The organism is Cellulomonas sp. NPDC058312, assembly GCF_042880135.1.
Lineage (GTDB): Bacteria > Actinomycetota > Actinomycetes > Actinomycetales > Cellulomonadaceae > Cellulomonas.
Window position 1 is genome coordinate 159,735 of sequence record NZ_JBHVZE010000005.1, and the last position, 56,479, is coordinate 216,213.

At 74.7% G+C, this 56,479-nt stretch carries 57 protein-coding genes, 1 tRNA gene, 1 pseudogene and 2 riboswitches (1 of these 61 running past the window's edge); of the genes and pseudogenes, 15 read left to right on the forward strand and 44 right to left on the reverse strand.

The genetic code is table 11. From position 1 onward, the window contains the following. On the reverse strand, positions 1–820 hold an 820-nt coding region (locus ACFVXN_RS15845; protein ID WP_389234529.1), incomplete at its 3' end, for an SDR family oxidoreductase. A gap of 149 nt (positions 821–969) precedes the next feature. Then, a riboswitch (SAM riboswitch) is annotated at positions 970–1,065 on the forward strand. A 5-nt stretch (positions 1,066–1,070) separates the two neighbouring features. Between ACFVXN_RS15845 and ACFVXN_RS15850 the strand changes: the two genes are divergently transcribed. Both ACFVXN_RS15850 and metE read left to right on the forward strand, forming a co-directional pair. Further along, positions 1,071–2,120 carry a methylenetetrahydrofolate reductase gene (locus ACFVXN_RS15850; protein WP_389234532.1) on the forward strand — a complete coding sequence of 350 codons (1,050 nt, stop codon included), beginning with the start codon at positions 1,071–1,073 and terminating at the stop codon, positions 2,118–2,120. An 8-nt stretch (positions 2,121–2,128) separates the two neighbouring features. Further along, a complete protein-coding gene (gene metE / locus ACFVXN_RS15855) occupies positions 2,129–4,474 on the forward strand; it encodes a 5-methyltetrahydropteroyltriglutamate--homocysteine S-methyltransferase (protein WP_389234535.1) in 2,346 nt (781 codons plus the stop codon). Between the two features lie 93 nt (positions 4,475–4,567). On the opposite strand, the gene ACFVXN_RS15860 is transcribed toward metE, so the two are convergent. The 3 genes from ACFVXN_RS15860 to ACFVXN_RS15870 all read right to left on the reverse strand — a co-directional run bounded on the left by ACFVXN_RS15860 (position 4,568) and on the right by ACFVXN_RS15870 (position 6,749). Further along, positions 4,568–5,020, reverse strand: coding sequence for an Hsp20/alpha crystallin family protein (locus tag ACFVXN_RS15860; protein WP_389234538.1), 453 nt, complete (start codon positions 5,018–5,020; stop codon positions 4,568–4,570). A gap of 163 nt (positions 5,021–5,183) precedes the next feature. Continuing rightward, positions 5,184–5,600 (reverse strand): (deoxy)nucleoside triphosphate pyrophosphohydrolase, encoded by a 417-nt coding sequence (locus tag ACFVXN_RS15865; protein WP_389234541.1) that lies wholly within the window; start codon positions 5,598–5,600, stop codon positions 5,184–5,186. A gap of 72 nt (positions 5,601–5,672) precedes the next feature. Then, a complete protein-coding gene (locus ACFVXN_RS15870; RefSeq protein WP_389234544.1) occupies positions 5,673–6,749 on the reverse strand; it encodes a YeiH family protein in 1,077 nt (358 codons plus the stop codon). Between the two features lie 69 nt (positions 6,750–6,818). Between ACFVXN_RS15870 and ACFVXN_RS15875 the strand changes: the two genes are divergently transcribed. Then, positions 6,819–7,766, forward strand: a complete 948-nt coding sequence (locus ACFVXN_RS15875) for a LysR family transcriptional regulator (RefSeq protein ID WP_389234547.1) — start codon at positions 6,819–6,821, stop codon at positions 7,764–7,766. A gap of 100 nt (positions 7,767–7,866) precedes the next feature. Here the strand turns inward: ACFVXN_RS15875 and ACFVXN_RS15880 are convergent, their stop codons facing one another. The 10 genes from ACFVXN_RS15880 to ACFVXN_RS15925 form a co-directional block, all read right to left on the reverse strand. Beyond that, a complete protein-coding gene (locus ACFVXN_RS15880; RefSeq protein WP_389234550.1) occupies positions 7,867–8,109 on the reverse strand; it encodes a LuxR C-terminal-related transcriptional regulator in 243 nt (80 codons plus the stop codon). Between the two features lie 248 nt (positions 8,110–8,357). Then, on the reverse strand, positions 8,358–8,729 hold the full coding sequence (gcvH, locus tag ACFVXN_RS15885; RefSeq protein ID WP_389234553.1) for a glycine cleavage system protein GcvH: 372 nt from the start codon (positions 8,727–8,729) through the stop codon (positions 8,358–8,360). A 30-nt stretch (positions 8,730–8,759) separates the two neighbouring features. Then, positions 8,760–9,887 carry a glycine cleavage system aminomethyltransferase GcvT gene (gene gcvT / locus ACFVXN_RS15890; RefSeq protein ID WP_389234848.1) on the reverse strand — a complete coding sequence of 376 codons (1,128 nt, stop codon included), beginning with the start codon at positions 9,885–9,887 and terminating at the stop codon, positions 8,760–8,762. A 98-nt stretch (positions 9,888–9,985) separates the two neighbouring features. Then, positions 9,986–12,970, reverse strand: a complete 2,985-nt coding sequence (gene gcvP / locus ACFVXN_RS15895) for an aminomethyl-transferring glycine dehydrogenase (protein ID WP_389234556.1) — start codon at positions 12,968–12,970, stop codon at positions 9,986–9,988. A 210-nt stretch (positions 12,971–13,180) separates the two neighbouring features. Next, positions 13,181–13,299: riboswitch (glycine riboswitch) on the reverse strand. Between the two features lie 77 nt (positions 13,300–13,376). Further along, positions 13,377–13,895, reverse strand: coding sequence for a hypothetical protein (locus ACFVXN_RS15900; protein WP_389234559.1), 519 nt, complete (start codon positions 13,893–13,895; stop codon positions 13,377–13,379). After that, positions 13,892–14,983, reverse strand: a complete 1,092-nt coding sequence (locus tag ACFVXN_RS15905) for a lactate dehydrogenase (RefSeq protein ID WP_389234562.1) — start codon at positions 14,981–14,983, stop codon at positions 13,892–13,894. The genes ACFVXN_RS15900 and ACFVXN_RS15905 overlap by 4 nt, the downstream gene beginning before the upstream one ends. Positions 14,984–15,037: 54 nt before the next feature. Further along, positions 15,038–15,454: a zf-TFIIB domain-containing protein gene (locus ACFVXN_RS15910; RefSeq protein ID WP_389234565.1), complete on the reverse strand. Its 417-nt coding sequence runs from the start codon at positions 15,452–15,454 to the stop codon at positions 15,038–15,040. A 106-nt stretch (positions 15,455–15,560) separates the two neighbouring features. Continuing rightward, on the reverse strand, positions 15,561–16,742 hold the full coding sequence (locus ACFVXN_RS15915; protein WP_389234568.1) for a pyridoxal phosphate-dependent aminotransferase: 1,182 nt from the start codon (positions 16,740–16,742) through the stop codon (positions 15,561–15,563). Between the two features lie 204 nt (positions 16,743–16,946). After that, a complete protein-coding gene (locus ACFVXN_RS15920; RefSeq protein WP_389234571.1) occupies positions 16,947–17,474 on the reverse strand; it encodes a low molecular weight protein-tyrosine-phosphatase in 528 nt (175 codons plus the stop codon). A gap of 234 nt (positions 17,475–17,708) precedes the next feature. After that, entirely contained in the window at positions 17,709–19,205 is a 1,497-nt protein-coding gene (locus ACFVXN_RS15925; protein ID WP_389234851.1) for a SulP family inorganic anion transporter, read from the reverse strand. Positions 19,206–19,360: 155 nt separating this feature from the next. Between ACFVXN_RS15925 and ACFVXN_RS15930 the strand changes: the two genes are divergently transcribed. Further along, positions 19,361–20,245: an SDR family oxidoreductase gene (locus ACFVXN_RS15930; protein WP_389234574.1), complete on the forward strand. Its 885-nt coding sequence runs from the start codon at positions 19,361–19,363 to the stop codon at positions 20,243–20,245. Between the two features lie 79 nt (positions 20,246–20,324). On the opposite strand, the gene ACFVXN_RS15935 is transcribed toward ACFVXN_RS15930, so the two are convergent. The 4 genes from ACFVXN_RS15935 to ACFVXN_RS15950 form a co-directional block, all read right to left on the reverse strand. Continuing rightward, the gene (locus ACFVXN_RS15935) at positions 20,325–23,288 is read right to left on the reverse strand and encodes an esterase-like activity of phytase family protein (RefSeq protein ID WP_389234577.1); all 2,964 of its coding nucleotides are present in this window, start codon (positions 23,286–23,288) and stop codon (positions 20,325–20,327) included. A gap of 143 nt (positions 23,289–23,431) precedes the next feature. Then, positions 23,432–24,202 (reverse strand): type I methionyl aminopeptidase, encoded by a 771-nt coding sequence (map, locus tag ACFVXN_RS15940; RefSeq protein WP_389234580.1) that lies wholly within the window; start codon positions 24,200–24,202, stop codon positions 23,432–23,434. Between the two features lie 10 nt (positions 24,203–24,212). Further along, the gene (locus ACFVXN_RS15945; protein WP_389234582.1) at positions 24,213–24,815 is read right to left on the reverse strand and encodes a TetR/AcrR family transcriptional regulator; all 603 of its coding nucleotides are present in this window, start codon (positions 24,813–24,815) and stop codon (positions 24,213–24,215) included. Beyond that, positions 24,808–25,644: an alpha/beta fold hydrolase gene (locus ACFVXN_RS15950; RefSeq protein ID WP_389234585.1), complete on the reverse strand. Its 837-nt coding sequence runs from the start codon at positions 25,642–25,644 to the stop codon at positions 24,808–24,810. The genes ACFVXN_RS15945 and ACFVXN_RS15950 overlap by 8 nt, the downstream gene beginning before the upstream one ends. Positions 25,645–25,703: 59 nt before the next feature. Between ACFVXN_RS15950 and ACFVXN_RS15955 the strand changes: the two genes are divergently transcribed. Both ACFVXN_RS15955 and ACFVXN_RS15960 read left to right on the forward strand, forming a co-directional pair. After that, entirely contained in the window at positions 25,704–26,276 is a 573-nt protein-coding gene (locus ACFVXN_RS15955; RefSeq protein WP_389234588.1) for a GNAT family N-acetyltransferase, read from the forward strand. Between the two features lie 380 nt (positions 26,277–26,656). Continuing rightward, positions 26,657–27,286, forward strand: coding sequence for an NADPH-dependent F420 reductase (locus ACFVXN_RS15960; protein ID WP_389234591.1), 630 nt, complete (start codon positions 26,657–26,659; stop codon positions 27,284–27,286). Positions 27,287–27,374: 88 nt separating this feature from the next. Here the strand turns inward: ACFVXN_RS15960 and ACFVXN_RS15965 are convergent, their stop codons facing one another. Next, positions 27,375–27,770: a winged helix-turn-helix domain-containing protein gene (locus tag ACFVXN_RS15965; protein ID WP_389234594.1), complete on the reverse strand. Its 396-nt coding sequence runs from the start codon at positions 27,768–27,770 to the stop codon at positions 27,375–27,377. 185 nt (positions 27,771–27,955) lie between these two features. Between ACFVXN_RS15965 and ACFVXN_RS15970 the strand changes: the two genes are divergently transcribed. Continuing rightward, entirely contained in the window at positions 27,956–30,283 is a 2,328-nt protein-coding gene (locus ACFVXN_RS15970; RefSeq protein ID WP_389234597.1) for a hypothetical protein, read from the forward strand. Between the two features lie 87 nt (positions 30,284–30,370). Here the strand turns inward: ACFVXN_RS15970 and ACFVXN_RS15975 are convergent, their stop codons facing one another. From ACFVXN_RS15975 to ACFVXN_RS16000, 6 genes are all read right to left on the reverse strand, one after another. Then, the gene (locus ACFVXN_RS15975) at positions 30,371–30,961 is read right to left on the reverse strand and encodes a hypothetical protein (protein ID WP_389234600.1); all 591 of its coding nucleotides are present in this window, start codon (positions 30,959–30,961) and stop codon (positions 30,371–30,373) included. A 107-nt stretch (positions 30,962–31,068) separates the two neighbouring features. Beyond that, complete coding sequence (locus ACFVXN_RS15980) at positions 31,069–31,728, reverse strand: hypothetical protein (RefSeq protein WP_389234603.1); 660 nt, start codon at positions 31,726–31,728, stop codon at positions 31,069–31,071. 41 nt (positions 31,729–31,769) lie between these two features. Then, positions 31,770–32,360 carry a hypothetical protein gene (locus tag ACFVXN_RS15985; protein WP_389234606.1) on the reverse strand — a complete coding sequence of 197 codons (591 nt, stop codon included), beginning with the start codon at positions 32,358–32,360 and terminating at the stop codon, positions 31,770–31,772. Positions 32,361–32,449: 89 nt separating this feature from the next. Next, entirely contained in the window at positions 32,450–34,693 is a 2,244-nt protein-coding gene (locus ACFVXN_RS15990) for a hypothetical protein (protein WP_389234609.1), read from the reverse strand. Continuing rightward, positions 34,690–34,962, reverse strand: coding sequence for a hypothetical protein (locus ACFVXN_RS15995; protein WP_389234612.1), 273 nt, complete (start codon positions 34,960–34,962; stop codon positions 34,690–34,692). Before ACFVXN_RS15995 ends, ACFVXN_RS15990 begins: the two co-directional genes overlap by 4 nt. Positions 34,963–35,087: 125 nt before the next feature. Next, positions 35,088–35,897, reverse strand: a complete 810-nt coding sequence (locus tag ACFVXN_RS16000) for an endo alpha-1,4 polygalactosaminidase (protein WP_389234615.1) — start codon at positions 35,895–35,897, stop codon at positions 35,088–35,090. A gap of 38 nt (positions 35,898–35,935) precedes the next feature. Between ACFVXN_RS16000 and ACFVXN_RS16005 the strand changes: the two genes are divergently transcribed. Continuing rightward, positions 35,936–36,445, forward strand: coding sequence for a hypothetical protein (locus ACFVXN_RS16005; protein WP_389234618.1), 510 nt, complete (start codon positions 35,936–35,938; stop codon positions 36,443–36,445). 10 nt (positions 36,446–36,455) lie between these two features. Here ACFVXN_RS16005 and ACFVXN_RS16010 read toward each other — a convergent pair whose 3' ends face one another. The 16 genes and pseudogenes from ACFVXN_RS16010 to ACFVXN_RS16085 form a co-directional block, all read right to left on the reverse strand. Continuing rightward, positions 36,456–37,421 (reverse strand): LLM class flavin-dependent oxidoreductase, encoded by a 966-nt coding sequence (locus tag ACFVXN_RS16010; protein ID WP_389234621.1) that lies wholly within the window; start codon positions 37,419–37,421, stop codon positions 36,456–36,458. Positions 37,422–37,681: 260 nt separating this feature from the next. After that, entirely contained in the window at positions 37,682–37,966 is a 285-nt protein-coding gene (locus tag ACFVXN_RS16015) for a MafI family immunity protein (protein ID WP_389234624.1), read from the reverse strand. Then, the gene (locus ACFVXN_RS16020; protein WP_389234627.1) at positions 37,963–38,718 is read right to left on the reverse strand and encodes an RNA 2'-phosphotransferase; all 756 of its coding nucleotides are present in this window, start codon (positions 38,716–38,718) and stop codon (positions 37,963–37,965) included. The genes ACFVXN_RS16015 and ACFVXN_RS16020 overlap by 4 nt, the downstream gene beginning before the upstream one ends. Before the next feature lie 13 nt (positions 38,719–38,731). After that, complete coding sequence (locus ACFVXN_RS16025; protein WP_389234630.1) at positions 38,732–39,085, reverse strand: hypothetical protein; 354 nt, start codon at positions 39,083–39,085, stop codon at positions 38,732–38,734. Positions 39,086–39,160: 75 nt separating this feature from the next. Continuing rightward, complete coding sequence (locus tag ACFVXN_RS16030; protein WP_389234860.1) at positions 39,161–39,892, reverse strand: hypothetical protein; 732 nt, start codon at positions 39,890–39,892, stop codon at positions 39,161–39,163. Continuing rightward, positions 39,889–40,125, reverse strand: a complete 237-nt coding sequence (locus tag ACFVXN_RS16035) for a hypothetical protein (RefSeq protein WP_389234863.1) — start codon at positions 40,123–40,125, stop codon at positions 39,889–39,891. Before ACFVXN_RS16035 ends, ACFVXN_RS16030 begins: the two co-directional genes overlap by 4 nt. A gap of 59 nt (positions 40,126–40,184) precedes the next feature. Next, positions 40,185–40,583 (reverse strand): annotated as a pseudogene (locus tag ACFVXN_RS16040) (LLM class flavin-dependent oxidoreductase); the annotation flags it as partial. A 338-nt stretch (positions 40,584–40,921) separates the two neighbouring features. Further along, a complete protein-coding gene (locus ACFVXN_RS16045) occupies positions 40,922–41,059 on the reverse strand; it encodes a hypothetical protein (RefSeq protein ID WP_389234633.1) in 138 nt (45 codons plus the stop codon). Positions 41,060–41,403: 344 nt separating this feature from the next. After that, entirely contained in the window at positions 41,404–42,006 is a 603-nt protein-coding gene (locus tag ACFVXN_RS16050; protein ID WP_389234636.1) for a HEAT repeat domain-containing protein, read from the reverse strand. After that, positions 42,006–42,731, reverse strand: a complete 726-nt coding sequence (locus ACFVXN_RS16055; protein ID WP_389234639.1) for a putative toxin — start codon at positions 42,729–42,731, stop codon at positions 42,006–42,008. The genes ACFVXN_RS16050 and ACFVXN_RS16055 overlap by 1 nt, the downstream gene beginning before the upstream one ends. Positions 42,732–42,883: 152 nt before the next feature. Then, positions 42,884–43,513, reverse strand: coding sequence for a T6SS immunity protein Tdi1 domain-containing protein (locus ACFVXN_RS16060; protein ID WP_389234642.1), 630 nt, complete (start codon positions 43,511–43,513; stop codon positions 42,884–42,886). Between the two features lie 122 nt (positions 43,514–43,635). Continuing rightward, positions 43,636–44,166 carry a hypothetical protein gene (locus ACFVXN_RS16065; protein ID WP_389234645.1) on the reverse strand — a complete coding sequence of 177 codons (531 nt, stop codon included), beginning with the start codon at positions 44,164–44,166 and terminating at the stop codon, positions 43,636–43,638. Between the two features lie 110 nt (positions 44,167–44,276). After that, a complete protein-coding gene (locus ACFVXN_RS16070) occupies positions 44,277–44,813 on the reverse strand; it encodes a barstar family protein (protein WP_389234648.1) in 537 nt (178 codons plus the stop codon). A 243-nt stretch (positions 44,814–45,056) separates the two neighbouring features. After that, positions 45,057–45,653, reverse strand: coding sequence for a dihydrofolate reductase family protein (locus ACFVXN_RS16075; RefSeq protein WP_389234651.1), 597 nt, complete (start codon positions 45,651–45,653; stop codon positions 45,057–45,059). A gap of 41 nt (positions 45,654–45,694) precedes the next feature. Further along, positions 45,695–46,468 (reverse strand): DUF1206 domain-containing protein, encoded by a 774-nt coding sequence (locus ACFVXN_RS16080; RefSeq protein ID WP_389234654.1) that lies wholly within the window; start codon positions 46,466–46,468, stop codon positions 45,695–45,697. A 91-nt stretch (positions 46,469–46,559) separates the two neighbouring features. Beyond that, positions 46,560–48,188, reverse strand: coding sequence for a methyl-accepting chemotaxis protein (locus ACFVXN_RS16085; RefSeq protein WP_389234657.1), 1,629 nt, complete (start codon positions 48,186–48,188; stop codon positions 46,560–46,562). 270 nt (positions 48,189–48,458) lie between these two features. Here ACFVXN_RS16085 and ACFVXN_RS16090 point away from each other — a divergent pair, with 270 nt between their 5' ends. Beyond that, positions 48,459–48,905, forward strand: coding sequence for a hypothetical protein (locus tag ACFVXN_RS16090; protein ID WP_389234660.1), 447 nt, complete (start codon positions 48,459–48,461; stop codon positions 48,903–48,905). Between the two features lie 36 nt (positions 48,906–48,941). Here the strand turns inward: ACFVXN_RS16090 and ACFVXN_RS16095 are convergent, their stop codons facing one another. Then, positions 48,942–49,442: a small multidrug efflux protein gene (locus ACFVXN_RS16095; RefSeq protein ID WP_389234663.1), complete on the reverse strand. Its 501-nt coding sequence runs from the start codon at positions 49,440–49,442 to the stop codon at positions 48,942–48,944. 143 nt (positions 49,443–49,585) lie between these two features. Here ACFVXN_RS16095 and ACFVXN_RS16100 point away from each other — a divergent pair, with 143 nt between their 5' ends. Then, positions 49,586–50,788 (forward strand): sensor histidine kinase, encoded by a 1,203-nt coding sequence (locus tag ACFVXN_RS16100; protein ID WP_389234666.1) that lies wholly within the window; start codon positions 49,586–49,588, stop codon positions 50,786–50,788. Beyond that, positions 50,785–51,387, forward strand: a complete 603-nt coding sequence (locus tag ACFVXN_RS16105) for a DNA-binding response regulator (RefSeq protein WP_389234669.1) — start codon at positions 50,785–50,787, stop codon at positions 51,385–51,387. The genes ACFVXN_RS16100 and ACFVXN_RS16105 overlap by 4 nt, the downstream gene beginning before the upstream one ends. A 129-nt stretch (positions 51,388–51,516) precedes the next feature. Here ACFVXN_RS16105 and ACFVXN_RS16110 read toward each other — a convergent pair whose 3' ends face one another. Next, positions 51,517–52,092, reverse strand: coding sequence for a hypothetical protein (locus ACFVXN_RS16110; protein WP_389234672.1), 576 nt, complete (start codon positions 52,090–52,092; stop codon positions 51,517–51,519). 347 nt (positions 52,093–52,439) lie between these two features. Next, positions 52,440–52,522 (reverse strand) — tRNA-Leu (locus ACFVXN_RS16115). 235 nt (positions 52,523–52,757) lie between these two features. Here ACFVXN_RS16115 and ACFVXN_RS16120 point away from each other — a divergent pair. The 4 genes in view from ACFVXN_RS16120 to ACFVXN_RS16135 are tightly spaced (at most 21 nt apart) and all read left to right on the forward strand, a layout consistent with a single transcriptional unit that may run on beyond the window. Further along, a complete protein-coding gene (locus ACFVXN_RS16120) occupies positions 52,758–53,471 on the forward strand; it encodes an FhaA domain-containing protein (protein WP_389234853.1) in 714 nt (237 codons plus the stop codon). A gap of 21 nt (positions 53,472–53,492) precedes the next feature. Then, positions 53,493–53,993 (forward strand): FHA domain-containing protein, encoded by a 501-nt coding sequence (locus ACFVXN_RS16125; RefSeq protein ID WP_389234675.1) that lies wholly within the window; start codon positions 53,493–53,495, stop codon positions 53,991–53,993. Positions 53,994–54,001: 8 nt separating this feature from the next. Then, positions 54,002–55,372: a Stp1/IreP family PP2C-type Ser/Thr phosphatase gene (locus tag ACFVXN_RS16130; RefSeq protein ID WP_389234677.1), complete on the forward strand. Its 1,371-nt coding sequence runs from the start codon at positions 54,002–54,004 to the stop codon at positions 55,370–55,372. Beyond that, positions 55,372–56,479, forward strand: partial view of an FtsW/RodA/SpoVE family cell cycle protein gene (locus tag ACFVXN_RS16135; protein ID WP_389234680.1) — the 5' portion only. It continues 374 nt past the right edge of the window; 1,108 of the gene's 1,482 nt are visible here — the first part of the coding sequence; it begins with the start codon at positions 55,372–55,374; its stop codon lies beyond the right edge, outside the window. The genes ACFVXN_RS16130 and ACFVXN_RS16135 overlap by 1 nt, the downstream gene beginning before the upstream one ends.

Consider the following 56,479-nt stretch of genomic DNA (forward strand, 5'->3'; position numbering starts at 1 on the left):
GCGCCGCCCCCCCCCCCCCCCCGCGCCCCCGTGGGGGGCGGCGCCGTCGGCCCCGGGCTCCGCGGGCCCGCGCGGCGCGCCTGGTGGCCTGGGTGGTGGTGGCGGCCCGCCCCCCCACCCCGGCGTCGGGCGCGTCGGACGGCACCAGCAGGCCGGGCGTGCCCCCGGTGCCGAACGGGTCCGCCGCGGGGTCGACCTGCACCTCGCGGGGGTCGCCGGCGGCGGTGAGCACCCGGCGGACCCAGACGTCGGTGGGCATCCGCTCCGGCCCCGCGAGGTCCACCCGACCCGCCTGTCCGCCCGTGCCCGTCGCCAGGTCCGCGAGCACGTCGACCACGTCGTCCACCGCCACGGGCTGCACCACGTCGGCCCCGACCCGGACCCGCCCGTCGACGGTGCCCTGGTCCGCCACCGCGTCGGCGAACTCGAAGAACTGCGTCGCCCGCAGCACCGTCGTCGGGACGCCCTCGGCCGCCGCCCGCTCCTGGGCGACCTTCGCCGCGAAGTACGGGTTGCCCGGCACCCGGTCGACGCCCACGACCGACAGCAGCACCGACCGCCGCACCCCGGCGCCGGCCGCGGCGTCCGCGATGTGGACCGCCGACGCCGGGAAGAACTCGCCCGCCCGGGTGAAGTCGGGGGTGTTCGTCGCGTCCACGACGACCTCCGCCCCGGCCACCGCCGCGGCGAGCCCGGCACCCGTCCACGTGTCCACTCCGGTGCGGCGCGACGCGGCCACGGCGTCGTGCCCCCGCCCGCGCAGCACGGTCACCAGCCGCGCCCCGACCAGTCCTGCTCCCCCGACCACCACGATCCGCATGTCCGGTCCCTCCGTCGTGCGGGCCCGGCGGGCCCGCTCACCCCCTGGACGACGCAGCGGCCCACGATGTGAGCGGGTGTGACGCGCACCACGACTCCGTGACGCGTCAGGGGCACTGGACGCCCCGCCGGAGCCGCCCTACTGTGGCCGCACCATCCAGAGCGACCGAGAGACCTGGCTCGACGACGTCGCAGCAACCCCCCTCCCCGTGAGGGTGTGGGTGCTTCCGCCAGGTCCGATGGAGCTGACGATGAGCAGTCACGACGTACCCGTGCACCCGCACGACCTCGACCACCCGCGCGCCGCGGTGGTCGACGGCCTCGGTGCCGTCGACCGGCCGACCGTGTCCTTCGAGCTGTTCCCGCCCCGGAACCCCGACGCGGCGCCGCGGCTGTGGTCGACCGTGCAGCAGCTCGCCGCCGTCCGGCCCGACTTCGTCTCGGTCACCTACGGCGCGTCCGGCAGCACGCGGGACACCACCCGCGCCCTCGTCCGCCGCCTGCTGCGGGAGACCTCGCTGACCCCGATCGCCCACCTCACGTGCGTCGCGGCGTCGCGGGAGGACCTGGCCGCGACCGTCGAGGAGTTCCTGGACGAGGGCGTGCGGTCGTTCCTGGCGCTGCGCGGCGACCCGCCCGCCGACGGCTCCTGGGCCCCGCACCCCGACGGCCTGCCCACCGCGGCCGCCCTGGTCCGCCTGCTCCGCGAGGTCGAGGCCCGTCGCTGCGCGAGCAGCCCCGCGCAGGCGGTCCGCGCCGCGACCCGGCACCTGTCCGTCGCCGTCGCGGCGTTCCCCCGGGGCAACCCCGGTGCCGGCAGCACGCGGGAGCAGGACGTCGCGGCGCTGCTGGCCAAGCAGGAGGCCGGCGCGGACTTCGCGATCACCCAGGTGTTCTACGACGCCGCGTCCTACCGCGAGCTGCTGGAGCTCGCCCGCGACGCGGGCGTCACGATCCCGGTGATCCCGGGGATCATCCCGATGACCGACCCCGCCCGGCTGCGCCGCGTGGCCCAGCTCACCGGGGTGCCCGTCCCCGCGGACGTCCTGGACCGGCTCGACGCGTTCGACGGCGACGACCCCGCGGACGTCGCGCGGCGGCACCGCGTGGGCACCCGGCTCGGCGTCGACCTCGCGCACGCCGTGCTCGACGGTGGCGCGCCGGGGATCCACCTCTACACGTTCAACACCCACGGCCCCGCGCTCGACCTCCTCGAGGGCGCCGGCCTGGGAGGCGACGGGCCGCCCGCGCGCGCCGCCGTCGCGACCGACGACCACCTGACCCCTGTCCCCACCACCTGAGGCGAGAGATGACCGAGCAGACCCACCCCTTCCCGTCCGGCACCGTCCTGGGCTACCCGCGCATCGGACCCCGCCGGGAGCTGAAGAAGGCCCTGGAGGCGTTCTGGGCCGGCCGCGCGAGCGCCGAGGAGGTCGAGGCCACCGCCGCGGACCTGCGCCGCCGGACCCGCACCCGGCTCGCGGAGCTCGGGCTCGACACCCGGCTCCCCGCCATCCCGAGCGCGTTCTCCTTCTACGACCAGGTGCTCGACGCGACCGCCGTGCTCGGCGCCGTGCCGGAGCGGTTCGCCGACCTGGCGACCGACGGCGCCCTGGACCTCGCGGGCTACTCCACGGTGGCGCGCGGCCGCGGCGACGACCTGCCGCTCGAGATGACCAAGTGGTTCGACTCGAACTACCACTACCTGGTCCCGGAGATCGGCCCGGCGACGGCCTTCCGGTACGCGAGCGACCGCCCGGTGCGCGAGTTCGCCGAGGGCCTCGCCGACGGCGTGCTGACCCGACCGGTGCTCGTCGGCCCGGTGACGTACCTGGCGCTCGCGAAGCCCACCGAGGACGCCCCCGAGGGCTTCCACCCGCTGGACCGGCTCGCCGACGTGCTGCCCGTGTACGTCGAGCTGCTCCGCGACCTCGCGCGGGCCGGCGCGACCTGGGTGCAGCTGGACGAGCCGGCGCTGGTGTCCGACTCCACGGGTGTGCCCGCCGACCGCCTGCTCGCCGCCGCGGCGGAGGCGTACCGCGTGCTCGCGACCGACCTGCCCGCCGCCGAGCGGCCCGCGGTGCTGGTGGCCGCCCCGTACGGCGACCTGCGCGACGCGCTGCCGGTGCTCGCGGCCACCGACGTCGAGGGCCTGGCGCTCGACCTCGTCCGCGGCTCCGTCCCGGCGGGACCCGTCCCCGGGCTGGCGGGCAAGGTGCTGGTCGGCGGCGTCGTCGACGGCCACAACATCTGGCGCGCGGACCTCGACGCGGCGCTCGGCGGCCTGGAGCGGCTGGAGGGCCTGGGCGCCCGCCAGGTCGCGGTCGGCACGTCCACGTCGCTGTTCCACGTGCCGCACGACGTCGAGGACGAGCCGCAGCTCGACCCGACGCTGCGGTCCTGGCTCGCGTTCGCCGACCAGAAGACCGTCGAGGTCGTCACGCTCGCGACCGGCCTGACCGAGGGCCGCGAGGCCGTGCACGCCGAGCTGCTCGCGGCCGCCGACGCGCGCCGCTCGCGTGCCGAGGCGCCCGGCGTGGTCCGGCCCGAGGTCCGCGACCGGCTCGCCGGCCTGTCCGCCGACGCGTTCCGCCGCGGCGACTTCGAGACCCGTCGCGCCGCGCAGGCCGAGCGGCTCCGGCTGCCGGCGCTGCCGACGACGACGATCGGCTCGTTCCCGCAGACCCCGGAGATCCGGCACGCCCGCGCCGCGTTCACGCGGGGTGACCTGACCACCGAGCAGTACGAGGACGAGATGCGCGCCGAGGTGCGCCGCGTCGTCGAGCTGCAGGAGCAGATCGGCTTGGACGTGCTGGTGCACGGCGAGCCCGAGCGCAACGACATGGTGCAGTACTTCGCCGAGAACCTCGACGGGTTCGCGGTCACCCGCAACGGCTGGGTGCAGTCGTACGGGTCGCGCTGCACCCGGCCGTCGATCCTCTGGGGCGACGTGTCCCGCCCGGCGCCGATCACCGTGCCGTGGACCACCTACACCCAGTCGCTCACCCCGAAGCCGGTCAAGGGCATGCTCACCGGCCCGGTGACCATCCTCGCCTGGTCGTTCGTCCGCGACGACCAGCCGCTGGCCGACACCGCCAACCAGGTCGCCCTGGCACTGCGCGACGAGATCGCCGACCTGGAGGCCGCGGGCACCGCGATCGTGCAGGTCGACGAGCCCGCCCTGCGCGAGCTGCTGCCGCTGCGCGCCGACGACCACGCCGCGTACCTCGACTGGTCGGTGGCGTCGTTCCGGCTCGCGACCGCGGGGGTGCGCCCGGACACGCAGATCCACACGCACCTGTGCTACTCGGAGTTCGGGGAGATCTTCGCGGCGATCGACGGCCTGGACGCCGACGTGACGTCCATCGAGGCCGCCCGGTCGAAGATGGAGATCCTGGCCGACATCGCCAGCGAGGGCTACCCGCGCGGCATCGGCCCCGGCGTCTACGACATCCACTCCCCGCGGGTGCCGTCCGAGGCCGAGGTGACCGAGCTGCTGGCGGCGGCGGTGCGCGTGGTCGACCCCGCCCAGCTGTGGGTGAACCCCGACTGCGGTCTCAAGACCCGGCGCTACGCCGAGGTCACCCCGTCGCTGGAGCACGTGCTGGCGGCGACCCGCACGGTCCGCGCGTCGCTGGCGGTGCCGACCGCCTGACCCGGACCCGCCGACGCGCCGCGGCCCCGGTCCCCCGTCGTGGGGGCCGGGGCCGCAGTGGGTGGTCCGGTCCCTGGGCCGAACGGTCGGCCGTCAGCCGGCCGCGTGCTGCGGGGTCTCGCTGCCGGCCTCGATGGTCGTCGGCGCGGAGCCGGTCGCGACCTCGATGCGGCGCGGCCGGGCCTCCTCCGCGACGGGGATCGTCAGCGTGAGGACGCCGTCCGCGTAGGACGCCGAGATCGCGTCGAGGTCCAGGCCCCGGCCGACGGTCAGCTGCCGCGCGTAGGTCCCGACCGGGCGCTCCTTGGCCAGCCACTGCACGCCGTCCTCGGTGCGCGCGGTCCGCTGCGCCCGGATCGTCAGGGTGCGGTCGTCCACGCTCACGTCGATCGAGCCCGGGTCGGCACCCGGCAGGTCGACGTGCAGGACGTAGTGGTCACCGGCGCGGTACAGGTCCATCGGCATCGAGGCCGACGCGCGCTGCGCACCGAGCACCTGCCCCATCAGGCGGTCCATCTCCTGGAACGGGTCGAATCGCGTAGCCACAGCCCGTCACCTCCCTCACGAGCGTGGTCCCGGGCGGTCCGGGACCGGGTACTCCCCCGGCGCCTGGTCGCACCGGAAGGGGCTACGCGACCTGTTCTAGCACTCGAGGGTGCCGAGTGCCAGATCGAGCAGCCACCTGTTCGCTGAGAGATGAACGCCCTGGTCAGGGTCGGTGCGTGGCGGCCAGGGCCTCGACGATCCGCACGTCCGCGTCCAGCCAGGGCACCGTGAGCCACCGGCCCGCCGGCAGCCAGCGCAGCGCGTCGTGCTCGACCAGGGGCTCCGGCTCCCCCGCCACGAGCTCCGCGCGCCACAGGCGCATCGTGTACGTCGGCGTGAGGCGCCAGCAGCCGTCGTCGGGCCCGACCAGCTCGTCGCCGAGACCGACCTCGACGCCCAGCTCCTCGCGCAGCTCGCGGTGCAGCGCGTCCTGCGGGTCCTCGCCCCGCTCGACCTTCCCGCCCGGGAACTCCCACCGGCCGGCCAGGCTCGCCGGCGACCGGCGGCGCGCGGCCAGCAGCGTCCGGGGCGCGTCGAGGTCGTCGACGATCGCGGCGGCCACGACGAGCACGGGAGTCATGCGCGCAGTCTGCCAGCGGCGCCGGGTCAGGTGGCGAGCACCGGGCCCGTCAGGTGGCGAGCACCAGGCCCGTCAGGTGGCGAGCACCAGGCCCGTCAGGCTGACGCCGGCGGCCACCGCGGTCGCGATGCCGCCGAGGAGGACCGGTCGACCCCCGGTGCGCACGAGCCGGCCGACCCGGATCTGGGTGCCGAGCGCCACCATCGCCGCGCCGAGCGCGAGCGTCGTCACCGGCTTCACCGCCGGGAGGACGGCGTCGGGCACCAGGCCGGCGGACCGCACGAGCACGGCGACCAGGAACCCGACCACGAACAGCGGGACCAGCGGGCCACCACGACGCGCGGGCGCCTGCTCCGGGACGGCCGCGTCCGCCCGGGCGGTACGGCGCCGCCGCACGATGCCGGTGCCGGCGACCAGCGGCGCCAGGAGCACGACGCGCGCGAGCTTCGCGACGACCGCGACCGTCAGCGCCGCCGCCGACACCGTCCCGGCGGCCGCGACGACCTGGGCCACCTCGTGCACCGACATCCCGGCCCACAGCCCGGCCGTCCGGTCGCCGAGGCCGAGCACCCGCGCGGCGACCGGGATCACCAGCAGCGCCAGGGTGCCGTAGAGCGTGACGAGCGCGACGGCCGTGGCGACGTCGTCCTCCTCGGCGTCGGCCACCGGGCTCATCGCGGCCACGGCGGCGGCCCCGCAGATCGAGAACCCGGTCGCGATCAGCAGGGTCAGCGCCCGGCCGACCCGCAGCCGCGGACCGAGCCACAGCGTGACGCCGAACGTCGCCGCCACCGTGACCAGCAGGACCGCGACCTCCCGCAGGCCGAGCCCGAGCAGGTCGCCCAGGGACAGCTGCAGCCCCAGCAGCACCACCCCGGTGCGCAGCACGCGGCGTGCGGTCCACGCCAGGCCCGCGTCGAGCACCGCGGGCACCAGGCCGACCGCGCGGGCCGCCGCACCGAGGACGATCGCGACCAGCAGCCCCGGGACGACCGGCACCGCCGCCGTCAGCGCGACGCACCCGGCGGCCAGCAGCAGCGCCACCAGCACCCCCGGCGCCAGCCCCCGGGCCCCCGGTGCCGCGGTCGCGGCGGGGCGCGTGGTGGCGGCGCGCGGGGAGGCGGGGCGCGGGGCGGCAGGGCTGGGCACGGGTCCACGGTGCCGGTCGGGGGCTCGCGCCGGAACGCCGACCTGCCTGGCAGGCCCTAGCCTGAGGCTATGGAAGACCCGCGGCCCGACGGCCCGACCGCGCACACGGCACCCCCCGCGCGCCGGGTCCCGCTCGGCGCCCTGGAGCTGCTGGAGGCCGTCGACGCCCACGGCTCCCTGTCCGGCGCCGCGCGGTCGCTCGGGCTGGCGCAGCCGTCGGTGAGCACCGGGCTGCGCCGCCTGGAGCGGCAGACCGGCCTGACCCTGGTCGCCCGGTCGGCGTCCGGCACCCGGCTGACCGACGCCGGCGCCGCCGTCCTGCACCGGGGGAGGGACGTGCTGGCCGCGTCGGACGCGCTCGAGCAGGAGGTCCAGGCGCTGCGCACCGCCAGCGGCGCGCGGGTGCGGGTCGCCGCGAGCCTGAGCATCGCCGAGTACCTGGTCCCGGGGTGGCTCGCGGCGCGCCCGGCCGGCGCGGCGGTGGTCGACCTCGAGGTGGCGAACTCCCGGGACGTCGTGGACGCCGTGCTGCACGGGCGCGCGGACCTGGGGTTCGTCGAGGGCCCGGACGTCCCCGACGGCCTGCATGCGCGTGCCGTCGGGGACGACGAGCTGGTGATCGTCGTCGCGCCGGGGCACCCGTGGGCACGCCGGCAGCGACCCGTGACCGCGGCCGAGCTCGCCGCCGCGCCGCTCGCCGTGCGCGAGGCCGGCTCCGGCACCCGGGCCGTCCTGGAGCGGGCGCTGGCCGCCGCCGGGCACCCGGTCACGGGGTCGCCGGCGCAGCTCGGGTCGACGTCGGCAGTGAAGGCCGTGGTGCGCGGCGGGTCCGCGGCGGCCGTGCTGTCCCGCCTGACGGTCGCCGACGAGATCGCCCGCGGCGACCTGCGCCGGGTGCCGGTCGAGGGCGTCGACCTGCGCCGGACCCTGCGGGTCGTGTGGGCGCGGTCGCGGCGCCCGTCTCCGGCCGCCCGCGAGCTCGCCGAGCACGTGCTGCGGTCCACCGCGCCCGGCTGACGCGCCCGCGGACGACGAGGGCCGCGCTCCCGCCGAGGTGGCGGGACGCGGCCCTGCGTCGTGGCGCCGTCCCCCGGGGGGGGAGGGGACGGCGGGTCGGTCAGCGGATGCCGGCGGCCTTCGCCCAGGCGACCGCCTCGGCGCGCGTGGAGACGCCGATCTTGCGGTACACCGAGCGGACCTGGGACTTCACCGTGTTGCGGGTGACGAACAGGCGACGCGCGATGTCCTCGAGGGTGACGTCCTCCCCGAGCTCCGCGAGCACGACCCGCTCACGCGTCGTGAGCGGCTCGCCGAGGATGCTGGTGGTGGACGCGGTCGGTGCGAGCTCCAGGGTGGCCATGCTGTCCTCCGGTGTACGTGTGGCGAGTGACCGGCTGCTGGGGGGTCCGGCGGCCTATGACCGCTTGATCGGCAAGTCTGGGCACCGGCATCGCAGTTCGGATCTCACCCGCCTGAAAGTGGGCCGGGAGGAATGCGTATTACCGCCGGACGTGCTAGGGCCAAAGGCCTGGTCACCACCACCGGGAAGCGATATCCGGCTCCCGGGGCCGAAACCACCCGAACGGACTAACGCGGGGCGGCCCCGTCTCAGTCCGTGATCCGCGCCGCGTACTCCTCCGCCGACAGCAGCTCGCCCGTCGAGGTCACGTCGACGCGGAACAGCCAGCCGGCGCCGTAGGGGTCGCCGTTGACCACGGACGGCTCGTCGACGGCGTCCTGGTTGACCTCGACGACGGTGCCGGTGACGGGCGAGAACAGCTCGGACACCGACTTGGTCGACTCGACCTCGCCGACCACGGCACCGGCGGTGATCTCGCTGCCGACCGTCGGCAGCTCCAGGTAGACGATGTCGCCGAGGGCGTCGGCGGCGTTCTTCGTGATGCCGATGGTGGCCGGCGACGCGCCGTCGATCCACTCGTGCTCGGCGGTGTACTGCAGGGTGCTGGGGATCTCGCTCACGGGTCTCTCCTCGGGGGAAGCGGGGTGGGGTCAGGCGCGCCGGTAGAAGGGCAGGGCGACGACGCGGACGGGCTCGCGCCGGCCGCGCACGTCGACGGCGAGCTCGGTGCCGACGGCGCTGACCTCGGGGGTCACGTACGCCATCGCGATCGGGGTGCCGAGGGTCGGGGACGGCGCGCCCGAGGTGACCCGGCCGACCGTCGCGGCGTCGGGCTCGGTGGACGCGACGACCTCGTAGCCGTGCCGGGCCGCGCGCCGGCCGGAGCCGACCAGGCCGACCAGCACCCGCGACGGGGTGGCGTGGGCGCGGGCGGCCAGCGCCTCCCGGCCGACGAACGGCAGGGGTGCGCCGTCGGCGTCGACCTTGTCCAGCCCCACCACGCGGCCGAGGCCGGCGTCGTGGGGCGCGGTCGTGGTGTCCAGCTCGTTGCCGTACAGCGGCATGCCCGCCTCGAGCCGCAGGCTGTCACGTGCGGACAGCCCGGCGGGCACCAGGCCCAGCGGGGCACCGGCGGCCAGCAGGTCCCGCCACAGGTCGGGCGCGGCATCGGCGGGCACGAACAGCTCGTACCCGTCCTCGCCCGTGTAGCCGGTGCGGGCGACCAGCGCCTCGACGCCGCCGACCGTCGCGGGCAGGCCCGCGTAGTACTTCACGTCCCGGACCGCCTCGACGTGCGCGGGGTCCGTGAGCCCGGTGACGATCTCCACCGCGCGGGGGCCCTGCACCGCGATCAGCGCGGTCTCCAGGGACCGGTCGGTCAGCGAGGCGTCGACGTCGGCCAGCCGCTCGGCGAGCGCGTCCCGGACGACCGCGACGTTCGACGCGTTGGCGACGACGAGGTACTGCTCCTCGCCGAGCCGGTAGACGATCAGGTCGTCGAGCACGCCGCCGTCGGGCTGCACGATCATCGTGTAGCGGGCGCGGCCGACCGCCAGGCCGGAGATGTTCCCGACCAGCGCCAGGTCGAGGCCCGCGCCCGCGCCCGGGCCGTCCACGTGCAGCTCGCCCATGTGGGACAGGTCGAACAGGCCGGCGGCGGTGCGGACCGCCTGGTGCTCGGCCAGGTCGGACGTGTAGCGCAGCGGCATCGTCCAGCCGGCGAACGGCACCATCGTCGCGCCGAGCGCCAGGTGCTCCGCGTGCAGCGGCGACAGCACGGCGTCGGTCGCGGCGTCGGTCGCCGGGGTCTCGGTGGGGGTCTCGGTGGCGGGGGTGTCGGCGGGGGTCTCGGTGGCGGGGGTGGTGGTCAGGTCGCTCACAGCGCGGGCTCCTCGGCGTAGGCCTCGATGGGCGGGCACGCGCAGACGAGGTTCCGGTCCCCGTGCGCGCCGTCGATCCGCCGGACCGGCGGCCAGTACTTGCCGGCGCGCAGGGCGGCGACCGGGTAGGCCGCCAGCTCCCGGCCGTAGGGCTTGTCCCAGTCGTCCGCGACCAGGGCGGCCGCGGTGTGCGGCGCACCGCGCAGCGGCGACTCCGCGACCGACCAGCGGCCGGCGGCGACGGCGTCGATCTCGCCGCGGATGGCGACCAGGGCGTCGACGAACCGGTCGAGCTCGGCCACGTCCTCGCTCTCGGTCGGCTCGACCATCAGCGTGCCGGCGACGGGGAACGACAGCGTCGGGGCGTGGAACCCGTAGTCCATCAGCCGCTTGGCGACGTCCTCGGCGGTCACGCCCGTGTCCTTGGTGATCTGCCGCAGGTCGAGGATGCACTCGTGCGCGACGAGCCCCGCGGGCCCGGTGTAGAGCACCGGGAAGCTCGGGGCGAGCCGCGACGCGAGGTAGTTGGCGGACAGCACCGCGGTCTCGGTCGCGCGGCGCAGGCCGTCGCCGCCCATCAGCGCCACGTACGCCCAGGAGATCGGCAGGATGCCGGCCGACCCGAACGGCGCGGCGGACACCGCGGGCGCCGCCCCGCCGTCCGCGACGCCGGTGAACACCGCGTCGGTCGCCGGCAGGTACGGCACCAGGTGCGCCGCGACGCCGATCGGGCCGACGCCCGGGCCGCCACCGCCGTGCGGGATGCAGAACGTCTTGTGCAGGTTGAGGTGCGAGACGTCGCCGCCGAACTCGCCCGGCCGGGCCAGGCCGACCAGGGCGTTGAGGTTCGCGCCGTCGATGTAGACCTGCCCGCCCGCGGCGTGCACCAGGTCGCAGACCTCGCGCACGTCCTCCTCGTAGACGCCGTGCGTCGAGGGGTAGGTGATCATGATCGCCGCGACCCGCGAGCCGTGCTGCTCGAGCTTCGCGCGCAGGTCGTCCAGCTGCACCGAGCCGTCCTCGGCGGTCGCCACGACGACGACGCGCATCCCGGCCAGCGCGGCCGACGCGGCGTTGGTGCCGTGCGCGGACGCGGGGATCAGGCAGACGTCGCGGACCGGCACGTCCTGCTCGCCGGCGGCGAGCGCCTCGGCCCGGCGGCCCTCGTGGTACCCGCGGATCGCGAGCAGCCCGGCGAACTCGCCCTGCGACCCGGCGTTCGGCTGCACGGACACCGCGGCGTACCCGGTGATCTCCGCGAGCCACGCGGTCAGGTCGCCGATCAGCTCGGCGTAGCCCGCGGCCTGCTCGGCGGGCACGAACGGGTGCAGACCCGCGAACCCGGGCCAGGAGATGGCCTCCATCTCGACCGTCGCGTTGAGCTTCATCGTGCAGGAGCCCAGCGGGATCATCGTCCGGTCCAGCGCGAGGTCCTTGTCGGACAGCGCGCGCAGGTACCGGAGCATCGCGGTCTCCGACCGGTGCCGGTGGAACACCGGGTGGGTCAGGTAGGCGGTCGTCCGGCGCAGGGCGGCGGGGATCGCGGGGGCGTCGAGGCCGTCGGCCGCCGCGCCGGGGTCCACAGCTGCCGCGAAGGCCGCCAGCACCTGCTCGACGTGCGCCTCGGTGGTGACCTCGTCGCAGGTGACCTGGACGTGGTCGTCGTCGGCCGCCCAGACGTTGATCCCGCGGGCCGCCGCCGCCGCGACCACCGCGCGCGCCCGGCCGGGGACCACGGCACGGACGGTGTCGAAGAACTGCGCGTGCTCGACGGTCACGCCGCCGGCGCGCAGGCCGTCCGCGAGCGCCACGGCCCGGGCGTGCACGCGCTCGGCGATCTCCCGCAGCCCGTCGGGTCCGTGGTAGACGGCGTACATCGACGCGACGATCGCCAGCAGCGCCTGCGCGGTGCAGATGTTGCTGGTCGCCTTCTCGCGGCGGATGTGCTGCTCGCGGGTCTGCAGCGCGAGCCGGTAGGCGCGGGCCCCGTCGGCGTCGATCGACACCCCGACGAGCCGGCCCGGCAGCGAGCGCTCCAGGCCGGTGCGCACCGCCATGTACGCGGCGTGCGGGCCGCCGTAGAACAGCGGGACGCCGAACCGCTGCGCCGAGCCGACCGCGATGTCCGCGCCGAGCTCGCCGGGCGGGGTGAGCAGCGTCAGCGACAGCAGGTCGGCGGCGACCGTGACGAGCGCGCCGGCGTCCTTCGCTGCCGCGACCAGCGGGCCGAGGTCGCGGACGGCACCGGACGCGCCCGGCGCCTGCAGCACCAGGCCGACCAGCGCCTCGCCGCCCAGGTCGGGCAGCCCGGCGGACAGGTCCGCGACCCGCACGGCGAGGCCGGCGGCCTCCGCGCGCCCGAGGGTGACGGCGAGCGTCTGCGGCAGGCAGTCCGCGTCCAGCACGACGACGCCGGTCCGGCCCTTCGCGCTCCGGTGCATCAGCGCGACGGCCTCGGCGACCGCGGTGGCCTCGTCGAGCAGCGACGCGTTCGCGACCGGCAGCGCGGAGAGGTCGGCGACCACGGTCTGGAAGTTCAGCAGCGCCTCCAGCCGGCCCTGGGAGATCTCCGGCTGGTAGGGCGTGTACGCCGTGTACCAGGCGGGCGACTCCAGCACGTTCCGGCGGATCACCGGCGGCGTCACGGTGTCGTGGTAGCCCAGGCCGATCATCTGCGTGAGCACGGTGTTCTTGTCCGCGATCGCCCGCAGCGCCGCCAGCACCTCGGACTCCCCGCGCGCGGCGGGCAGGTCCAGCGGGCGGTCGGTGCGGATGCTCGCGGGGACGGCGGCGTCGATCAGCGCGTCCAGGCCGGGCCAGCCGGCGCCGACGTGCGCGAGCATGCCGTCCAGGTCGCCCGGGCGCGGGCCCACGTGCCGGTCCGCGAACCCGCGGGCGGCGTCCGTGCGGGCGTGGTCGGGCGCGGGGGTCCCGGCGTCGGTCGCGCGGGCGTCGGTCGGGAGGATCTCGAGGTGGGTCACGCGGCAGCTCCGGGCAGGACGGGCGGACGGGGGCGGACGTGCGGGGGTGGCGCGTCTCCCCGCTCTGTCATCCGCCGCGCACGGGCCAGGGCCCGGTCGCGCACGACCTGAGAGTTTTGCCGGTCCGCCGTGCCCGCGAGGGCCGGGGCGCGCCGACTTGCACCGTCGGTGGACCGGGCCCGCAGCGGGCCGGTCGCTTTCCAGAGTTGCCTCGCCGCGACGGTACGGGGGCCTGAGAGTTTCCCGGGGAGGGTTGCTCCTTCGGCGCCTCGCGCGGCCGACGACGGGGGTCGGCGGCCGGTGCGGGAGGGCTCTCCCGCCGCGGTTCGAGCAGCGTGTTGAGTTGTCTGGGTCACAGCGTAACCGCGCCGCCGCACGGGGTCGTCACCCGTCCGGTGCGCGGAGGTCAGGGCCTCGCGGGCTCGGGGTCGGGCAGCGGGAGCACGACGGTCGCGGCGGACACCGCGCCGCGGGCCCGGGCGTCCGCGACCACCCGCTCCACGTCCGGCAACCCGCCCTCGACCAGCACGGGCTGACCCGCAGCCGGGTCGCCGGACCAGCGCACCGCGGTCCCGCCCGGCGGGACGAACCCCCCCGACGACGCCGGCAGGTGCACCACGGCCGCCGCACGGACCTCCGGGTCGTCCGCCGCGCGCACCTGCACCGCCCGCACCACCGCCAGCCGCCGCACGGTGCGGACCAGCAGGCGCTGCCGGCGCTGCGTCGCGGAGAACGTCACGACGATGAGGCCTTCGCCGTCGACCGCGTGCCCCGTCGCGAGGGAGTCGAAGGACACCCCGCGGGTCGAGAACACCCCGGCGAGCGCGGTGAGCGTGCCCGTCGCGTCGGCGCCCCGCAGGAACGCGACCCAGCGCCGGTCGGTCGGCGCGGGCGGCGCGGTGGTCGCGGCCGGGACCGTCGTCACAGCGACACCCCCGTCCCGGAGGCCAGGCCCCAGGGCCGCAGCATCGCGTCCACCCGCGCGGCGGTCGTGTGCAGCCGGCGCGCCTCGTCCGGCTCGGGCTCGTCCAGCAGCACGCGCGTCCAGCCCTCCGGGCCCAGCACGACCGGGACGCCCAGCACGCCGCGCAGCGGTTCCCCGGCGACGTCCACCTCGCCGTCCAGCGCGACCTGCCCGGCGACGACGATGTCCCGGCCGTCGAGGATCGTGTCCACCAGGTCGACGGTCGCGTTGGCGGTCGCCGCGGCGGTCTTCGCGCCGCTCTGGTGGGTCAGCCACGGCCGCGCGACGCCCCGCAGGTCCGGCGGCCACGTCTCCACCAGGTCGAACGCCGCCGCCACGTCGTCCGCCATCAGGCCGGCGAGGGTCTCCTTGGCCGCCTCGATCTCCGCGCCGAACCCGTCCAGGCTCCGACCGCCGCGCAGCCCCGCGACCGCGCGCCGGCGCTCGTCGGCGTCCAGCCCGCTGATCCGCACGGTCGACCACAGCGGCACCAGGTCGTCGCCGTGCTGGCCGGCCACGAACCCGCCGACCCGGTGCCGCCGGACCCCGAGGGACACGGCCACCTCACGGCGGAACCGCAGCGTGTCCAGCCACGCGCCCATCCCGATCACCCGGTGCCGGCCCAGCTCGCGCGCGACCACGGCCACGCCGAGCTCGACCGGGTTCGACACGACGACCACGACCTCGTGGCCCGAGCCGTTGCGGGCGATGGCCCGCGCGTACGACTCGAACACCGCGTGGTTCTCGGCCGCGAGCGCCGCGCGGTCCGTGCTGGCACCCGCGCGCGCCGGGGCCGTGCGCCCGGCGGCGAGCACGACGACGTCCGCGACCACGTCCTCCGGGTCGAGCGCGACGTCGATCAGCGGGGCGTGCTCGTCGTAGGCGTCCACCAGGTCCGCCCGCAACCCGTACGACGCGCGCCCCGACGACCCCCCGGGCCGACCGACCAGCTGGAGCCGCGACGACGTCGGCAGCACCCGCCGCTCGATGAGCTGGGCGCACACCTGGCGCCCCACGTCCCCTGTCGCACCCAGCACCGCCACGTCCACGGGCCCGACCCTAGGGCAGGCACGTGTCCGGGGCGTTGCCGGGCGGGGTGCGGCTCAGTCGAAGTCGAGCAGGTCGCCCAGCCAGGACTCGCGCTTCTTCTTCTTGCCGTACGGGTAGCGCGGGTCGCGGCGGTCGTCGTAGCGCGGGCGGTCGTCGCGGTAGCGGTCGTCGCGGTAGCCCTCGCGGGGCCGGTCGTCGCGGTACCCGTAGCCGGGCGCGGGGGCCGGGGTGGCCGGCGGGTAGCCGGGGGCGGGCGGGTACGCCGGGGCCGGCGGGTAGTCCGCGAACCGCGGGTCCGGGCCGGGGTCCGGCGCGGCCGACGACGCGGTCGGGACCCCCGCGGCGCGGTCGAGGATCTTGTCGAGCTCGCCGCGGTCCAGCCAGATGCCGCGGCACGACGGGCAGTAGTCGATCTCGACGCCCTGGCGCTCGGCCATCACCAGCTCGGCCCCGTCGGTGGGACACCTCATGTCGGACTCCTCGCCTGCTCGTGGGTCGTGCTGCTCCCTGCGCTGGCGAACGAACGGGACGATCCCGCGGTTCCGGCCGGCACGGTTCCGGCCGGCGCGGGCCGTGTCAGAGCCGCGCGCGCCAGTCCGCGATCCGGTCGACCGCCTCCCGCACCACCGCGGGGGACGACGCGAACGACAGCCGCACCCAGTCGTGCCCGTCGACGTGGTCGAAGTCCGTCCCCGGCGTCAGGGCCACGCCGGCCTCGTCCAGCAGCCGCGCGCACCAGGTCCGCGAGTCGAGCCCGGAGGACGACACGTCCGCGTACACGTAGAACGCCCCGTCCGCGGGGGCGACCCGCGTCCAGCCCAGGTCCGGCAGCCGGTCCAGCACGGTGCGGCGGGACGCCGCGTACTGCGCGACGTTCGCCTCCGCCGCGGCGTACCCCTCGGGCGTGAACGCCGCGACGCCCGCGTGCTGCGCGAGCGCCGGCGGGCAGAGGGCGACGTTCCCGGCGAGCGCGTCCACCGGGCCGGCGAGGTCCTCGGGCAGCAGCAGCCAGCCGAGCCGCCAGCCGGTCATCGCCCAGAACTTCGAGAACGAGTTCACCACCACCGCACCGCTGCCCAGCGCGGTCGCCGCGGTCGGGGCACCCGCCGGACCGGGTTCGCCGGCCGCGTCCCCGTAGGTGATGCCGTGGTAGATCTCGTCGGACACCAGCCGGACCCCGTGGTCGGCGCACCACGCCGCGAGCGCGTCCAGCGACGCCCGGTCGACCAGCGTCCCCGTCGGGTTCGCCGGCCCGGCGACGACCAGCCCGTCGACCGGCGCGTCCAGGGCCTCCAGCTGCTCGACGGTCGGCTGGTAGCGGGTCTCCGGACCGCACGCGAGCTCCACGACCTCGCAGCCCAGCGCCGCCAGGATGTTCTTGTACGCCGGGTACCCGGGCCGGGCGAGCGCGACCCGGTCGCCGACGTCGAACGCCGCGAGGAACGCGAGCATGAACCCGCCCGACGAGCCGGTGGTCACCGCGACCCGCGCCGGGTCGACCTCGACGTCGTACCAGGCGCGGTAGTGCCCGGCGATGGCCGCCCGCAGCGCCGGCGAGCCCAGCGCCTCGGTGTACCCGAGGTCGCCACCGGACAGCAGCTGCACCGCGCGCTCGCGCACCACGTCGGACGCGCCGGTCGCCGGCTCCCCGACGCAGAGGTTGAGCACCGACTGCCCCGCCGCACGGCGGGCGTTGGCCGCCGCGACGATGTCCATCACGGCGAACGGGGGCACCTGCGACCGCACGGAGACCTTCATCCGCCCATCCTCCCCCGCCCCGCCCGCTCCCGCCGGGCCCCGCCCCCGCGCCGGCCCCCGCGCCCCCTCGGCGCCCTTCGCCCGCCCCCTGGGCGCCGAGATAGGACTGCCGGGCCGAGACAGGGCCTCCGACGGTCCTGTCTCGGCGCGGAGGTCCTGTCTCGGCGGGGCAGGCGCGCGGCGTCGGGGGCCGGGTCGGGCGGGTCAGCCGGTGGCGAGGGCCGCGCGGACCGCGTCGACGACGCCGTCCGCGGCCGCCTCGATCTCGTCCAGGCAGGACTCGAAGTTCTCGGGCCCGCCGTACCAGGGGTCGTCGACGTCGAGCAGGTGCTCGTCGCGCGCGTCCGCCACCGCGGGGGCGGCCGGGTCGAAGGTCCGGAACATCACGACCCGCTCGGCCTCGGCCGGGTCGGCCGCGAGCCGCCGCAGCGCCCGCGCGTGGGACGCGGTCATCGCGAGCACCAGGTCCCGCTCCGCCAGGTCGCCCGCGCGTACCTGCCGTGCCGCGCGGTCGGGCACCGGGTAACCGCGGGCCGCGAGCGCCGCGCGGGCCCGGCGGTCGAGGGGGTTCCCGTGCTCCTCGTCGCTGACGCCGGTCGAGTCGACGACCACGCGGTCCCCCAGCCCGGCGGCCTCGAGCCGGTCGCGCAGCACCACCTCGGCCATCGGCGACCGGCAGATGTTGCCCGTGCACACCGTCATCACGCGGTACCGGCCCTGGTCGTCCGTCATCGGTGCTCCTGTTCCTCCGGGGTGTCGCAGCAGCACACCCGCGCCGCCGTCGACGTCGATGCCCGCCCGGCCCATCCTCACACCACCGACACCGCCGACACCGCCAGGCACGTCGCCGAGTCAGGGCCCGCGCGTCGAGACAGGACGTCCCGCGGTCCTGTCTCGACGCGCCGGTCCTGTCTCGGCGGCCGGGGCGGGCGCGGCGGGTTGGGCGGGCCGGTCAGCGCGTGAGTGTCAGCGCGGGAGGGTGCCGGCGAGGCGGCCGAAGCGGGCGGCGCTGTCCGGGTCGAGGCCGGTGACGACCGCCGTCTTGCCCTTCGCCGCGTAGCGGGTGGTGATCGCGTCGAGCGTGGCGACGGTCGACGCGTCCCAGACGTGCGCGCCGGACAGGTCGATGACGACGCGCTCCGGGTCGCCGGCGTAGTCGAACTGGTGCACGAGGTCGTTGGACGACGCGAAGAACAGCGCCCCGGTCACGGCGTACACGCGCTCGCCGTCGTCGTCGGAGCCGTCGACCCGCGTCACCGTCGTGAGGTGCGCGACCCGGCGCGCGAACAGCAGCGTCGCGAGCAGCACCCCCGCGACGACGCCGTACGCGAGGTTGTGGGTGGCGACGACCACCGCGACGGTGACGACCATGACGGCGGTCTCGCTGAGCGGCATCCGGCGCAGCGTCGACGGGCGGATCGAGTGCCAGTCGAACGTGGCGACGCAGACCATCACCATCACGGCGACCAGCGCGGCCATCGGGATCGCCCCGACCACGTCGCCGAGGCCGACGACGAGCGCCAGCAGGAACGCCCCGGCGAGGAACGTGGAGATGCGGGTCCGCGCGCCGGAGACCTTCACGTTGATCATCGTCTGGCCGATCATCGCGCAGCCGCCCATGCCGCCGAACAGTCCGGACAGCACGTTCGCGGCGCCCTGGCCCCAGGCCTCGCGGGTCTTGTCCGAGTGGGTGTCCGTGATGTCGTCGACGAGCTTGGCGGTCATCAGCGACTCGAGCAGCCCCACCAGGGCCATCGCGACCGCGTAGGGCGCGATGATCCGCAGCGTCTCGACCGTGTACGGGACGTCGGGCAGCAGGAACGACGGCAGGGAGTCCGGCAGCGCCCCCTGGTCGCGGACCCGCGGCACCGCGAGCCCGGCGACGACGGTCACGGTGGTCAGCAGCACGATGGCGACGAGCGGGGCGGGCACGACGGTGGTGAGCCGGGGCAGCAGCGCGATGACACCGATCCCGACGGCCAGCAGCGGGTAGACCGCCCACGGGACGCCGATCAGGTGCGGCAGCTGCGCCACGAACACGAGGATCGCGAGGGCGTTGACGAACCCGACCATGACCGACCGCGGGATGAACCGCATCAGGCGCGCGACCCCGAGCAGGCCGAGCGCGACCTGGACGACGCCGCCGAGGACCACGGTCGCGAGCAGGTAGCTGAGACCGTGGTCCCGCACGACGGGCGCCACGACCAGCGCGACCGCACCGGTGGCGGCGGAGATCATCGCCGGCCGACCGCCGAGGAACGCGAGCGACACCGCCATCACGAACGACGAGAACAACCCGACCCGCGGGTCGACGCCCGCGAGGATCGAGAACGAGATCGCCTCGGGGACCAGCGCGAGCGCGACGACCAGGCCGGCCAGCACCTCGGTCCGCAGCCGCCGCGGCGAGCGCAGCGCGGCCCGGACGGAGTGCGCCTCGTCGGCCTCGGGGACCCGCGGGTGCACAGGGGCGGGCGTCGGTTCAGCGGGCACGCGGGATCCGTTCGGGCGCGATGGTGGGGGCTGCCGCACTCTACTCTCACGTCACGTCAGGGTTGCCCGTCGCCCGCGCGAGGCCGGACGACTACCGTCGCTGCCACCACCTGGTGACGAGGAGACGCATGGACGACGAGCTGATCGTGGTGACGGGCGCGTCCGGACGGGTGGGTCGCCGCCTCGCGGTGCGCCTGGCCGCCGAGGGCGCGCACCAGCGGCTGGTGGTGCGCGCCCCCGACCGCGCCCCCGAGCTGCCCGGCACGGAGACCGAGGTCGCGCTGAGCCCCGGCTACCAGGACGTCGCGTCGATGCGGGCGGCGTTCGCCGGGGCGCGCACGGTGTTCCTGGTGTCCGGCCGCGAGTCCGCGCACCGGGTCGACGAGCACCGGGCCGCGGTGGACGCGGCGGTCGACGCCGGGGTCGAGCGGGTGGTCTACCTGTCGTTCATGGGCGCCGCCCCCGACGCGACGTTCACGTTCGCCCGCGACCACTGGGTCACCGAGGAGCACATCCGCGCCTCGGGCCTGCGGTTCACGTTCCTGCGGGACTGCCTGTACCACGACGCGATCATGCGGTTCGTGGGCGAGGACGGCGTGCTGCGCGGCCCGGCGGGCGACGGCCGGGTGGCGGCGGTCGCGCACGACGACGTCGCGGACGTGGCGACCGCCGTGCTGCTGGACGAACGCGCGCACGACCACGACGGTCAGGCCTACGACGTCACCGGCCCGGCCGCGTACTCCCTGGCCGAGGCGGCGGAGGTGCTGTCGCGGGCGACCGGCCGGGCGATCACCTACGTGCCCGAGACGCTCGAGGAGGCGTACGCGTCGCGCGCGGGGTACGACGCCGAGCCGTGGGAGGTCGAGGGCTGGGTGTCGTCCTACGCGGCGATCGGCGCCGGCGAGCTGGCGGCCACGTCCCCGACGGTGCGACGGCTGTCGGGGCGGCCCGCGCAGTCGTTCGAGCAGTGGCTGACCGTCAACCCCCAGGAGTGGGCGCACCTGCGCGCCTGACCGACGAGGGTCACCCCGCCCGGCGTGGGGGTGGGGACGACGCGCGACCTCCCCCGAGCGCGCGCCGCCCCCACCCGGCTCAGTCGCCCGCGGGCAGGTCGGCGTGCACGCCGACGGGCGCCGACCGTCGCCGCGCGAGCAGCACGCCGCCCGCGCCGAGCGCGACCAGCGCCCCGGCGACCCCCGCCAGCGCACCCGCACCGGCGGACCCGGTCACCGCGAGCGAGCCGTCCGCGCGGACGACCACCGTCCGCCACACCACCCGCCCGCTGACCTGGCCGACCAGCGCCAGGCGGTGCGTGCCCGCGTCGATGGAAGCGGGCAGCGTGACGGACCCGGACACGGTGCCGTCGGCGGCGGCGCGCAGGTAGCCGAGGTCGGCAGGCGCGGAGAACAGCCGGACCAGCACCCACTCGCCGGGCGTGAACCCGGTGGCGGACACGGTGACCCGCCCGCCGGGGACCAGCGCGCCGGTGACCGTGATCCGACCGGCGTTCCCCGGGACGAGGTCCGCGGCGGACACGGTGCGCAGCGGCGTCGCCGGCGGGGTCGCGCCAGCGCCGGGCACGGGCTGGGCGGGTCCGGGCTGCGCAGGTCCGGGCTGGGCGGGCGCACCCGGCCCATCCGGCGTCCCCGGGGTGCCCGGCGTCCCGGGCGTCCCGGGGTCGACCGCGAACAGGTCCGCCGCCGCGCCGAGGTCGAGCAGCACCGTCTCGCCGGTGGCGTCGTCGAGGCCGTCGTTGTCGGTGACCGCGTAGACGCGGCCGTCGCCGCCGACCGTGAGCCCCTCGAGCTTCTCCTGGGTCCAGCCGCGGGTGGCCCGCAGCGCCGGCAGCACGTCCACCGCCAGGGTCTTGGTGACCGGCACGACCGCCGCCTGGCCGGGCGTCGCCGCCGGCAGGTCCACCTGGTAGACGGCCTTCACGGCGGCGTCGGGCCCGTTGAGCTTGTCCCGCTCGACGACGGCCACGGAGTCCGCGTCCAGCGCGACGACCTCCGACAGCCCGATCCAGTCCCCGGCCGCGCCGGTGCTGGTCAGCGGGTACGCGAACCAGGTCCAGGTGCCGCCGGTGACGTCGTACCGGCCGATCCGCGCCGTGCCACCGAGCCCACCCGGGTCGGTGGTGAGGCCGCGCTGGAGGGCGACGAGGACGTGCTCGCCGGTGGCGTCGACCGTGGTGCTGACGCCCTCGACGCCCCACTTCGTCAGTCCGGCGGCGACGTCGGCGGGCAGCGGCACGGTCTCCTGGACCGCCCCGGTCGCGTCGAGCCGGACGAGCTGGTTGCCCGCCCCCGTGGCGCCCTCGACGCCGAGCCAGAACCCGCCGTCCGCGCGGGTGGCGACGCCCTCGGCGTCCAGCGCGACAGGCATGCCAGCCCGGGTCACGGTGATCTCGCGGTCGATCACCGCGGGGCTGGTGGACACGTCGAGCGACAGCAGCCGGGTCTCGGCGAACGCCGCGTCGGTGGCCGTCCACAGCCGGTCCGGGTCCGTCACGTCGGGGGCCAGCGCACCGAGCGCGCCCCAGCCGATCGGGTTCCCGGCGGCGTCGTCGGCGGACACCACGGTCGGGAACTGCGGGGTCCCGCCCTGCGCGGCCCACGCCGGGCCGCGCCCGAACACCGTGACCGCGGAACGGACGCGCGCGTCGGCGTCGTCGGTCTCGGAGGAGACGACCAGCAGGTCGCGGCCCGGCACCGGCAGCAGGCCCTCGGGCCCGTTGGTGGTGGCGAGCACCTGGACGAACCGCGGCGCGGCCGGGTCGGTCACGTCGTAGACGGCGACGAGGTTCGACCGCTCCGACCCGACGAACGCGTAGGGCGTGCCGCCGAGGGTCGCGACGGCCAGGCCCTCCATCTCGACGCCCTTCTTGCCGGCCCGCTTCTCGGCGTGCAGGCCGGTGCGGACCGCGAGGCGCTCGAGCTCGGCGCCCGCGTCCCAGACCACGGCGCCGGTCGTGGCGTCGAACACCGACCAGCCCCGGGTGCCGCCCTTCCAGTCGCCCTCGTTCGCGGTCGCCACGTGGGTGTCGTCCAGCCAGCCGATCGCGTCGGGCTCCCGCGGGGTCGCGGGGATCGAGCCGGTCTGGTCGATCCGACCGTCGTCCTCGACGTCGATGCCGGACACCGCGACCGAGCCGGCGCTGAACGCCGAGGTCACCGCGCGGGTCGCCAGGTCGATCAGCACGACGCCGTTGTTCTCCTGGAGGGTCACCGCCAGGGTCGTGCCGGAGGGGTTCACCGCGACGTACTCGGGCTCCGGGTCCTGCGGGGTGTCGAGGCCCACGAGCTGCGGCAGCGGCGAGCCGTCCGGCTGCACGAGGTCGACGCGGTGGGTGGTCCAGGCGGCCACGTCGGGCGCGGACAGGTCGAGCAGCTGGACGAACCCGGCGGGGAGCTGCGGGAGGTCGCCCTCGTCCCCGCCGGCCGGGGTGGCCTCCTCGTCGCGCTGGTTCTCCATCGCGATCGCGGCCGTCGCGCGGTCCGGGGTCAGCACGATCGAGTCGGGCTGCCCCTCCAGCTCGATCGTCCGCAGCGCGGCGTGCGTGCGCAGGTCCGCGACGACGAGCGCGCCGGTCGGGTGCAGGTAGTCGGCCGACGTGTCGACGACGACCAGCACCCGGTCGCCCACGACGGCGACGGAGGTCGGCGACGCGTGCCCCGGCAGCCCGAGCGCGGCGAGGTCGAGCGTCCCCCGGCCCTGCGGGGCGGCGGGGTCGGTGATGTCGACGAACCCGATCCGGCGCCCGGCGGCGTCGGTGTGCACGAACGTCCTCCCGTCGTCCGAGATCGCGGAGATCTCGGCGACCGTCTCGTCCGCGGCGTCCGTCCCCGCCGGGCGGTTCAGGTAGACCGGGTACGTGGACAGCCGGTGGAACGTCTCGTCGGCCGCGGGCGAGGTCCACGCCGCCGGCGCACCGGTCGGTGCCGTCGACGCGACGGGCGACGCGACGGCGGCCGTGGCGACGAGGCCGGCGAGCCCGGCGACGAGCGCCGTGCAGGTGGTCAGGGCGAGGCCGCGCCGGACGGGCACAGGCAGCATCGAGAGCTCCTTCGGTCGGGTTGACCGCAGGCTGCTGCGCCCCGCTGACCGGGGTCCGTCGGGTGGGTGAACGACCGGCGTCCACCGGGCGTCGATCCGCCGGCGCGCCGCTCGGGGCGTGCCGCTCAGCCCTTCCGGGCCGCTCAGCCCTTCCGGGCGGTGAGCACCAGCGGCCCGTCGGGCGTGATCGCCACGGTGTGCTCGGCGTGCGCCGCGCGGGAGCCGTCGGCGGTCCGGATCGTCCAGCCGTCGCCGTCGACCGTGTAGCCGTCGCCCCCGGCCATGAACCAGGGCTCGATCGCGATGACCAGGCCCGCCCGGAGCTTCATGCCGGTGCCGCGGCGGCCGAGGTTGGGGACGTGCGGGTCCTCGTGCATCGTCCGGCCGACGCCGTGCCCGCCGAAGTCCGCGTTGATCCCGAGCCCCGCGGCGCGCCCGACCTCGCCGATCGCCGCGGAGATGTCGCCCATCCGGTTGCCGGGACGCGCCTGGGCGATGCCGGCCGCGAGCGCCTCCTCCGTGACCCGGATCAGCCGCTGGGAGTCGGGGTCGGGGGTGCCGAGCTGGAAGCTCAGCGCGGAGTCCGCGACCCAGCCGTTCACCTGCGCGGCGAAGTCGATGCTCAGCACGTCCCCGTCGGCGAGCACCTGGTCGGACGGCAGACCGTGCAGGGCGGCGTCGTTCACGCTGGTGCACAGGACGCCCGGGTACGGCATGGCGCCGAACGACGGGTGGTACCCGAGGTAGACGGAGTGCGCGCCGGCCTCGTCGATGAGCCGGTGCGCGTGGGTGTCGAGCTCCTTCGTCGTCATGCCCACCCGGGCCACGTCCTGCAGGCTGCTCAGCACCCGGGCGATGAACGCGCCCGCCGCCCGCATCTGCTCGATCTCCCGGGGTGTCTTCAGCTCGACCACCCGACCCACCCTAGTCGTGGGTGCCCGGGTCCCCGCCCAGCCCTGCGACCCCCGCCGCGAGCATGTCGACCAGCACCCCGAAGCTGTGGTCGAGGTCGTCGGGCAGCCGGAACCCGCCGCCGAGCTCGAGCGTGACGAACCCGTGCACCCCGGCACGCAGCGCCCGCACGGCGTCGACGGCCCGGGCCTCCGGCAGCGCGAACCCGCGCAGCACCGCGACCATCAGGCCGACGACCTCCGCCGCGGTGGCGGCGAGCTCGGCGTCGGCCGGGTCGTCGGGGTCGGGGGCGGTCTGCACGGCGGCGTACCGCCCGGGGCGCGCGTGCGCGTAGTCCCGCATCCCGTGCGCGAGCGCGCGCAGCGCGTCCGGGCCGGACCGGCCGAGCGTGCGGTCGACGAGCTCGGCCCGCAGGTCGCGTGCCGCCACGACGGCCACCTCGCGGCGCAGCGCGGCGAGGGAGCCGACGTGCTTGTAGAGGCTCGGGGTCGCGACGCCGGCCTCGGCCGCGACCTTGGCGAGCGTGAGGTCGGCGAACCCGGTGGTCCCGCCGGCGTCGACCAGGTCGAGCGCGATCCGGACGACGGCGTCGTGCGACAGCCCGGCCCTAGGCACGGGCCACCTCGCCGAGCAGCGCGAGCACGGCGTCGGCGACGACGCCCGGGGTCTGGTGCTGCGGGTAGTGCGCCGCGTCGGCGACGAGCAGGGTGCGGGCGCCGGTCGTGGCGCCGATCCAGGCGAGCTCCGCGGCGGGGTCCGACCAGTCCGGGTCGAGCGCGCCGACCACCGCGAGCGCCGGGGCCTGCACCCGGGGCAGCCGCCGCTCCACGACCGCGTGGTCGAGCCCGAGGGCCAGCCGGCGGAACGCCGCGAGGTACCCCGGGCGACGCATGCTCGCGCGCAGCGCCGCCCGGTGCTCGGCGAGCCGCGGGGCCCGGGTGCCCTTGTTCAGCGTGCCGTAGTACGCGGCCCACGCGGCGGCGCCCCACGGCGCGGCCAGCATCGCCCGCAGCACCAGCCCGAGGACCGCCTTCTTGGCGGCGCCGCCCGCGGGGTTGCGCAGGAACGGACTGAGCAGCACGAGCGCGCGGACCAGGTCGGGCCGGTCGGCGGCGACGACGGTGACCGCCGAGGCGCCCATCGAGTTGCCGACCAGCACGGCGGGCCCGGCACCGAGGTGCTCGACGAGCGCGATGACGTCCTGCGCGGTGGCCTCGTCGCCGTCGGTGGCGAACCCGGTGCTCGACTCCCCGTGGCCGCGGAGGTCGGTGGTGACCACCCGGTACCCCGCGGCCAGCAGGGCGGCGCGCAGCTCGTCGTAGGTGGACCGCAGGTCGCCCATCCCGGGGACCGCCACGACGAGCGGGCCGGTGCCGGCGTCGTCGTAGGCGATGACCCCGTCGGGCCGCTGGAGGTGCTCCGTGCGTCGCTCGATCATGTCCATAGCCCGAAGGCTAATACCCTTAGCCTTCGGGCGCAAGAGGTGTCTGCGATCCTCGACGCGTGCAGCACGACCTCGCCCTCGAGGGCCACGGAGTCCGCCTCGTCCCGCTCGACACCACGCACGCGCCCGCGCTGGCCGCGTTCGTCGACGACCGCATCTGGGCCGGGATGTCCACGCCGCTCCCCGCGGGTGACGACGCGTGGCGCGCCGAGGTCGCCACGGCGCACACCACCCCCGGCCGGTACGCGTTCGCCGTCCTCGACGCCGGCACCGGCGAGCTCCGCGGCAGCACGTCGTTCTACGACCGGGACACCCGCGTCCCCCGCGTCGAGATCGGGCACACCTTCTACGCGCCCCGCTGGTGGGGCGGTGACACGAACCCCGCCTGCAAGCTGCTGATGCTCACGCACGCGTTCGAGGTGTGGGGCTGCGCCCGGGTCGCGCTGCGGGCGGACTCGCGGAACACCCGGTCGATCGCCGCGATCACCCGGCTCGGCGCCACGCCGGAGGGCGTGCTGCGGCGCCACCGGCTCTCGTCCGACGGGACCCTGGCGGACACGGCGTACTTCTCGGTCGTCGCCGAGGAGTGGCCCGCGGTGCGGGCGGGGCTGCTCGCGCGTCTCGGCGCCTGAGCCGGGCCGGGGTCAGGCGGGGGCGGGCAGGGAACAGCCCGTGGGCCGGACCTCCTGATGGAGAGGTCCCGCCGCGAAGGACGAGGTCGCGGCTCCCACGGGCTGCGGTGACTGCCGTGGACTCGCTCGCCACCCTGCCGGTGCTGACCGGCGGAGCGTGCGGGCGGATCGGGCAATCCGTCCGATGTGCTCGGGCGACTAGCGGGCAGTCACCTCACGCGTCCTGGAGAACTTCATGTCCTGGACCACCTCCTTCCCGTGTGCCTCGAACCTACGTCCGGCCCCCGGGCCCGGCAACGGGTTTTCGGCACCGTTCCCGCATCGCGGACACCCGTCGCGGTGACCAGGAACAACGGCGGCCCGCCGCGAGTTGCCCCGGCATGACCACGATCGGATTCATCGGCTCCGGCCACATCGGCAGCGCCCTCGCGCGCCTGGCCGTCGAGCACGGCCACGCAGCCGTCGTCAGCAACTCCCGCGGCCCGCACACGCTCGTGGACCTCGTCGCCGAGCTCGGCGACAACGCCCGCGCGGGCACGCCCGAGGAGGCCGCCACGGACGGGGACGTCGTCGTCGTCACCGTCCCGTTCAAGGCGTACCGCGACGTCCCCGCCGCACCGCTGGCGGGCAAGGTCGTCATCGACACCAACAACTACTACTGGGAGCGCGACGGCCACGTCGCCGCCCTCGACGACGGCAGCACCACCAGCTCCGAGATGCTCGCCGAGCACCTCGCCGGCGCCCGGGTCGTCAAGGCGTTCAACCACATCACCGCCGCCGACCTCGGCACCCGCAGCACTCCCGCCGGCACCCCCGGCCGCCGCGCGCTGGCCATCGCGGGCGACGACGCCGAGGCGAAGGCCGTCGTCGCGGAGCTCATCGACCGGTGGGGCTTCGACGTCGTCGACGCGGGCCCGCTCGCGGAGGGCCGCCGCTACCAGCGCGACCTGCCGGCCTACGGCCCGGACCTCGACGCCGACGCCCTCCGCGCCGCCCTCGCCGAGGCCTGACGCCCCGCCCGGCCCTGCCCGACGAGAGGTCACGACACGCGAGCGCCCCGACCGGCGTGCCCGCGAGTCGTGACCTCTCGTCAGCTCGTCAGTCGTCCGTGGCGTCGCGCTGGGCCGGGACCCGCGGGTCGGGGGCCAGGAGGTAGCCGAGGCCGCGGACCGTGCTGATGCCACCGCGGCGGCCGAACCGGTCCGCGAGCTTCCGGCGGAGGTTGGCCATGTGCACCTCGATGCTCCGGCGGTCCGCGTCGGTCGGGCTCGGCACCGCGTGCGGGCCGTGCACCGCGACCGCGACGGCCAGCTCGTCCTTCGAGACCGGCTGACCTGCCCGCTCCGCGAGCGCCACCAGGATCTCGAACTCGCTGCGGGTCAGCTCGACGGGTTCGTCCGCCACCCGCACGCACCGCGCGGGCACCTCCACCACGAGGTCGCCGCGCACCAGCGTCTGCCCGCCCGTCCGGCCGGGCCCTGCCCCAGTCGTCATCGCCCCACGGTACGGCGGTCCACGGCGCGCGGCACGGGGAGCGTCACGGCGGCGCACCTGGGTGCTGGCACCCCGGTCCGGGAACCCGGACCTCAGGATTCCTGACACGGCCGCCACCGCGGACGATCCACCCCCCGTCCAGACACGAGCGGGGTCGCATCCCCGTCCGACGAGGGGGATCCCCAGTGCACACAGTGCGAGAGAAGCGGCGGGGCGGGGCACGTCCCGCCGCGCTGGCGGTCGCGGTCATCGCGGCCATGCTCGTCCCGGCAGGCGCCGCAGCCGCCGACACCACCGACCCGACCGCTGAGTCCGGCGTCGTCGCCGAGCAGCCCACGGCCACCGAGAGCGCGGCTCCGGCCGAGCCTGCCCCGGAACCCGCCACCGAGCCCGCCCCGGTCGCGCCGGCGACCACCGAGCAGGCGCCCGCCCCGGAGCCCGCCCCGGAGCCCGCCCCGCAGCCCGCGACCCAGCCGGAGGCGCCCCCCGCCGACGCGACGGCGACCACGTCGAGCACCACGTCGTCGACCTCCAGCACCAGCGAGTCCGAGCTCCCGACCATGAGCGGGTTCTTCTCGTTCTCGGGCACCACGTTCGACGAGGAGGAGTGGGTCGACGTCGCCACCGTCGCCACCACGCTCACCGCGGTCGACCAGGGCTGGCCGGTCGACGCCGACATCCACCTCGAGTGGTGGGTCGGCGACGTGGTCGTCGGCTACGGCCCGCAGTACACGCCGCGGCCCGAGGACATCGGGCGCATGATCGAGATCACCTGGACGGTCGTCGCACCTGGCTACCAGGACGCGAACGGCGGCGCCTCTGTCGCGTCGACCACCGTCGCCGGGGCGGAGCAGCCCGCGACGATGGAGGGCGACCTCATCGTCACCGGCACGACCGACCAGAACGGCGAGATCGTCGCCCCCGTCGGCCACACCCTGTCGGCCGCGCTCGACGACCGGTGGCCCGCCGGCGCCGAGGTCAGCTGGAGCTGGCGGGTCGAGGGTGTGCTCCGCTCCGTGAGCAGCACCTTCACCCCCGACCTGTCCGACCTCGGCGGGAAGGTGTGGGTCTACGCGTCCGTCACCGCGCCGGGCTACGAGCACCGCGTCGCCGGCGTCCGGGCCGCGCAGCTCGTCGTCGAGGGCACCGCGGTCCCGCAGGGGACGGTCACCTACAAGGGCGGCGACCACTGGGACGTCGTCCTCGGCACGACCACGTCGGTCGACCTCGCGGGCTGGCCCGCGGGTGCCGCCGAGACCGTCGTCTGGTCGGTCGACGGGTACGAGCGCGGCGAGGGCCGCACGTTCACGCCGACCGCGAAGGACCTGGGCGGGTACCTCGAGGTGTTCGTCAGCGTCACCGCCCCCGGCATGACGCCGTTCACCGACCACCGGTGGATGGGCACCGTCGTCACCACCCCGACGGTCTCCGTCCCGTCCTCGTCGATCACCGTCGGCGACATCGCCACGATCCCGGTCGCCGTCACCGGTCCGCAGGGCGGCCCGGTCGCGACCGGCGTCGTCTCGGTCACTCTCACCCCGCGAAGCGGCGGCATGCCGCTGGTCCTGCCGTCCGCGTCCCTCGTCGACGGCGTCGCGACGTTCACGGCCGCGAACCTGCCCGTCGGTACCTACACGGTCAGCGCCGCGTACACCGCGAAGGAGATCCAGTACGCGTTCTTCACGCTGATGACGGCCGAGCACGTCTCGGCGTACCGGTCCGCGACCGGTTCGGGAGTCCTGACCGTCGGCGCCGCCGCGGCGACGCTCACCGCTCCCGGCACCGTCCGGGCCGCGGTCGCCACCCGCGCCACGTTCGAGGCGACCCTCGCCACGAACGCCGACGCGCCGACCGGCTCCTGGACGGTTCGCGAGGGCGGCTCCGTCCTCGCGCACGGCGAGGTCCGCAAGGGCGGTCGCATCGCGGTGACGCTGCCGGTGCTCAGCGTGGGCACCCACACCCTGGTGCTCGAGGTCCCCGCCACCCCGTGGGCGGCTGCGGCTTCGGCCACGGTGACCGTCGTCGTCACCGGTGAGCCCGCGCAGGTCGGCACGACGCCGACCGTCGGCACCGTCCTGGACACGCCGAAGGCCGCCACGGTCCCCGGGCAGCAGATGGAGCTCGTCGCCGAGGGCTTCGAGCCCGGTGAGACGGTCGCGTTCTACCTGCACTCGGAGCCGATGTTCCTCGGCACCGCGGTCGCCGGCGCCGACGGCGTCGCCCGTCTGCTGGCGACGGTCCCCGCGGGTGCCCCGGTCGGGTCGCACACGGTCATCGCGACCGGTGGCACGAGCGGCCGCTGGGCCACCCTGGCCGTCGAGCTGGCCGTGCCCGCCGCCGTGACGCCGGTCGCGAACCCCGTGGTCGCCGCCCCCGCGGCCACCGCGGCGGCGTCGCCCGCCCTCGCGGTGACGGGCTCGCAGTCCGGCACCCTGATGGCCGGCGCGTGGCTGATGCTGCTCGTCGGCGGCAGCCTCGTGCTCGTCGCCCGCCGGGTCCGCGCCACGCGCTGACGCGCACCCCGCACGACGCGATCCCCGCAGCACCCAGGACCTGGGGGCTGCGGGGATCGTCGCGTCCGGGGGCGGTGGTCCGGGACGTCACCACTCCCGGTACGCGCCGATCGGCGCGACGTCCCGCCAGCCCTCGAACTCCTGCACCACCGCGCCCTCCGCACCGCAGTCCGGCAGGCCCAAGAACGCCCGGTAGTCCCGCACCCGGTACTCCGGCGCCTCCAAGCCGAGCGCCGCGAGCTCGGCCACCTCCTGCTCCGACACCGGCGACAGCGTGGTGTCGACCAGCATCGCCTCGTCGATCGAGGGGACGTAGGGGCTCCCGTCAGCCTTCATCACCTGCGGCCGCAGCCTCTCGCATGTGCGCACCGTGACCACGCCCGCCTCCTCCGTCACCGACAGCACCACCGCGGGCGTCGGCCCGATCGGCACCGTGGGGTGTTCGGCACTGCGCGGATCCAGCCCGATCGAGATCGCGCCAGAGGCCGGGTCGACGTGCTGCGTGAACTGTGCGAAATCGCCCGAGTCGACCAGGTCGGCCCAGACGAGGACCACCTCGGTCGTGCGGAGTTCCCGCACGGCTGGGTGACCCTCGTGCTCGGACACCTCGGGGGTCACAGCCTCGAGCGGCACGAGGTCCGGGATCGGCGCGTGCGGGTGCACGACCGGCGTGGGCACGACGCGGACCGGGTGCGGCTTCCCCGGGGCGCACCCGGTCAGGACGACCGCACCCGCCAGCACCAGCGCGGCCCACCCCGCACCACGACGACCCTGCCCGGCACGCCTCACCACTGCCGGTACTCGCCGATCGGCGCGACGTCCCGCCAACCCACGAACTCCTGCACCACCGCGCCCTCCGCACCGCAGTCCGGCAGGCCCAAGAACGCCCGCCAGTCCCGCACCCGGTACTCCGGCGCCTCCAGACCGAGCGCCGCGAGCTCGGCCACCTCCAGCTCCGACACCGGCGACAGCGTGATGTCGACGAGCATCGCGTCGTCGTCGGAGGGCACGTACCGGCTCCCGTCGACCTTCATCACCTGCGGCCGCCAGCCCTGGCACGTGTGCACCGTGACCACACCCGCGTCCTCCGTCACCGACAGGACCACCGCGGGCGTCGGCCCGATCGGCACCGTGGGGTGCCGGGCACCGCGCGGGTCCAGCCCGATCGTCACGAGACCCGAAGACGGGTCGATGTGCTGCGTGAACTGCGCGAACTCTCCCGAGTCCACCAGATCGGCCCACGCGAGCACCACCTCGGTCGTGCGGAACTCCCGCACCGCCGGGTGACCCTCGTGCTCCGACACCTCGGGGGTCACCGCCTCGGCCGGCACCAGGTCCGGGATCGGCGCGTGCGGGTGCACGACCGGCGTCGGCTCGACGCGTACCGGGTGTGGCTTCCCTGGCGCGCAGCCGGCCAGGACGACCGCACCGCCCAGCACCAGCACAGCCCACCACCGCGCACCACGGGCACGGACCCCGGCACTGCTCACCACTGCCGGTACTCCCCGATCGGCGCGACGTCGCGCCAGCCCACGAACTCCTGCACCACCGCACCCTCCGCACCGCAATCCGGGAGACCCACCAGGGTCCGGTAGTGCCGCACCCGGTACTCCGGCGCCTCCAGACCGAGCGTCGCGAGCTCGGCCGCCTCCTGCTGGGAGAGCGGAGACAGCGTGATGTCGGCCAGCATCGCCTCGTCGATGGAGGGCACGTACGGACTCCCGTCGGCCTTCATCACCTGCGGCCGCCAGCCCTGGCACGTCTGCACGGTGACCACGCCCGCGTCCTCCGCGACCGATAGCACCACTGCCGGCGTCGGCCCGATCGGCACCGTGGGGTGCCGGGCGCTACGCGAGTCCAGCCCGATCGTCACCAGACCCGACGAGGGGTCGATGTGCTGCGTGAACTGCGCGAACTCCCCCGAGTCCACCAGGTCGGCCCACGCGACCACCACCTCGGTCGTGCGGAGCTCCCGCACCGCCGGGTGACCCTCGTGCTCCGACACCTCAGGCGCCACCGCCTCGGCCGGCACCAGGTCCGGGATCGGCGCGTGGGGGTGCACGACCGGCGTGGGCACGACGCGGACCGGGTGCGGCTTCCCCGGAGCGCACCCGGTCAGGAGGGCGCCCGCGCAGGCGACGAGAAGGGCGCGCGACCCCCAGCGATTCACGGCATCGCCCCGCGGTTGCGGGGCTGGTCCTCCCCGAGGACGCGGACGTCGAGGGCGGCGCTCCCCGCGCGGTTGCTGTACGCACTGGCGACGGTGCCGTAGTCAAGGGCGAGCTGCCCGACGACCTCCGCCGCCGGGACGGGTCGACCGTCGTCGCGGGTGTACGGCGGGTCGATCTGGTCCCACCCCGCGGTGAGGGCGTCGGCGAACGCGGCCATCGCGACCTGACCGGAGTCGAGGCCCCGGTCGATCACCGCGTCGAGCTCACCGTCCGCCAGCACCCCCGGCATCCGCGCCGCGCCCACCTGGCCGAGTCCGACCTGTGCCAACTGGGCCAGGTAGTCGACGACCCCGCTGCCCGTCGAGAATCCCGGTACGAGGGCCGCCACGGTGAGGATCGCGTCGAGGTCGCGGCGTGCCCGGTCGCTGACCTCCTGCGCCTGCAGGTGGCCCTCCAACGAGTAGGACGCGTACGTCAGGCCGTACAGCGCGCCCACCTGGCCGAGCAGCGCGGCCGCCTCGCCGGCGGTGGGGTGGGTCGGGCCGGTGAGGTGGTCGCGGACGCGGGTCGCGTACTCGGCGACGTGGCTGCCGTAGACCGCGAGTGCCCCGGGGTCGAGCGTCGCGATGCCGAGCAGGCGGGAGAGGTTGCCGGCACTCACGTCTAGGCGTGGCGCCGTGGCCGCCATCCCGTCCGGTCCGATGATGGTGAAGAAGTGCGCGTTCAATCCAGGCTCCGCCACCCCCACCAGCCCCGCCGCCGTCTCCCCCGCGTACGCCCCCAGCGCCGCCGCGATCCCCCGCGCCGCGTCGGGCGACACCGTGCCGGCCCGCAGCGCGAGGTTCCCGCCGAGCGCCTCGAACGCCCGCGACGCGAACCCCGTCACGGTGACCCAGGCGTCACCGACGGGGACGCTGTGGTGCGCGGCGCGGGACGTCGGGCTGTTCACGACCGCGTCCAGGACCGCGGCCGGCGCCGCGAACCGGTTGCCGGACCAGTCGTGCTCCCCGAACCAGTACGTGGTGACCTCGGCCGGCCGGGACGCGAAGAAGTCGAGGGCGTCGTCGGGGATCCGGGCGACCTGCGCGAAGACCGACGCGGCGAGGCTGATCGACCGGTGCGCGAAGACCCCCGAGCCCGCGTCGTGCCGCCCGGAGGTGTGCGTGAGCAGCGCGAACCGGTCGGGGTCGTGGACCCGGATCTCCTCGACGCGCTCGAGCGCCCCGAGCGCGACACGGGGCGCGAGGCCGGCCACGGACAGCAGGTGCGCGACGACCTGCACGCCGACGACGTCCGCGCCCGGGTGGTCCGTGACACCGGTCCCGGTCGCGTCGACCAGGGTCCGGCCGAACCAGTGCTGCTCGGCGGGCGGCCAGGTCCGGGAGGCGGTCGCGAGCCCGGTGGCGAGCGCGGCGGCGAGGTCGGTCGCCGCGACCTCGCCGCGCGGGAACCCGCCGCCACCGGTCGCGGCGAACGAGTTCATCAGCCCGACGAGACCGGCGGGACCGAGCCCGGCGACGAACGCGGACATGACCTCCGGGTCGCTGGAGTACAGGGCGAGCAGCTGCGCGACCAGGTCGTGGTCCCGCCCGGTCAGCTCCCTGCCGCCGCGGAGCCGACGCAGCACCTCGGCCACCACCTCCGCCACGGGCCGCTGCGTCCCGTTGCCCCGGAACGCCACGCCGGCCCAGGCCTGCGCACCCGGCCCCGCGGCGTCGAGCAGGTCGGCGGCGGTCCGCTGGTCCTGCCGCGCACGGTCCCGGCCGATCTCGTCGAGCTCGAGCAGGCGCGCGTCGATGGTCCGCTGCGTCTCGGCGATCAGCCGCGTGAGCGCGACCACCCGGCCGGCGCTGGTGCCGTCGCCGCTCAGCACCTCGGCCTTCGCCCGGACGAGGCGCCGTCGGTGGTCCTCCAGGTCGTCCTCCGCGACCCGCAGCCGCGAGCGCACCCCGTCCGCCTCGTCCTGCACCTGCGCGAGGCGGCGCGCGTACGTCGTCAGCGCCTCGGACACCCGACCCCAGGAGTCGACCGCCGCGTCGGCGCGCCGGCGCGTGTCCGCCACGGTCTCGCGGAAGGCGTCGGCACCCTGCCCGGACCACGTGTGCTCGTCGGCGTCGCCCGCGTACCGGTTGACGTCCCACGACGCCTGCGCGAGCGCGTCCGCCAGCCGATCCACCTCGGTGGCCGCCGCGCCGCAGACCTCCGGCACGCCGTGGTCGGGGTGCCGCTGGTCGCTCACCGTGCCTCCGCCGCGAGCGCCGCGTCCGCCCGGACGAGCTCGGCCAGGCCCTCCTCGCCGCGCCGGGCGACCTCCACCCAGCCGGCCCACGCGTTCGCGTCCTGCTGCTCGATCATCCGGAACGCCTGGACGAAGGCCTCGATCACCTCGTCCGACCCGCACAGGCCGATCGACGGCGGCACCCGGTCGGGCTCGACGTGCTGCCCCACGGCCCGGATCGACGTCAGCACCTCCTGCACCGTGTCGACGTCCGCCACCAGCTCACCCATCGTCACCACACCCGTCCGCGTCGCCGACCAGCAGTCCCGTCGACGCTAGGGCGGGGCCACCACTCAACCGACCACTCACGGCGCACGGTCGGGCCGGCGCTGAGTAGTCGCCGACCCGGGCGCGGTCAGCAGGTCGCGAGCACGTACCCGTCGTCGGCGGGCGTGCGCAGGTCGCGGTCCCGCAGGACGGTCGACGTCGGCCGCCGCGGGTCCGCGCACCGGTCCGGGAAGGGCCCCGCGTCGTACTCGACGTCCAGCACCGCGTCCCCGTAGACGTCGGTGTACGCGGCGCACTCGTCGTACGCGAGGCACTCCTCGGCGACCGCGAAGTCGAACCCGGCCTCGTCGCGGCCGCGGGTGCCGAGGTCGGGCGCGTTCTTCTGGGCGACGGCCAGGCCCGCGGCGTGCGCCACGTCGACCAGCCGCGCGGCGAGGTCGACGGCGTCGTCCTCGGTGAGCCGCCCGTCGGACCGGGTCCACGAGTCGAGGTTGTCGAGCTCCACCGCGTCGAACCCGCGGTCGGCGCACCGGGTGACCTGCGCGCCGACGACCTCCGCGATGGCCGCGCGCTTCGCCCCGGTCGACGTGTCGAGCAGCAGCTCGTCGGGCCAGCCCGGGTCGACCACCGGGTCGCCTGCGTCGTCGCGCAGCACAAGATCGGGGTGCTCAGCGAGCCAGACGTCCCGCTCGGCGGGCTGGGTCTGGAACCCGTTGACGTAGCAGCCGGACCACCGGTCGGTGTCGGGGGCGTCGGTCACGTCGCGGACGACGCCACCGATCCCGTCGGGCGGCGCGTACCCGCCGCCGAGCTGGTAGTCGACGACCACCCCGGCGGGCGGCAGTCCCGGGCGCGCCGGCGCGGGCCCCGAGCACCCGGCGACCGCCAGCAGCGTCGTCGCCGCGACGGCGCACCACCCGACGCTCGACCGGCCCACCGCCCCACCTCTCGTCCTCGGACGAGCAGTATGTCCGCATGGGCATGCTCAACGACTACTTCACCGCGCCGTCCGACGAGGACGCCGCCCTGGCTCTCGACCTCCCGGGCGGACCGGGCGCGCCGGTCGAGGCACCGCCGGTGCGGGGGATGCTGTTCGGCTCCACCCCGGCGGCGACGCCCGGGCCGTCGCGCTTCCCCACCGTCCCGGGCTACCGGATCGACCCGTTCATCCAGATCGCGACGCTCGAGGCGCTGCTCACCGGGATGACGTACGACGCGGTGCGCGCAGCCCGGTCCGGGGAGCAGCCGGTCGCGCTGTCCGACGACGGCGACTGCGTGGTGCTGCGGCTGCCGGACACGCTCGGCGCGGCGCTGGCGGACGCGTCCGACACACGGCTCGCCGAGGTCGCCGTCCCGTGGTCGCGGACCGACGAGCTCGCCGGGACGGACCCGGGTGAGCTGCACGCGTTCCTGGTCCCGCTGGCGGCGGTCGCGCGCGCCGGCCGGGCCCGCGGCGAGGCCCTGTACTGCTGGACGGCCGTCTGAGCCGGTCGCCTCAGAGCACCGTCGCGAGCCGGTCGAGCGCGGCCAACGGGTCCGGCCCGGCCGGCGCGAGGACGACGGCGTCGGTCCCGGCGGCGTGGATCGCGGCGAGCCGGGCCCGGACCTGGTCGCGGGTGCCGACGACCGCGAGCTGGTCCACCCACGCGTCCGGCAGGGCGGCGGCGAACTCCGCGCGGTCAGGGGTGCGCTCGCGCAGGGCCCGGAACTCCGCGGCGAACGGCATCGGGTCGATGTGCGGTGCCCAGCCCGGGTCCCCGATGTACGCGAGCGCGGGACGGACCAGCGCGCGGGCCTCGGCCGGGTCGTCGGCCACGGCGCCCACGTCGTACGCCGCCACCCGGTGCCCGGGGACGTCGCCGATCTGCGCACGCGCCGCGCGGGAGTACTCGGGGCCGACCGGCTCGGCCAGCACCGTCCCGTCGGCGACCCGCCCGGCCGCCGCGAGCGACTTCGGCCCGCGCACCCCGGCGAGCACCGGCGGCACCACTGCCGGCGGCGACTCCAGACGCACGGCGTCGAGCTGCACGTACCGGCCGTCGACCGTGACCTCCTCGCCGCGGAGCAGCGCGCGCAGGGCCGTCACGTACTCCTCGAACGCCGTCAGCGGGCTCGCGGGCCACGCGCCGGCCTGGCGCATCCAGTCCGGCATCCCGTGGCCGACGCCCAGGTGCAGGCGCCCCGGGAACAGCTCCGCCACGGTGGCGACCTCCATCGCGGCGAACGCGACGTTGCGCGCCCCCACCGGCAGGATGCCGACACCGACCCGGATCCGCTCGGTCACCGCGAGCGCCGCCGCGGCCTGGGCGATCCCGCCTCGGAACCCCAGGTCCTCGACCACCCACAGCTCGGCGAACCCGAGCGCGTCGGCGCGCCGCGCGTACGGCAGCACCTGGTCGGCGGGCAGGTCGCGGGGCAGCAGCACACCGACGTCGGGCAGGGTCTCAGCAGCGGGACTCATGAGGACGACTGTACGCAGGGGTGTGACCAGCGTGTTCACCGTTCGGGCGTCGCGTGCGAGCCGGGTGTGCTCTGCTGGGCCCCGGCACCGCGAGGTTGCAGGGCCAGGCTCGTGTACACCGCGGCCACCAACGAAGGGACCCAGGCCGGCCATCTGGCTTGGGTCGGCGCGGGCCACGGACCTCGCGCCCCTCCGGCCACAGGCCATCTCGGGCTCAACGAAGGCCTCGGCCGCGACAGTTGCGTCGAAGCTCAGCATCGTCACTGCTCACCCGGTGCAGGCGCCCACGGGTTCCCGAGCAGGTAACCCACCGGCACGTCGAGGACGCGGCCGAGCCGGCCCAGGAGCGATCGCTGCTCCTCACTCACCTCAACGTCGTACTCGTACGTCTGGGTGCAGAGCGTCTCGAGCGCGAGCCGCCGCTCGCCGGCATTGATCAAGACCGCAATCGAGTCAACGTCGCTCGCAGGCAGTCCAGCTGCGCCTTCAAGCGCCCGTCGCAACTCGCTGGTCACAAGGTTCAAGTCCATCGCTTCTCCCGTCACGGCAGCGGGAATCCGGTGATGATGCCCTCGCCACCGGGCTCGATGATCACCCGGATCGGCACACCCTGGCGCACCCCGTCGACGAGATACCGAACTGGCGCACCGTTCTTCGTGAACTCGGCCCCCACCTTCCCCGTCTGCTGAATCCACTGGAGACCGGGATCTGTGGCGACGTCAGACACGTTGTGCATGATCTGTTGTGGCGACCAGGACCTCGGGAACAACGTGTTACCCAACTCGCCCGGCGGCATGTGGCCGTCGAGTATGTGGCTGGTGCGGGGCCAGACCCTATCGTCGCCGACGTAGAACTCGGTCCCGGCCTCAGCGGCCAGCCCAGCCGCAACCACGAAGCTCGCCGGCTCCCGAGCCTTGCGTGAGCCGACCGACCGCGCTGTGGATCGCTCCACCGACAGGTGCACGTACTGTCGTCCCATCGGACGTAGCCCTTCGAGCCGAACGATCTCGGCGGCGGCCAGGGACGTCCCGTGGAACAACTCTGCTGGTGGCGACGCGGGCGCCCGCACGACTCGGCCCGGCACCGAGTGTCCATAGAGCGCCCGGATCCTCCCGTCTCGCATCTCGTGGCGTCGCTTGCTCGCCCCGGCCACCATCGTCTCGACATCAGCCACAGTCAGCGACGACAAACCACGCTCCAGGCGCGACGCCTCGACGAGGGATTGCACCGACGACCAACCCGCCTCGTCCAGCTCAAGCTCGTACAGCCAGGCTTCATGGCGCAACGCGTGGGACACCAGACGACTCAGGTCAGTCAAAGTCGATCAAGTCCTCGACGGCCTGGCGGAGCCAGGCGTAGAAGTCCGGATACTCACCGCGACCCTCCCAACCAGGAGAAGCGAAGTCATGGATGACTACCACCCGCTCGCCCCCGAGGACCAGGTCCCAACAGGCCACGTCGTCGTTGTCCTGGCGAGCAGCAAAGGGGACGAGCTCCCGAGAAGGGAACCGCCGGGCCAAGCCGTCCCGGCGCTCACAGAGCGCCTCACCCTCAAGGACATGCCACGGCTCCAGGTTCGTCAGCCCCAGCTGCACCACCCTCACGAACGAAGACGGGTACCAGAAGCCGGGAGGTAGATCCTCCTCCGGCAGAAGATCAGGCACTAGTTACCGCTCCATCCCGTGATCGACGAGCCATAAAGGTTCGCCGCGCGGTAGCCCGCGCTCTGATTGCCGATCCTACTCGTCACCCCAGGTCGAAGGGGCGCCCCCCTTCGTCGTCGTGAATCTCCCGACCAGCGACGAAGGAAGCGCGTCGTCGAAGCCCCGTATGGTCGCCTGGACGTCGATCCCGGCGCGTTTTGCCGCCAGCACCCTGGTGTTATCCAGTGATGTCAGGCCACCATCGGGCATCCGCACTACGTCGATCGCATCACCCACCCAGCCGTTGGCGCGCATGCTCGCCTCGATTTCTGCCACGCCGTTCACCGAACTCTGGCTGAAGCGCACGGTCGATGCGGGCACGCTGTTGACGGCCGAAACGCCTTCCCCGCCGAGGCGAAGAAGTTGACCGGCCCCCGGTCGGCCCCTGCCGCCACCACCGTCGCGCCCCGGCTGCGCCGCCGTAGCCGCAGCCGCTCGTGCGCCAGACGTGAGAGCGCCGGACGCGCGTGAGGCTGCCGCTGCCACCGCCGCGGTGCCACCACGCACGACGGGTGCAGCCACGCTCCACAGTCCCTCGGTCAGAGCGCCGATGGCTCCCCCGACGACGGTGTCCCGCGCCAGGCTCCCCCACGAGAACTTCTGGGTCTTCTGGACCTTCGACTTCCACAGGTTCGTCGCGGCCCCGGCCGCCGCGCCTCCGAGCGCTGCGCACCCGACGCTCCCGGCGCCTGCGGTCAGGGCCAGGCACCCGGCGGTCACCACCGCCCCGGTGATGCCGCCGACGATCTCGGCCTGGTACTTGTTCACGAACCGCGTCGTGGACTTCCACGCGGAGCTGGCCTTGCCACCGTCCGCGGCGTGGCGCAGTCACCGTTGCCCGGGGTCCACGCCGAGGCGAGCTGCCGCAGGCCGTCGTACGCGAAGCACTGGGCGTCCGCGGCCTTGCCCGTCGGACAGTCCACCACCGAGGTCGGGTTGCCCATCTGGTCGTAGGTGTACGTGAGGTCCATGTCCAGACCCGCGACACCCTCGCGCTCCACCCAGGTCTTCTGCAGGCGGCGCGTGCCCTCCTCCCGCCGACCGTGACCTCCTCGCCGCGGAGCAGCGCACGCAGGGCCGTCACGTACTCCTCGAACGCCGTCAGCGGGCTCGCGGGCCACGCGCCGGCCTGACGCATCCAGTCCGGCATGCCGTGGCCGACCCCCAGGTGCAGGCGACCGGGGAACAGCTCCGCCACGGTGGCGACCTCCATCGCGGCGAACGCGACGTTGCGCGCCCCCACCGGCAGGATGCCGACACCGACCCGGATCCGCTCGGTCACCGCGAGCGCCGCCGCGGCCTGGGCGATCCCGCCCCGGAACCCCAGGTCCTCGACCACCCACAGCTCGGCGAACCCGAGCGCGTCGGCGCGCCGCGCGTACGGCAGCACCTGGTCGGCGGGCAGGTCGCGGGGCAGCAGCACACCGACGTCGGGCAGGGTCTCAGCAGCGGGACCCATGGAGGACGACTGTACGCAGGGGTGTGAACTGAGTGTTCACCGGTCTCGGCGCACGGTGCGAGCCGGTGTCTGTGTTGAGCGCCGACCACCCAGGTCGGTCAGACGTTCAGCCCCAACACCGACACGCGGTTGCCGAACGTCTCACCGCACGACGTCCTGGTCGGTGACGCCGTTATGGGCGTGTGGCGGTTCACGCGCGGGCAGTGCACAGGAGACACGGGGCTGGTCCACGACCTGCAGGTCGTGGGCGGACCGCGCCTCGAGAGAGGCCTGCCTCCGCTGACCCAACACTGCGTGGTTTATCCAAACCCATTGACAGAGCAAGGTGGTGATGGAGGTCACCCTCCCAGATTCTCATTGCACCACGTCGAACCTTCGTCGACGAGCGGGCGCACCTCCGGGGCGTCGAGCATCTCGGGGAGAGGTATCCAGTCTTCGAGCCCGAGCTCCAGCAGCGCGGCGTGCAGTGGTGTCACGTCGGTCGCCTCAGAGCACGGTCGCGAGCCGGTCGAGCGCGGCCAGCGGGTCCGGCCCGGCCGGCGCGAGCACCACGGAGTCGGTGCCGGCGGCGTGGACCGCTCACGAGGTAACGAGCCGTGGACCCATCTTCGGGAACTCGCCGCCCGAGGCGACCGTCCCATTGAGCCCCCGAGTCTTCGTGCGCGCACGCTGATGCCAGTCACTGCCGGCGACCTCCAGCACTTCGTCGTGCGCTCCGGCGGTCAGATCAAGATCGTGCGCCCGCACGTCCCACCCCGTGCCACCTATGGATCACTCTAAGCCAAAACCCACGACCTGTTGGTCTGAAGCGACTGAGCACTCATCCCGTCAGTCTGTTGAGACCTTTACGCGCCTCGCTACGCACCCAGGCTCGGCTGTCGCCGAGTTTCGACTCGAAGGCCAGTCGCGCCGCAGGGGCCCTGAGCTTCGCCAACGCCTTTACCGCATGTCCATCGACGTCCGGGTCATCAACAAGTCCGAGCAACACGTCGACAACCTGAGGCCTCTTCGACTTCGCCAACCCCAGCACGACCATCTGTCGAGCCTTCCCGTAGCGCTTGTCGGCGGCGAGCTCAACGAACGCGTCGAAGTATGCATCGTCGAACAGCACCTCCAGCGCGTTGCCCATCGTCCAGCGCACGCCCGTGCCGGTGGGATCTACTTCCACGTCAACCGCGCGGAACTCTTCGATCACCGGCCTCACCGCAACGGGCTTGGCCCAGGGAACCGATAGCGCTCGCGCTATCTCACCCTTGACCTTCGGATCGCTCGCGCGACCAAGCCACTCGACCAGGACTGGGATCGCGTCGCGATACCGGACACCGGGCCGCCGCAGGTCAGCGAGCGAGCGCACGGCAAATCCAACCGCAGCAAGGTCCACCAGGATCGGCTCCTCTCCAGAGGCAGGGGCCGCAGAGCGCATCAGGGCAGACTCCTAATCAAGTTGATCTGACCAGCTTTAACCGCATCCTCCACCGGTTGGGAGACCACGGTCGACTGGCGAACGTACAGGTCGAGCTGAAGGCCCTCTCGCTGGGCATACGCAGCGACATCGCGAAACTGGTTCGTGTAACTCGACCTCGCGACGTTCTTCGCCTCACCCAGGGTCGTGTTCGTCAACTCGTCCGGCACCCTGTAGGCGACCTTACCGCTCAAAGACGGGATGCGACGAGTGTTCTTAGTGATACCGGCCGCCTGCTTCCCGGCAACGCCCGCAGCCCGCACCCCCGCCATGCCGTCAACTGCGGTGTTCGCAGTCGCGCCTCCCCGTCCCGCCGAGGCGAAGAAGTTGACCGACCCCCGGTCGGCCCCCGCAGCGACCGCCGTCGCGACCCGGCTGCGCACCGTCGCCGCAGCCGCTCGTGCCCCAGACGTGATAGCGCCGGCCGCACGTGACGCGGCCGCTGCCACCGCAGCAGTGCCACGACGCACGACGGGTGCAGCCACGCTCCCCAGTCCCGCGGTCAGAGCGCCGACGGCACCCCCGACGACGGAGTCCCGCACCAGGCTCCCCCACGAGAACTTCTGGGTCTTCTGGACCTTCGACCTCCACAGGTCCGTCGCGGCCCCGGCCGCCGCACCGCCGAGCACTGCGCGACCGACACTCCCGGCGCCCGCGGTCAGGGCCAGGCACGCGGCGGTCACCACCGGGTTGTTGTCCGCTTACGAGTCCGCCCCCCACCGCGTGCTCGCCGCGCCGACCGTGCTCACCCTGCTGCGGGCTCGACACGTCGAACACGGGGTCGACCGATACGAATCGGCCGATCTTCGCGTCGATGGCAGCGAGGATCAGGGGAGCCCTAGTCGCGCGCAATCTGGTTCACGGAAGTGCCGGATGGCAGCTTCAGAACACCACGGCGGAGCTGCCCACAGATCGACCAGTAGACATCGACGTCGCTGATCTCGAGGTTCTCGACCTCGTCCTGACCGCCGAGGAACAGCGGGACCTGGTAGCCCACGCACTGATCGCGCCTCAAGGGTCCGGACTGGTCCGATTCCGACCAGGCCCTGAAGAACGCCGCCGCCAACGCAGCATCCGCGTACTCGATCAGCTCCTCCTCATGCAGGGCCGAGAACGGCAGCGGGATCTCGAGAGCCTCCCCCGTTCCTGGCTCCAGCAACAACACGAGGGGTTGTCCTGCGTGAATCCGCCCCGAGTCGATGGCGAGCTGCCGACCAAGCCAGTCGTACCCGAAGGGACACACTCGTTCGGCGAATTCCGGGAAGGCCTCCGCGACGAGAGCAAGCGCCTCGGGACCAGTCTGGGCGTCGTGCACCCGATAGAGGCCGTCGCCGAACGAGGCGCCAGCGAACTCAGCCATGAACTCGCCGTAGCCCTCGACGGCCGCGAAGCTCGCGTGGTCCCACGCGGATCCCGCCGTGCCGGGGTCGCGAAGTGGGGCGTACTGCGCGCGGAAGCGCTCGAACATCCGGTCTCTCCTCAGCGGATCCGTACTGCCACGACACACGTCCCGGGCTCTGCTCGGGTCGCCACGATCATGCGGTCGAGTCTCGTAGGACGACTCGCTGGCGGGCGGCTCGACGACGCTCGCTACTCGGCACGGAAGTTCGCGACGTTCACGACGTACACCCGGTCCAGGCCAGCGTCTTCAGCGCCGAATGAGTACCGGCGCTCGTCGAGCAGCAGCTCCTCGGCCAGCTCACGTGGTGCAGGACCCGGGTCCGCCGACCAGTGCCCGAACCACACCTGGATCCGGTCCTGCGCCACGAGGTCGACCAGCGCGCGGGAGACGAGACCGACCACTCTGCCTTCCTCGACACACGGGCGCACTTCCGGAGTGTCGAGTATCTCGGGCAGAGGGATCCAGTCCTCGAGCCCGAGCTCCAGCAGCGCTTCGTGCAGAGGTGTCACGTCGATCATGATGCCCCCAGGGCAACTCGGTGGCCCGCGTTCGGCCCACCGGAGAAGTGGAGGTAGGGCCCGGCCTTCAACCCAGACCGCGCCGCAGGCGATCTCGCCCTTGACCTTCGGATCGCTCACGCGACCGAGCCAGTCGACCAGGACCGGGATCGCGTCGCGATACCGGACCCCGGACCGCCGCAGGTCGGCGAGTGAGCCCACCTCACATCCAGGCGCCGCCGGGCCCTGCGGGTCGTCGCGGTCACGGGCTCGGACGTGTTTCCATCCGCGTCCGAGAAGGCGCCCTGCTGCGCCACCGAGCACGACGCAGCTCAACGTCGGCCGAGCACCGAGAACGTCGCACCCGACGCCCCCCAGCGCGTGCGGATTGTCGTCTCCTCACCCTCACCGGCCTGCAGCACCACGTGAAAGGGCACAGGGGGTCGATCCCACCACTCACCCGAGTCGATCGGCTCGGCGTAGGTCTGCGCGGCTCGAGCCACGGCGCTCACCAGCGTGGCCATCTCCGCTTCGGGCTCGTCGGACAACACCTCGACCGCGTCCAGGACGGCGACCACGAGTCCAGCGGACGACGGCGTCCACTCCATGTCGGCCAGACACTCGTCGAAGGCCGCCCAGTTCTCGCCGAAGTAGGACGGGAACTGGAGCGCAGCCGATACCTCGTGGAACAGGCCGGCCACCGTTCGCATCGTGCGCCCGCGAACGACCCCCACGGTCATGCCGGCCGCACGCCACGCCGACACCTGTTCGACAGCATGCTCCAGGTCACCGTGGAGCAGCATCAAAGGCGCCGCACCGTGAATCTCGAGTCCGCAGACGCGACAGCGGAAGAGGTCGTCACGGGGCATGGAAGGACTCCAGGTCGGTCGGATGCCCGCGTCGGGCCGGGTCGGGACTCAGAGACGTGGTGGTGAGGCGTGGTCGGTCTGGTCCCCGAGCCCATCGCCTCGAACACGACGGCGGCACGGGCGAGCACCGATCTGCGAGGAACCTAGGGGCGACCCGGTCTCGCTGGACAGCGACCATCCGGGTGAAGCCGTCCCAGGCACGCGCGTGGTCGGTGCACCCTCGAGACTGGGCCCAGCTCCCGCTCACCCCACCACCGGGAACGACAGGTGCGTCACCCGCCGCCCCGGCACGACGGTCGTCGGGTCCCCGAGCACCGCCGGGAACCCCTCTGTCCCGGTGAAGTACGGCCGCCCCGACCCGAGGACGACCGGCACGAGGTCCACGTTGACCGCGTCCAGCAGCCCCGCGCGCAGCACCTGGGTCGCGATGGTGCCCGCGGCGACCCCGACCACCTTGTCGCCCGCGATCTCCTGCGCGGCCGCGACGGCCTCACCGACGCCCTCGTGCATGACGACGAGGTCGGGCGACCCGATCGCGGCCGACGCGGTGACGGGTCGGTGGGTGAGCAGCACGAACGGCACCCCGAGCGGGTGCGTCCCGCCCCAGCCGTCGGTGAGGTCGAAGAGCTCCCGGCCGACGACGAGCGCGCCCAGCGACTCCCGCCAGGCCAGCCAGTGGTCCGCGGACGCCTGCGTCAGCCGGAACGGCGGCAGGTCGCCGGCGTTCTCGACGACGACGTCGCCGTTGCCGTACCAGTCGAAGAGCTCCTCGACCCCGTGGTCGTGGCGCGCGATGAAGCCGTCCAGCGACGCGGTCGCGGACGCGATGACCTGGCCCATGCGCCGACGCTAGTCCCGGCGCTCCCGGACCAGAAGGGGGGTCAGACCTTCGCGTGCTTCGCGCGGCCGAACCCGTAGACCCCGTACCCGGCGAACCCGAGCGCGACCAGCGTCAGCAGCACCGCGCCGAACGGCAGGCCGGCGAGCGCGTGCAGCGCCGCGTCCAGGCCTTCGGCCTTCTCGGGGTCGCTCTGCACCGCGGCGACGACCAGCAGCACCCCGACCACGCCGAGCGCGCCGCCCTTGCCGATGTAGCCGATCTTCCCGGCCCGGCGCACCCAGGTCTCCGGGCTGCTCTCGAGGTCCTCGAGGAACTTCTCCGTCCAGCCCTTCACCACGTGGTAGACCCCGACGCCGATGACGACCAGGCCCGCGACCCCGACGGCCACCCGCCCGAGCCCGGACGACATCAGCCCCGACGTCGCACCGCCGGACCCGCCGCCGCTCGACCCGCCCAGGACGACCGACCCGGTCGTGACCGCCAGCACCGCGTAGGTCGCGGCCTTCGCGGCCGCCTTCGCGCGGTCCTTCGCCTCGCCCCACGCGACCGCCTCGGTCGCCTGCCACAGCGCCAGCAGCACGAACCCGACCAGCAGCACCCAGAGCAGCGCCTGCCCGAACCCGTTCCCCGCGAGCTGCTGGAGCGCGCCCGACTGGTCGGCCTGCTCCCCACCGGACGTCCACGCGAGCTGGATCGTCACCCAGGCGAGCAGCAGGTGCAGCACACCGCTGGCGCCGTAGCCGAGGCGGGCGCCCTTCTCGAGGACGGGGTGGTCCCCCGCGCGGGAGGCGGCCTGCTGCACGTGTCCGGTCATGGGACGAGCGTGGCATCGGCCGGGCCGCTCCGCCCGTCGGCGGCGGCCCGACCCGATGTTCCACGTGGAACGGCAGGTCGGGCCGTGTGCGTCAGTACGTGAACGCCTCCACGTCACCCCGCAGCGACGCCGCGAGGCGCGCGAGCTCCTCCACCGACTCGCCCTGCTCGGTGACGATCGCGGCCGCCCCCGACGCCGCGGACGCGACCGCCGTGATGCTGGTCGCGATCTCCCCCGAGCCCGTCGCCGCCTCCTGCACGCCGCGCGACATCTCGTCGGTCGTCGCCGTCTGCTCCTCGACGGCCGAGGCGATCGTCAGCTGGTAGTCGTTGATCGACGCGATGATCTTCGAGATCTCGCTGATCGCGGTGACCGCGTCGCCGGTGTCGGACTGGATGGTCTCGACGCGGCGCGCGATGTCCTCCGTCGCCTTCGCGGTCTCCTGCGCCAGCTCCTTGACCTCGCCCGCGACGACCGCGAACCCCTTGCCCGCCTCGCCGGCGCGCGCGGCCTCGATCGTGGCGTTCAGCGCCAGCAGGTTCGTCTGCTCGGCGATGCTCGTGATGACCTTGACGACGTTCCCGATCTCCTGCGACGACGCCCCCAGCCGGGCCACGTGGTCGTTCGTGGCGACGGCCACCGCGGTCGCCTGGGACGCCACCCGCGCGGCCTCGGTGGAGTTCCGCGCGATCTCCTGGATGCTCGCGCCCATCTGCTCCGCGCCGGCCGCGACTGTCTGGACGTTGCGCGACACCTGCTCGGCCGCGGCGGCGACCACCCCGGCCTGGTCGCCCGTGGCACGCGCGCCGGACTCGACCTGCGCGTTCGCCGCGGCCATCTGCTCGGCGGCCGCCGACAGGGTCTGGGCGCGCTCGACGACGCCGGCCATCGTGCGCCGCAGCGACGCCTGCGCGACCGCGAGGTCCGCGGCCATCAGCCCGATCTCGTCGCGGCCGCGCACCGGGGCGTCCACCGTCAGGTCGCCGTGCGCCATCGCCGCGAGCGCGCCGCGCACCCGCTCCACGCTGCGCCGCATCGACGTCGCGACGCCGAACGCCAGGCCGAGCACGACCACCAGCGCGGTGCCGAGGCTCGTCACCAGCAGCAACGTCGAGGTCCGCGACTGGTCGGCCGCCTCGTCGGCGAGGTCGGTCGCGATCGCCGTCAGGTCCGCGTCCAGCTCGTCGAGGTCCCCGGCGAACACGGTCGCCATCGGCACCGAGACCTCCTGCAGCAGCGTCCCGTACTCGTCGCTCGCGGGGCTCGCCAGGGCCGCCGGCTCGAGCTGCTCCTCGCGGACGTCCAACCACGCGGCGTAGTCGGTCTGGAACGCCTGCCACGCGTCGAGGTCCGCGTAGTCGGTGGCGTTGAACTCGTCGATCTTCTCCTGCATGCCCTCGTCGTTGGCCTGCTGCTTCGCGAGCCAGTCCTCCTTCGCCTCGGGGGTGTGCACCGCGGCGAGGTTGGCGAGCGTCATGCGGGCGCCCTGCTGCTTGATGTGGATCTGGCTGCGCAGGTACACGGGGCCGGCCTGGAGCGCGGCGATCTCCGCCGTGGTGTCCGCCAGCGAGCGCAGGGACTGGACCGCGATCACGCCGGTGCCCGCCGCCACCACCCCGAGCAGGGCGACGACCGCGAGGATCTTCGTGCGGATCGACCAGTCGCGCGGGTGCAGGCCACGCCCTCGGTCGGTCGCGGGCGTGGTGCGGGCGGTGCTCATGCGGTTCTCCGTGTTCGTCGGGCCGGGCTGGCTGCCCGACACGGCGCCGATCGCGCGGGCGTCCCCGGACCTGAGGGGTCGAACCGCTTCGCTTCCGCCGAACGGAGGCTCACGTCCCGGTTGAGCGCCCGGCGGCGCCCGCGCAAGGGACCTCGGGGCCCGTCCGGGGTGAACTCCGGCACGTCCGCGGTGGGCTCGTTGTCTCGTCCGTCACGTCCGGGCCCGCGGGCGCCCTCCGGGTTTGACCCCGCCCCACCCCCGAGGAGCAGGGTGAGCCCCGTGCACCAGGAGGACCCGTCGCCGCACGGCGACGTCATCGAGCAGGCGCGGCACCGCGCCGAGGTGGTGCGGGACCACGTCGAGCAGGCGCTGGCCCTCGCCGAGGAGCAGGGCGGCCCGTTCGACTTCCTGTCCGTGGCGATCGCCGCGCACTGCTCGGTGGGCTACCTGCGCCAGCACCGCGAGTTCGCCGACCGGATCCGTCGGCTGCAGGCCACCGTCCCCCCGGACCCCGCCGCCGCGGGCCGCGACACCGCGCTGCGCCGGCGGCTCGCCCGGTCCGAGCACCAGGTCGCCGCGCTCCGGGAGCGGGTCGCCGCACTGGAGGGCGAGAACGGCCGGCTTCGCGACCGCCTGGCCGCGGCGGCCCGGTCGCTCACCGCGCCACGGCTGGGACCGGGCGTCCGCCGGCCGGGGACGCTGCGCCGGCTGCCCTGACCTGCCACCGGCCGGACGGGCCGGGCGCGTCCGCCGTCACCGCGCGAACGCGATCACGCCCGTGATCACCAGCGCGATCCCGGTCGTCCACAGCACGATCGCGATCCCCTGCCAGGTGAGGATCCGCGCGCGGGAGACGCCGGACGCCGCGAGCGCCGCCGCGGTGAAGTGCGTCGGGATCAGCAGCGGGCCGAGCAGGCTGACACCGGCGACGCCGTACCGCGCGAACGCCCGGTCGAACTTCTGCCGGCGCGCGCTCGGCGCCTGCGGGGTGCGGCCGCCCCGCGTGACCACCGCCTGGCGGCCGCGCTCCCCCAGCGTGACGACGACCAGGACCGCGAGGAAGTTCCCCGCGATCCCGGCCAGCACCGCCAGCACCGGGGGGATCCCGCCGACGATGCCGATCGCCGCGGACCCCTCCCCCTCGACGAACGGGACGGCGCCGGCGAGCGCGACGCCCGCGGGCTGGAGCCACTCGGGCAGCTGGGCGACCAGCTCCTGGAACTGCGGGACGATCTCGGCGAACAGGCGGGTCATGGTGGCCTCCGGACGGGTGGGTTCTTCGACCCCTCCATCCGACGACGCCGACCCCGGTCCGCGGCAGTGGCGCCGTGTCACCCGTGCCCGTGCGGTCCCGCCGCCCCGGCCATGACGGATGTCATGGTCGTACGGTCGGGTGCATGGCTGTTCCGCGGAGGTCCTGGGTCGCCGCCGGCGTGCGCGCGACCTGGTGGTACACCGTCGCCGGCCTGGTCCTGCTCGACCTGCTGGTGGTGAGCAACTGGTGGCTGTTCGTCCAGCAGACCCCCACCCACGCGGTCGTGCCCGCCGCGTCCGCGCTCGCCCTGGTCGGCGCCCTGCTCCAGGGCGCCGCCGCCGTCGTGCTGGTGCTCGACTACCCCGCCGGGTCCGTCCACGACGAGGACGCCCCGGACCGCGGTCGACGACGCCGTGCCGCGGCCGCGTTCGCCGTCGGTGGCGCCGGGGCGGTGCTCGTGGGGCTGGCCGCGGGCTCGTGGATGCTGGGCGTTGGCCTGCTCGCGTTCCTGCTGAGCCTGCACCCATGGCCCGCGGGCGTCCGCTGGCGCCTCGTCGTGGTCGTGACCGTCGTGCTCGCGGGGCTGTGGGTCGTCGACGCACCGCCGCTGACCGCGGAGGGGGAGCGCGACGTGGGCGTCTCCACACCCCCGGCGCTCCTGCTGCTGCTCCCCGCCCTCGCGGTGTTCTCCCTGTGGTGGTGGGACATCGTGCGCGAGCTCGACCGGGCCCGGCAGACCGAGGGCGCCCTCGCCGCCACCCGCGAGCGCCTCCGCCTGGCCGGGGAGGTGCACGACCTGCAGGGCCACCACCTCCAGGTGATCGCGCTGCGCCTCGAGCTCGCCGAGCGGCTCATCGACGCCGACCCCGCGTCCGCGACCGAGCAGATCCGCACCGCGCGCGCCTCCGTCGACGAGGCCCGCGCCGGCACCCGCGACCTCGCCACCCGGTTCCGGGGCGTCCCGCTGCCCGACGAGCTGGCCAACGCCGCCGACCTGCTCCGCGCCGCCGGCCACGACGTCCGGGTCACCCTCGGCCCCGGCGTCGAGGACGCGCCCGCCGACGTCCTCGGGCCGCTCGTGCGGGAGAGCGTCACGAACGTCCTCAAGCACGGCGCCGTCGGCCGGGCCAGCATCAGCCTGCACCGCGACCCCGACCGGTGGCGGTACGCGATCGCGAACGACCGGCCCACCGACACCCGGCCCTCCCCCGGTGTGGACCAGGCGCCGGGCACGGGGATCGCCGCGATCCGCGCCCGCGTCGAGGCGATCGGCGGCACGGTCCACGTCCACGCGGGCGACCGGTTCGAGCTGACCGTCGCGGTCCCCGCCGGGGGTGCCGCGTGATCCGGGTGCTGATCGCCGACGACGAGGACATGATCCGCAGCGCCCTGGCCATGCTGCTGCGGCTCGAGCCCGACCTCGACGTGGTCGCCGAGTGCCGCTCCGGGGCCGAGGCCCTGACCGAGGCGGCACGCACCCGCCCCGACGTGTGCCTGCTCGACCTCGAGATGCCCGGGATCGACGGCATCGAGACCGCCCAGCGCCTCGCGCGCACCGTCCCGACCCGCACCCTCGTCGTCACCCGGCACGCCCGACCCGGCGTGCTGCGCCGCGCCCTGCACGCGGGCGTCGACGGGTTCCTGCCCAAGTCCCGCCCCGCGCAGGACGTCGCCGAGGTGATCCGCCTGGTCGCCGCCGGCCGCCGCTACGTCGACCCGGAGGTCGCCGCCGACGCCCTCGCCGACGAGCGCAGCCCGCTGACCGACCGCGAGCTCGACGTGCTGCGCGCCGGCCGACGCGGCGAGACGATCGCGCAGATCGCCGCCACCGTGCACCTGTCCCCCGGGACCGTCCGGAACCACGTGTCGTCGATCCTCGGGAAGCTCGGGATGACGACGCGGCAGCAGGCGGTGCTGGCGGCGGAGGAACGCGGGTGGATCTGAGCGGCGGGAGGGTGCGTGGCGGCCGATCGCGCCCCCGCCATCCCCGCCTCCGGTCGACGAGGCACGACGGAGCTGGCGAACCCACCGGACCGGTCAGGAGCCGAGGTCCTCGGGTGGAACGACTGCTGTTCAGACCGTAGGCCCGAGGGCTCTGCTCAGCACCCACGCCACCGCGATGGCGACGACGGCGCACGCCACCCAGCCTGCCGCGATCAACGGGACGCACACTCGTCGTCGCACGGCGACGAGCTCCCCGGCGAGCGCGGCCGCGAACGGTGCCCAGAGCGCGAGCACGGCGAGCAGCGATCGTCCGCCGGCCGCCGTGCACGCCGCCCTGCTCTCCGCTGCGGCGGGCGAGATCGGCAGGAACATGAGCGCCGAGAGCGGGACCGCGAGAAGAAGGAGAAGCGCCAGGACCCACCACCGGTACCGCAGAGAGCTCGGGCCGGCTACGAGGCCGAGCACCCGGCCGAATCCCCAGGCGACGCCCGACACGAGCGCGAGGCTCAACCCCGCGACCGCTGCCTGGCGCGCGGACGGCAGTGGTGTCAGACAGTTCGCCACTCGGAAGCCCGGTAGGGACAGGCAGACGAGGGCAGCGGCACCGGACATGACGCCGGCGACGACGAGGCACCAGCCCGTCACGGCGCGGACGGGGTCTCCCGCCGCCACATCACCTGCCTTCTGACTGGTCACCGAGCGCATGGTCTCATCGTCCGGACGCGGGGTAGGCGCACGGGAGTCTTGACACCTCACGACGACGTGAAGGGGGCCGAGATGAGCTCACTCAGGTGCATCGTCGGACGTCACGAGTGGCTCGCGGAGCGGAACCCCGACCAGGGAGGACCCGACGCGATCACGGAGGTCTGCGCCCGGTGCGGAAAGGACCGCCCGGTGTACCAGCCGACATCGGGGACGTGGATGGCGACGGGCATGATGCGCGGCCCCAGCTGACCAGCACAGCAGATGCCCGCGAAACCGCAGGTCAGGTCCGCAAACGAAGAACCCCCGGCCGGAGTCTCTCCGACCGGGGGTTCCCCGTCCTACCTGTGTGCGCGAGGCGGGATTTGAACCCGCACGCCCTTTCGGACACTGGCACCTGAAGCCAGCGCGTCTGCCGTTCCGCCACTCGCGCGCCGCAGAAGATTAGCACGATCCGAGGGTCGTCCATGACCACCCCCTCGACGGCCCTCCCGGAACCCCCGCACACCGCTCCCCCACGGGCCTCCGCAGCCCTTTCACCAGGTCCGCGCCGCCTCGCCGTCCTCAGGTCGAGGCCCCGGACCCGCCGCGTGGCTACCATCTACGCAGGAAGTCGGGTGCCGTCCGGGCGCTCGGCGCTACGCGCGTGCGGTGAGGAGGTGGTGGACGTGGGCATCCTGGACCGGTTCGAGCACGGTGTGGAGCGCGTCGTGAACACCGCGTTCGCCAAGGCCTTCCGCAGCGAGGTGAAGCCCGTCGAGCTGGCGAGCGCGCTGCGCCGCGAGGTGGACGACCGTGCCGCCGTCGTGGGCCGCGACCGCACGGTGGTGCCGAACGAGTTCACCGTCGAGCTGTCGCCCGGCGACTACGACCAGGTCGAGGCCTGGGGCGCGGAGGCGCTGGCGGACGAGCTCGCGGCGAACGTCACCGAGCACGCGACGGGTCAGCGGTACGCGTTCGTCGGCCCGGTGACCGTGGCGTTCCACGAGTACGAGGACCTGGAGACCGGCCGGTTCCGCGTGAAGTCGGCGACGGTGCGCGGCACGGCCGCCCCCGCCACGACCGCGGCGCCCAGCCCCCGGCACCCGCTCATCGACATCGACGGCCAGCGGTACCTGCTGACGGGGCCGGTGACGGTGATCGGCCGCGGCTCCGAGGCGGACATCGTCGTCGACGACCCGGGCGTGTCCCGCCGGCACCTGGAGATCCGGGTGTCCTCGCAGGGCGTCGTCGCCTCCGACCTCGGCTCCACGAACGGGCTGTTCGTGGAGGGCCACCAGGTCCCGGCCGCGACACTCCTCGACGGCAACACCCTGACCATCGGTCGGACCCGCATCATGTTCTGGACGGGCGACGGCGACGGACAGGACCTGGACGAGTGAGCGGCTCCACGATCGGCACGCATGAGTGAGCTGACGGTCACGCTGCTGCGGCTCGGGTACCTCGTGCTGCTGTGGGCGTTCGTGCTGTCCGCGATCGGGGTGCTGCGCCGTGACCTGTACGGCACGCGGATCGTCAGCCGCAAGCGCCCCGCGACGGCACCGGCGGCGACCCCCGGGACGCCGGCGGCCCCGGCCCCGGCCCCGGCCCCCCGCGGGCGCAACCGCCGCAGCGGTCCGACGCGGCTGGTCGTCACCGAGGGCCCGCTGCGCGGGACGACGCTGCCGCTGGGTGCGTCGGCCGTGCTGATCGGCCGCGCGCCGTCCTGCACGCTCGTGCTCGACGACGACTACAGCTCCTCCCGGCACGCCCGCGTGTTCCCCGAGGGCGACCAGTGGCTGGTGGAGGACATGGGCTCCACGAACGGCACGTTCCTCGACGACCAGCCGGTGACGGACCCGGTCCCGGTGAACCCGGGTGCGCAGATCCGCATCGGCCAGAGCGTCCTCGAGCTGCAGGGGTAGCGGGGACCGTGAGCATCGCGCTGCGCTACGCCGCACGGTCCGACGTCGGGCTGGTCCGGTCGAACAACCAGGACTCCGCCTACGCGGGCCCGCACCTGCTGGTCGTCGCCGACGGCATGGGCGGGCACGCCGGCGGCGACGTGGCGTCGTCCGTGGCGATCGCCGCGCTCGCGCCCCTGGACGGCGAGTCGCACGGCCCGGACGACGCGCTGGACGAGCTCGAGCGGGCCCTCGAGGAGGCGCGCGAGGAGATCATCACGCGCTCCGAGGTCGAGCCCGAGCTCGCCGGCATGGGCACGACCGTCACCGCGATCCTCCGCGCGGGCAACAAGCTCGCGATGGTGCACCTGGGGGACTCCCGCGGCTACCTGCTCCGCGACGGCGTCCTGACCCAGGTCACGACCGACCACACGTTCGTCCAGCACCTGGTCAACACCGGCAAGATCACGCCGGAGGAGGCCGAGCACCACCCGCAGCGCTCCGTCGTCATGCGGGTGCTCGGCGACTTCGACGCCGACATCGCCCCCGACCTGTCCGTCCGCGAGGCGCGCGCCGGCGACCGGTGGCTGCTGTGCTCCGACGGCCTGTCGGGCTTCGTGAGCGGCGAGACGATCGCCCGCACCCTGCACGAGATCACGGACGTGGACACCTGCGCCGACCGGCTGGTCCAGCTCGCGCTGCGGGCGGGCGGCGGCGACAACGTCACCGTCGTGGTCGCGGACGTCCTCGAGCTCGACCAGGTCCGCGACGGCGCCGGTCCCACGACCAACGCAGCGGTCGTCGGCTCCGCCGCGATCTCCCGGAACCGCCCGACGTCCGCGCAGGACGGCCCGGCGGCGCGCGCCGCGGAGCTGTCCCGCCAGGCCGCCGCGAGCACGCCGGGCGGCGGGGTGGCCGTCGTCGACGAGACCGCCGACGACGACGCGGACGAGCGGCGCACCCGTCGCCGCCGCCGCGTGCGGGCGCTCGTGCTCTGGCTGGTGGGCCTGGCGGTCCTCGCCGGGGCGGCCTTCGGGTTCTACCGCTGGACGCAGACCCAGTACTACGTGGGCGTCGACGGGGAGGCGGTCGCCGTCTACCGGGGCATCCCCCAGTCCGTGGGCCCGCTGAGCTTCTCCGAGGTCGTCGAGACGTCCGACGTGCTGGTCGAGGACCTGCCGCCGTTCGTGCGCGACCGCGTCGAGCAGACCATCCACTCCGCGTCGCTCGCGGACGCACGGGACCGGATCGACACGCTCGCCGACGACGTCGCGCAGGCCCAGCAGGACGCCGCCGCCGAGCAGGCCGCCCAGGAGCAAGCCGCGCTCGACGCCGCCGCCGAGGCCGCAGCCGCGGCCGCTGCGACCACGCCCCCCGTCGAGCAGCCGGCGGCGCCCTGATGGCGACGGTCGAGGCGCACCGCGTGCGCGCCGGTCGTGGCACGGAGCTCGGGCTGATCGTCGTGGCCCTGGCCATCGCGATCTCCGCGTACGCGCTGGTCGGGCTCGGCGCGACCGACGCGCTGCCCGCCGACGTGCTGGGCTACGGCGCGGGGATGGCCGGCCTGGCGCTGGTCGTGCACCTGGTGCTGCGCTGGCGCGCGCCCTACGCCGACCCGGTGATCCTGCCGGTCGTGATCGCGCTGAACGGCATCGGCCTCGCGATGATCTACCGCATCGACCTCGCCCGCGAGGCCCGCGGCGGCACGGAGATGTTCGCCGGCCGGCAGCTCGCGTGGTCGGCGATCTCGGTGCTGCTCGCCTGCGGGGTGCTGATCGTCCTGCGCGACCACCGGACGCTGCGCCGGTACACGTACACGGCGATGGTCGCCGGCCTGGTGTTCATCCTGCTGCCCCTGATCCCGGGCCTCGGCGTGCAGATCAACGGCGCGCGCATCTGGGTCCGCGCCCTCGGGTTCTCCCTGCAGCCCGCCGAGCTCGCCAAGATCGCGCTCGCCGTGTTCTTCGCCGGCTACCTCGTCACGCACCGCGACACGCTCGCCCTCGCCGGCCCGAAGGTCCTCGGCCTCCAGCTCCCGCGCCTGCGCGACCTCGGGCCGATCGCCGTGGTCTGGGCCGCGTCGATCGCCGTCCTGGTGTTCCAGAGCGACCTCGGCACCTCGCTGCTGCTGTTCGGCCTGTTCGTCGCGATGCTCTACGTCGCGACCGAGCGGCTGTCCTGGATCATCATCGGGCTGGTCATGTTCGCGGGTGGCGTCGTCGCCGCGACCACCGCGTTCGGGCACGTCGCCGCCCGGTTCCACATCTGGCTGCACGCGCTCGACCAGGACGTCTTCGACCGCGCGCCCGGCGGATCCGGCCAGCTGGTCCGCGGCCTGTTCGGCCTGGCCAGCGGCGGGCTGTTCGGCACCGGCTGGGGCCAGGGCCGCCCGGACCTCGTGCCGTTCGCCGAGTCGGACTTCATCATCGCGTCGCTCGGCGAGGAGCTCGGCCTCACCGGCCTCATGGCGATCCTCGTGATGTACCTGGTGCTCTGCCAGCGCGGCC

Bases quoted from the DNA above. Each gene is read 5' to 3' on its own strand.
- ACFVXN_RS15880 (WP_389234550.1), bottom strand. From the start codon at position 8,109: ATGGCCACCCTGGAGCTCGCACCGACCGCGTCCACCACCAGCATCCTC.
- ACFVXN_RS15960 (WP_389234591.1), top strand. From the start codon at position 26,657: ATGACCACGATCGGATTCATCGGCTCCGGCCACATCGGCAGCGCCCTC.
- ACFVXN_RS15930 (WP_389234574.1), top strand. From the start codon at position 19,361: ATGGACGACGAGCTGATCGTGGTGACGGGCGCGTCCGGACGGGTGGGT.
- ACFVXN_RS15850 (WP_389234532.1), top strand. From the start codon at position 1,071: ATGAGCAGTCACGACGTACCCGTGCACCCGCACGACCTCGACCACCCG.
- ACFVXN_RS16060 (WP_389234642.1), bottom strand. From the start codon at position 43,513: ATGTTCGAGCGCTTCCGCGCGCAGTACGCCCCACTTCGCGACCCCGGC.
- ACFVXN_RS16010 (WP_389234621.1), bottom strand. From the start codon at position 37,421: ATGAGTCCCGCTGCTGAGACCCTGCCCGACGTCGGTGTGCTGCTGCCC.
- ACFVXN_RS15995 (WP_389234612.1), bottom strand. From the start codon at position 34,962: ATGGGTGAGCTGGTGGCGGACGTCGACACGGTGCAGGAGGTGCTGACG.
- ACFVXN_RS16125 (WP_389234675.1), top strand. From the start codon at position 53,493: ATGAGTGAGCTGACGGTCACGCTGCTGCGGCTCGGGTACCTCGTGCTG.
- ACFVXN_RS16080 (WP_389234654.1), bottom strand. From the start codon at position 46,468: ATGACCGGACACGTGCAGCAGGCCGCCTCCCGCGCGGGGGACCACCCC.
- ACFVXN_RS16095 (WP_389234663.1), bottom strand. From the start codon at position 49,442: ATGACCCGCCTGTTCGCCGAGATCGTCCCGCAGTTCCAGGAGCTGGTC.
- ACFVXN_RS15920 (WP_389234571.1), bottom strand. From the start codon at position 17,474: ATGACGGACGACCAGGGCCGGTACCGCGTGATGACGGTGTGCACGGGC.
- ACFVXN_RS15950 (WP_389234585.1), bottom strand. From the start codon at position 25,644: ATGGACATGATCGAGCGACGCACGGAGCACCTCCAGCGGCCCGACGGG.
- ACFVXN_RS15865 (WP_389234541.1), bottom strand. From the start codon at position 5,600: ATGACTCCCGTGCTCGTCGTGGCCGCCGCGATCGTCGACGACCTCGAC.
- ACFVXN_RS15915 (WP_389234568.1), bottom strand. From the start codon at position 16,742: ATGAAGGTCTCCGTGCGGTCGCAGGTGCCCCCGTTCGCCGTGATGGAC.
- ACFVXN_RS15875 (WP_389234547.1), top strand. From the start codon at position 6,819: ATGGAAGACCCGCGGCCCGACGGCCCGACCGCGCACACGGCACCCCCC.
- ACFVXN_RS15935 (WP_389234577.1), bottom strand. From the start codon at position 23,288: ATGCTGCCTGTGCCCGTCCGGCGCGGCCTCGCCCTGACCACCTGCACG.
- ACFVXN_RS15910 (WP_389234565.1), bottom strand. From the start codon at position 15,454: ATGAGGTGTCCCACCGACGGGGCCGAGCTGGTGATGGCCGAGCGCCAG.
- ACFVXN_RS16110 (WP_389234672.1), bottom strand. From the start codon at position 52,092: ATGCGCTCGGTGACCAGTCAGAAGGCAGGTGATGTGGCGGCGGGAGAC.
- ACFVXN_RS16050 (WP_389234636.1), bottom strand. From the start codon at position 42,006: ATGCGCTCTGCGGCCCCTGCCTCTGGAGAGGAGCCGATCCTGGTGGAC.
- ACFVXN_RS16100 (WP_389234666.1), top strand. From the start codon at position 49,586: ATGGCTGTTCCGCGGAGGTCCTGGGTCGCCGCCGGCGTGCGCGCGACC.
- ACFVXN_RS16075 (WP_389234651.1), bottom strand. From the start codon at position 45,653: ATGGGCCAGGTCATCGCGTCCGCGACCGCGTCGCTGGACGGCTTCATC.
- ACFVXN_RS16070 (WP_389234648.1), bottom strand. From the start codon at position 44,813: ATGCCCCGTGACGACCTCTTCCGCTGTCGCGTCTGCGGACTCGAGATT.
- ACFVXN_RS16085 (WP_389234657.1), bottom strand. From the start codon at position 48,188: ATGAGCACCGCCCGCACCACGCCCGCGACCGACCGAGGGCGTGGCCTG.
- ACFVXN_RS15965 (WP_389234594.1), bottom strand. From the start codon at position 27,770: ATGACGACTGGGGCAGGGCCCGGCCGGACGGGCGGGCAGACGCTGGTG.
- metE (WP_389234535.1), top strand. From the start codon at position 2,129: ATGACCGAGCAGACCCACCCCTTCCCGTCCGGCACCGTCCTGGGCTAC.
- ACFVXN_RS16005 (WP_389234618.1), top strand. From the start codon at position 35,936: ATGGGCATGCTCAACGACTACTTCACCGCGCCGTCCGACGAGGACGCC.